This is a genomic window from Erysipelothrix enhydrae, assembly GCF_035066605.1.
Taxonomy (GTDB): domain Bacteria; phylum Bacillota_I; class Bacilli_A; order Erysipelotrichales; family Erysipelotrichaceae; genus Erysipelothrix; species Erysipelothrix amsterdamensis.
Genome location: NZ_CP125807.1, coordinates 57,672 through 114,248, shown reverse-complemented (window position 1 = coordinate 114,248; position 56,577 = coordinate 57,672). Strand labels below are relative to the sequence as shown.

The window sequence follows — 56,577 nt, the reverse complement described above, 5'->3', positions numbered from 1 at the left end:
TTGGTGATCAAATCACTCAAAAGGGTGTAGGTAATGGATTATCAATGATTATTTTCGCAGGTATCGTATCAAATCTTCCAAGTCAATTTAAAGGCGCTTTCGCTGAAATGACTAAGGGTGGTACAACTATGGGCTTTGTATGGTGTGCAGTTTATGTGCTTCTATACTTAGCGATTATTATTCTTGTTATTTATATGAACGGTGCCGTTCGTAAAATTTCAATTCAATATACATCAAACGTAGGTGGAACTACACGTGGTAAGAGTATGAACCATTTGCCATTAATGATTAACTCTGCATCAGTTATTCCAGTAATTTTTGCTGGAGCAATTATGCAAGCACCAGTTATTGTTATGAGTTGGATTAACCAAAATAGTGGTTTCTATAAATTCATGACAACGACAATGAGCTTACAACAACCAGTAGGATTGATTGTTTATGCATTATTAATAATTGCATTCACATTCTTCTACACTCACTTACAAGTTGACCCTGAGAAAATTTCAGAGGACTTCGGTAAGAATGGATCTTATATCCCAGGCGTTCGCCCAGGTAAAGATACAAAAAATTACATTAGTACGATTTTGAATCGTATTACGGTATTAGGATCGTTATTCCTAACGTTTGTAGCACTACTCCCTCATGTGTTACCAATGATTACACGAGGAGCAATTCCAGCAAGTACAGCAATTGGTGGTACTGGTATCATCATCGTTGTCGGAGTTGCACTTGAAACAGTTAAAGAACTTGAGGGTCGTATGACACAACGTTCATATAAAGGTTTATTTAACAAATAACAATTAGGAGGACAGTTTATGAATTTATTAATCATGGGTCCTGCTGGTAGTGGTAAAGGTACAATGTCAGCGCATATTGTTGAATTGTTCAATGTTGCTCACATTTCAACTGGAGATATGTTTAGAGAAGCTATCTCAAATGCTACTCCAGTTGGAATCGAAGCAAAATCTTATATTGATCAAGGAAAGCTTGTGCCTGACGAAGTAACCGACCGCATGGTAAAAGAGCGTATCTCAAAAGATGATTGCTTGAATGGTTACTTATTGGATGGATATCCACGTAACTTACATCAAGCAGAAGCACTTGAGGTAATGTCAAATGATATTAACCGCCCTATTGATTTAGTAATCAATCTTGAGGTAGAATATGAGGAGCTTGTAAATCGAATTACAGGCCGTCGTCTATGTAAAGATTGTGGTGCAATCTATCATATTGACAATAATCCACCTAAAGTAGAATCTAAATGTGATATTTGTGGTGGAGAACTATACCAACGAAGCGATGACAATGAAGAAAAACTTCAAGTCCGTTTTGAAGAGTATATTAACCAAACAAAACCAGTTATCGATTATTATCGTGAAAAAGGTTTAGTTCGTGACGTTAATGCATCTCAACCTGCAGAAAATGTTATGAATGAGATAAAAAACATCTTGGAGGCGGTTAAATGATATCAACCAAGTCTGAACGTGAGTTAGAATTAATGCGCGAAGCCGGTCGAATTGCTTTTGAATGCCAAGAGGCAGTTAAAGCAGCAATCCAACCAGGCGTATCAACCAAACATTTGGATGATATTGCTCGTAACTATATTCTAAGTCAAGGTGCAACACCAGCGTTTCTTGGTTATGATGGATTTCCGGGTTCAATATGTGCTTCGGTAAATGAAGTTTTAGTTCATGGTATTCCTAGTTCAGAGGTAATCCTCAAGAATGGTGACATTATCACGATTGATGTTGGCGCTATTTATAAAGGTTATTACAGCGATCATGCTTGGACATATCCTGTTGGGGAAATAAGTGATGAAGCACAAAACTTATTAAAAGTAACTGAAGAGTCGTTATTTGCAGGAATTGAATCTGCTGTAGCGGGAAATCGTATAGGAGATATTGGTCATGCAGTTATGACGGTTGTTCAACCATTTGGTTATGGACTGCCTGTTGAATACTCAGGACACGGTGTCGGAACTTCGATGCATGAAGCTCCATACGTACCCAATGTTGGTGTTCCTAATAAAGGAGCGCTTCTTCGCAAAAATATGGTTATTGCGATTGAACCTATGGTTCAAATTGGAACCAATAAAACATCTGTATTAGATGATGAGTGGACTGTTGTTTCAGAAGACAGATCCTTAACAGCTCATTTTGAACATACAGTAGTAATTCTTGAAGATAGTTATGAAATTTTAACTCGAACAAAGGAGGCTTTTAAACACTCATGAGCAAAGAAAATGTTATCGAAGTAGATGGAGTAGTTCTTGATACATTGCCTGGAGCAATGTTTAAGGTGGAACTCAGTAATGGTCATGAAATTTTAGCTCACGTATCTGGTAAAATCCGTATGCACTACATTCGCATTTTACCGGGAGATCGCGTGACTGTTGAGATTTCGCCTTACGATTTATCACGTGGGCGCATTACATTTAGACATAAATAAGATAGTTTTAGGAGGATAATACTATGAAAGTAAGACCATCTGTAAAACCAATGTGTGAAAAATGTAGAGTTATTCGACGCAATGGTAGAGTAATGATTATTTGTGAAAATCCAAAACACAAACAAAGACAAGGATAGGAGGACGTCATATTAATGGCTCGTATAGCAGGAATTGACATTCCACGTAACAAACGTGTAGTAGTCTCATTAACATATATCTACGGTATTGGCTTAACAACATCAAAAGAAATCTTAACAAAATGCGAAATCAGCGAAGATATCCGCGTTAAAGATTTAACTGAAGAGCAAGTTAATGCAATCCGTCGTGAAATAGAATCAATTAAAGTTGAAGGGGATCTTCGTCGTGAAGTTAACCTTAACATCAAACGCTTAATGGAAATCGGTTCAAACCGAGGAATCCGTCATCGTCGTGGCTTACCAGTTCGTGGACAACGTACAAAAACAAATGCACGTACACGTAAAGGACCTCGTCGTACAGTAGCGAACAAGAAGAAATAATAAGGTTAATTAGGAGGAAAACGTAATGGCAAAAGCAAAAGTAGCTCGTAAACGTCGTGTCCGTAAGAATATAGCACGCGGAGTTGCACATATTCATTCGACATTTAACAATACTATTGTTACAATCTCAGATGAACAAGGAAATGTTATCGCTTGGTCAAGTGCTGGTGCTTTAGGCTTTAAGGGTTCACGTAAGTCAACACCTTATGCAGCTCAAATGGCATCAGAAGCAGCAGCTAAAGCGGCAGTTGATCATGGTATGAAAACAGTTGAAGTTAGTGTTAAAGGACCTGGACCAGGTCGTGAATCGGCAGTTCGTGCACTTCAAGTAGCAGGACTAGAAATTAGTGTAATTAATGATGTTACACCAGTTCCGCACAATGGATGCCGTCCACCAAAACGTCCACGTGGATAATAATATAAACTATAACAAGGAGGTATTCATAGATGAACAAGTTTGAACGTGCGAAATTTGAAGTAAAAGAATTTGATGAAACAGCACATTATGGTAAGTTCGTTATCGAACCACTTGAACGTGGTTTTGGTAATACTATCGGGAATGCGCTAAGACGTGTACTCCTTTCATCTTTACCAGGCGCAGCAGTTTACTCAATCAAAATTGAGGGTGTGTATCATGAATTCACATCAATTGCAGGCGTTGGAGAAGATGTTACAGGTATCGTTCTCAACGTTAAGGATCTTGTTTTAAATGTACAAGATGAAGAAGTTTATACACTTCGAATCTCACAAAAAGGTCCTAAAGTTGTAACAGCAGCTGACATCGAATGCCCAGCAAATGTGGAGATCTTGAATAAAGATCACATCATTGCAACACTTGCAGAAGGTGCAGTGTTAGAGATGGAGCTTAAAGCTCGTAATGGTCGTGGCTATGTAAGTTCTGATGAAAACAAATTAATCTATCAAAATGCATCACAAGGAATTGGCACGATTTTTACAGATTCTATTTATACTCCAATTGAAAGAGTTAAGTATCACATCGAACCGACACGTGTCGGTCAAGACTCTAAATATGATCGTTTAATTATGGAAGTTTGGACTAACGGTTCAATTCAACCACAAGTAGCGTTATCATTAGGTTCAAAAATTTTAATGGACCATTTAGAACAAATTGTTGCAATTAAAGATTCAGTTTATGAAACAGAATCAGTAATTAAACCTGATGTATCAGGCGTTGAAAATCCAATGGCAACAATGATGATCGAAGATTTAGACTTGTCAGTTCGTTCATATAACTGCTTAAAGCGCGCAGGTATTCAAACAGTTGAAGAGTTAACACTTAAAACTGAAGATGAAATGATGCGCATTCGTAATCTAGGTAAGAAGTCACTTAAAGAAGTTAAAGACAAACTCCATGATCTTGGATTAGGCTTTAAATCATTTGAATAGGAGGAAATAGAATGAAAAACCGTAAATTAGGTCGTGATTCAGCTCACCGTAAAGCATTGCTACGCAATCTTTCAACTAGCTTAATTGTTCATGGTCGAATCGAAACAACAGAAAAGAAAGCAATGGAACTACGTTCTGTTGCTGATAAACTTGTAACTCTTGCAAAACGCGGGGACTTACATGCTCGTCGTGAAGCAGCGAAAATCGTATTTAACGTTGTTGCAGATGAAAAAACTGGTCAAACAGCGCTTCAAAAACTATTTGATGAAGTTGGACCTAAATATGCAGACCGTAATGGTGGTTACACACGTGTAATCAAAACTGAAATGCGTCGCGGTGATGCAGCTCCAATGGCTATTATTGAATTCGTTTAATTTTAGTTAATAAAGATAAATTTTAGTATGCACGGAATCCTTACGGTTTCCGTCTCGAGATACTATAATTATTTCTTTTAAAACCGTTTTAGATTTCTAAAGCGGTTTTTTTGCGTTTTGAACGCTATAAAGAGCAAGAGGCAGGGTTAAAATAGATTTATTGCATCATAAACTCTCAATTATTAAAGTTCTGTAGACAGGCTAGAAACGAGTTATACGCCGGTTGTCTACAATTTAGAAGATAGAAATAATATTTCAATATTTGGCCAAAGATAATGAAAATATAATTTGACTTATTAGATGAAATAAGGTAATTTAATATTAAGGGTACATAAGTACCAAGGAGGAGAAATATGGACGCATTTATTAAGTTTTTGGATGAAAAATTGTCCGCGCCAATGGCTAAACTTGCGAACCAACGACATTTACGTGCAATTCGCGACGGGATTATCGCAACATTGCCGTTAATCATCGTAGGATCTTTCTTTTTAATTCTCGCAGCACCGCCGTTGCCTGAAAGTTGGAAACTTTATCAATTTCTAACTGAGCATGCAGCTAAAATATTATTACCATTCCGATTGTCAATGGCAATCATGACCTTGTATGCAACATTCGGAATTGGATCAAGTTTAGCTAAGTCTTATGATTTGGATGAACTATCGGGAGGAATTCTTGCAACTGCAGCCTTTCTACTGACTTTTATTCCGATAAATATCCCTGCAGATGCAGGCTTGGAGGTATCTGGATGGGTATTACCAATGGCAAACCTTGGTGGAGCAGGTATGTTTGTTGGTATCATCACTTCCATTCTTGCAGTAGAAATATTCCGTTGGACTGATAGATCAAACTTTAAGATCTCCATGCCACCTCAAGTTCCTACATCTGTAGCACGTTCTTTCGAAGCACTTGTGCCAACTGCAATTATTCTTATTCTCATGGCAACAATTACATATTGGATTGGCTTCAATTGGCATACATTTATTGCGGGACTTGTTAAACCAATTGTACATGCAGCGGATACCTTACCAAGCGTACTTATTATCGTATTCTTAGTGACATTCTTTTGGTCATTTGGGATCCATGGTGTATCCATTATCGGTACATTAGCACGACCAATTTGGTTACAACTTCTTGATAAAAATACAGCTGCTTTAGTAGCTGGAGATGCACTTCCAGCAATAAGTGCAGAACCTTTCTATCAATGGTTTATTTGGATTGGAGGTTCAGGAGCTACTATTGGGCTTGCAATAGCGATGGCGTTTTTCTCGAAATCTGCGTATGCGAAATCACTCGGGAAAACAGCATTTATACCGGCGTGCTTCAATATTAACGAACCAATTATATTCGGAGCACCAATCGTAATGAACCCAATTCTTATTATTCCCTTTATCATTACCCCAATGGTGGGAACAATCATCGCATGGGTGGCTACATCAGCCGGTCTTGTGAACCGTGTTATCGTAACAGCACCTTGGACCTTACCAGGGCCAATTGGTGCCTATATCGCAACTGGAGGAGATTATAGAGCCTCGATTCTAAATATTATTTTAATAATAATTTCAGTGGTGATTTACTATCCGTTCTTTAAAATTTATGATAATAAATTATTGGAAGAAGAGCGCATTGGAAATTAAAGATTTTTAACTTAGACGAAGGTCTTGCATCCGCAAGACCTCTTTCATTAAATATGAGGTATACTATGTATAAATACGAAAAAAGTAATTCTGCACCACTTATTAGTTTTAAAAGTGCATTTATAATTGTTGGGAGTATTCTTTTGGGAACAATTTTGATACCAGCGATGCTTAAACAATTAGGATTAAACCAAAAATGGATTGAGGTACTTGTAGTATCAGGGATCACCTCACTCTCGACAAGTTTTTGTTTCTTCTTTATTGAAACAAATAAGCGTTTAACCCGGTCATTTTGGATTGTTTCTATCGTCTTATTTTTCGTTATCGGTCTTATCTCGACATTTTGGATTTACGAAATATTATATATATAAGGAGTTAGTATGAGAAAACTTGGAATATCAATTTATCCTGACAAATCGTCAGTTGAATCAATGAAGCGTTATATCAATGATGCAGCCGAAGCGGGTTTTTCCCGAATTTTTTCGTGTTTGTTGTCAGTAGATAAACCAAAATCAGTTATCAAAGAGGAGTTTTTAGAAATAAATCGTTATGCTCGATCAAAAGGATTTGAAATTATTGTGGACGTAAGTCCCCGAGTCTTCAAAGATCTTGACATCAGTTATACAGACCTTTCATTCTTTTCTGAAATTGAGGCGGATGGATTAAGACTGGATGCTGGTTTCGGTGGAAGTGAAGAGGCAATGATGACTTTTAATCCATATAATTTAAAAATAGAAATCAATATGAGTAATGATACGCATTACATAGACACGATTATGGATTATCAGCCGAATCAATATAATCTAATTGCTTGTCATAATTTCTATCCACACCCATACTCGGGACTTAACGAAGATTTTTTTGTGAAGTGTACTCAAAACTTTACAAAATACGGTTTGCGTTCTGCTGCCTTTGTGACAAGTCAAGCGGAAGGATCATATGGACCGTGGCCAGTTTCTGATGGTCTTGTTACGTTAGAGAAACATCGTTATTTACCAATTGATGTGCAAATCAAAGATTATGTTGCAATGAACGTAGTTGATGACATTATTATTTCAAATTGTTATCCTACCAAGGAAGAGATGGAAGCGATTAAAAAAATCGATCTTTACAAGTTAAATTTATCTGTCGAATTAGTTCCAGATATTCCAGAAGTTGAGCGAAAGATTGTCCTAGAAGAACCCCATTTTAATCGTGGTGATTTGGGTGACTTCTTAATTCGCTCTACGATGTCACGCGTAAAGTATAAAGGGCACGATTTTAAAATATTTAACTCTCCGGACGTAATCAAACGTGGCGATATTATTATTGAAAGTAGTTTATTTGGTCATTATGCGGGTGAATTACAGATTGCAACCAAAGATATGAAAAATACAGGGAAATCGAATGTCGTGGGTCATGTCATCGCGGAAGAACTTTTCTTACTTGACCGTATTAAGCCATGGCAAAAGTTTAGTTTTACATTATGAAGTATTATTTAGGCATTGATGCAGGGGGAACTTATACGCGTCTGGTACTCTTTAACGATGATGGTCATGAAGTTGATGCCCTCCATTTAGAGAGTATTCATTACATGCAAGTTGGTTTTGATGGTATTACAAAGATTCTCCAGCAAGGAAAGGCTGAATTTGAGAATCGCGGCTATTCTTTTGAAGCAGTTGATGTTGCGATTGGGACAGCGGGTTATGGAAACGACTCAAAAATAAGAGAAAAAATTGAGAATGCCATTTGGTTGGTATTTCCAAATGCTCTTATTATGAATGATGCGCATTTCGCAATGGTCTCAGCACTGGATAACGATGATGGCGTGTACATTATTTCGGGTACAGGTTCAATTGCGATGCGTAAAATAGGATGTACTATGGACCGGCGAGGCGGTTATGGGTATTTGTTGGGTGATGAGGGAAGTGCTTTTTGGATTGGGCGCCATTTATTAAGTGTTTTTACCCAAGAATCGGATGGCCGTCTCCCGAAATCTGATTTCTATCACGCGATGATGGTGCATTTCAAATTAAAACAGCCGTATGATCTTGTGAGTGTTGTGAATGAAGCCCAAGACCGTTATCGAAGCTTTGCTGCTGAGGTTAGCCTTGTGGGTTCTAGATGCTTGCATGTTGACCATGTTGCTACAACTTATCGAAATGCGGGTATTGAACTTGCGAAACTCGCAAACAGTTTTGAGCTCAATGGAAAGACGAAAATTGCTCTGGGCGGCGGTGTCCTTTTAAATAATGAGTGTGTTCGAGCTTCATTCATCGAACATATTCATGAAGACTATGAGGTTGTGCCGAACCATCAAACTGTTGAATATGCTGCTTATCTACTTTTAAATCAAAAAAACCCCTTATGAAACTTCATAAGGGGTTTTCTTCGTATTGAAATAGTACATCAAGGGTACAATTCAAAACAATTGCGCATTTAAACGCAAGTTCTAAAGACGGATTGTAGAAACCTTTTTCTAGGGCAATAACGGTTTGACGTGAGACGCCAACTTGTTCAGCAAAATATTGCTGGGTATAACCGAGTTCTTCGCGTTTATCACGAATATGATTTAGAATCAAAATAGGCCTCCTAGCGATAGTAAAGTTGTCTGAGTTTGAAGTAATAACAAAGCTCATAGATCGTGAATAGAATCCCGATTGCGTATAGTATTGTACTACTTTTAACTAAAAGGGGTCCCATAATTAATACGGATAGGTAAATGAGTACAGTCATTACAAGAATATTGCCAGCAAAGCGTCGTGCTGGCGCATCTATTAAAATACTGCGTTCATCTTCATCGAGTTGATCAATTTCTTCGAAAAGAAATGTTTTCCAAGAATGTCCACTTTTTCTCTTGTAGATAAAAAGAACTGTAAGGGCAAATGTAATAAAAATAAAAACCCATATAATTGAAATTTTAGCCTGATTTGTGACGGGTCCCACACCTGCATCACTTATGATTAGCTGTTTTATCTTATCAAATTGGATCATGGTCCCAAGGAATCCCCAAATTAGGATTATTACATAAATAATTCGATTACGTGTTTGTTTCATAGTATTCCTCCTGTTAAGTTAACTTTACAATAACTGTATCGACATGTCAAGTTAAGTTTACATGGTGATGTATTGTCTTTAAAGGATATTTTTGAGAATTGCTTTAACTTGCGGAATTGCATCAATGGTATCGAATTCATCTGATTATGCTTGAACTATCACTGTTTATTTCTTACGATTGATGTTGTAGGAGGAAGTTACAATGAAAAAGCCGAAAATTATTCTTTTAGTTTTATCGCTTATAACACTTATTACTCCTGGACATCTTGTCCTGTCTGCGGCTGCAGATAATGCCACGCAAGACTCAAATACTGTTACCATCATGCATACGAATGATATGCACGGTCGTTTTGGTACGAAGTCTCTTGGTCTTGCACATATTAAAACACTTAAAGATGAGATAAATCCACTGCTTTTAGTCGATGGTGGTGATGCCTTTCAAGGTCTACCTATTTCAAATGTAGATAAAGGGGCGAGTATGGCAAAAATTATGAATGCCGTTGGCTATGATGCAATGGTCGTTGGAAACCACGAGTTTGATTTTGGTACAGCGGTTGCATTAGGTGAAGAGGAAGGTTTTGGATCAAACTTGAAGTTTCCAGTTCTTTCATCAAATACAATTTATACTGAGTCAAATCAGAAAGTATTTAAAGAGTCGACGCTTATTTCGAAACCAAATCCAAACTCTACGCTTATCGAGAAGGATGGCTATAAAATTGCCGTAATTGGGGCAACAACACCTGAAACACAGACTAAAACGCATCCTAAAAATATTGAAGGTATATCGTGGTTGGATCCAATTCCAACAGTTACACATGAAATTTTAAAAGAAGAATACCAGGATGTAGATTTTTATGTTGTCTTAACACACCTCGGTATTGATAATGAAACTAAAACTGCATGGCGCTCAGATACGTTAGCGCATTCTTTATCTGAAAACAGTAACATGAAGGACAAGAAGATTCTCATCGTAGATGGTCATTCTCATACACCCATCGAAAAGGGAATTCATGTTGGAGATAATGTAATCTTAGTTCAAACTGGAGAACATCTAAATAACGTAGGACTTGTAACACTTAATTTAGATGATTTCAGTTCAAGTGTTGCGAAATTAATTCCTTTAAAAGACATTGCGAATCAACCGGATCCAGAAATTATGAAAATTATTCAAACTTCAGATGCTGCATATTCGGATCTCGTTTCGAGAGTCATAAAAGAAAATAATACGATAGATTTCCAAGGGCAACGTGACTTCGTACGTGTTCAAGAAACAAACTTAGGTAATATTATTACGGACTCGATGGTTGCTTATGGAAAAGAAGGATTTAGAAATCCTACAGATTTCGCGGTCATTAATGGTGGCGGTATACGGGCAAATCTTTCGAAGGGACCGATTACACTGGGTGATGTAATTAGTGTATTACCATTTGGAAATGTCATGTCACAAATTTCCGTAACAGGGCAGCAAGTATGGGACATGTTTGAATTCTCACTTCGTACTGATGTGCAAGATGTTCTTGATCATCATGGACTCCCAAAATTAGGTTCAAATGGTGGTTTCTTACATGTATCGGATACGATACGCATCCATTATGATCCGACTAAAGATGCATCCAGTCGGGTCCTCGGAATTGATATCTATGATGTCAAACAAGATCGATTCGTCCCAATCAATTTAGAAAAAACCTATCACATGGCGACCAATGATTTTCTAGCTGCTGGTGGAGATGGTTACTCGATGTTGGGTGGTGCGCGTGAAGAAGGCCCATCCCTTGATGCAGTCTTCGCAGATTACATGGAACATAACGCATTTATCGATTGGGAACGTTATGATGAAACTCAAAATCCTCAACGTATCATTTCGATTCTTGAAAAAGATTATGTCATCCCAAGTGTTACCCCTTTAGAGTTTGAAGCACTTGAACTAATCCTGGACAAAGCAAAAACAATTAAACCGAATGACTATACAGAAGAAAGTTTTCAAAACCTACAGGATGCGATTGCTGTCGGAGAATCTTACCTTCAGTCTCTAAGTAAGAGAACCGCTTCACCGGTTTCACAAGACGATATTAATAAAGCGATTGCGCAGATTGAAGATGCGATTGCGAATCTCAAACTTAAAGACTTGGATAAACCAATCGTAGTCCCTGAAAAACCGGTAACACCTGGTATCGATATGAAAACTCCAGTTTTATCAGGGGATCAACAAACTACAAATATCTCGACCTTACCCAAGACAGGTATAAACAAGCGTTTTACTTATGGTCTAGGGAGCGGTTTAACTGTTCTTGGTTGGATTCTTGTGAGAGGGATTCATAATAAAGAAACGGATAACCAATAAGAAATGAGTGCACAAATAAATCTCAAGAATTAATTTTAAAATTAACACGAAGTTTACACAATCTTCCTTATCTTATAACTTTAATTTCCATTCGAATTTGTGTTAGAATAGTAATAGATAAGAAAGGGAGGATCATGTATGAAAAAAGTATTTCCACTCGCAATTCTTGGCGCCGCAATTGGAGCTGCAGGTTATTATATGAATCAAAATAACAAAAAGCATGTTGAGAAAACGATTGAAACTCTCGATGAAATTAGCCGATCTGCAGCAGATACGGTCTCAGAACTTGCACAAGAAATTGATGAATCGGAAGAAGCTTAGTAAAACTAAGCTTTTTTTAGTTTTACGGTCTCAAATATGATAAAATATCATAAGTAAACACATAAAAAGGTGAGGTAAACAATGAAAAAGACACTAATAGAACGACTTGTTCGTTATACAAAAATTAATACCCGTTCCGATGCGGCGTCCAAAACGATTCCATCATCAAAAAACCAATTTGATTTAGCTGAGGTTCTTTATAATGAGTGCATTCAAATCGGTCTTGAAAAAGTTCATATGGATGAATTTGGTATTGTAACTGCGCTATGTCCATCTAATGTTGATGTTGATGTGCCTACCATTGGATTTATTGCACACATGGATACGGCCGATTTTAATTCGGAAAATGTTAAACCACGCGTTATCGAAAATTACGATGGTTCTGATATTGTTCTGAATGAAGAACTAGACATCATTTCAAAGGTTTCAATGTTCCCATCACTTAAAGATTATGTTGGGAAAACATTAATTGTGACTGATGGTACAACTTTACTCGGCGCAGATAACAAGGCTGGAGTTACGGAAATTATGACTGCCATGGAATATCTAATTGAGCATCCAGAGGTAAAACACGGAGATATTCGGATTGCGTTTACCATCGATGAAGAAATCGGTACAGGGGCTGAGAGTTTTGATGTTGAAGCTTTTGGAGCTGATTTTGCCTATACTGTTGATGGTGGTGCTTTAGGTGAAATGGAATATGAAACATTTAATGCGGCGGAATCCGTTGTTACTGTGAAGGGTGTTTCGGTACATCCAGGATCTGCGAAAGATACAATGGTAAATGCTTCTGTGGTAGCACATGAATTTTTTGCAATGTTACCGATTCAAGAGCGACCTGAACACACTGTGGGTTATGAAGGATTTTACTTATTAACCGAGATGAGTTCAAATATTGAAGATGCAACGATGTCATTTATCATTCGTGATCATGATATGGATCTGTTTACACGTCGTAAGGAAATGTTAGACACCATCGCATTAAAACTTAACGAGAAATATGGCTACGAATGTGTTTCTGTTAAAACTACAGATACTTACTACAATATGAAGAACATTATCGAAAAAGACATGAGCATTGTGGAATTGGCTAAAAAAGCGATGGTTTCAATCGATGTGGAACCTATTATTGCACCGGTACGTGGTGGTACGGATGGATCCCGTCTTTCTTATATGGGATTACCAACACCGAACCTATTTACAGGCGGTGAGAATTTCCACGGTAAACATGAGTTTGCAGTTGTGGAAACCATGGTTAAAGCTACAGAGTTGATTATTGCGATATCAGAGTTAAATACAAAGCGCTAGTTTGGAGTGATTAGAGTTGAAACAATTAGCAGTTAATGGGTTGACGTTTTCTTACGATGGTACAAGAAATGCTGTCGACAACGTATCTTTTAATGTTAAAAAGGGTGATTATGTAACCGTAATTGGCCATAACGGAAGTGGTAAATCTACACTTGCGAAACTTATAATTGGGTTACTTGAAAGTAATGCTGGGACCATCGAAATCGATGAGTTACGATTGAATCCAGAGAATGTTTATGATATACGAGAGAAAATTGCAATCGTATTTCAAAATCCTGATAACCAGTTTATTGGTTCAACGGTTCGGGATGATATCGCATTTGGTTTGGAAAATCGTATGATTGCCCCAGATGAAATGGATTCTTTGATTCAGACTTATTCGAAACGTGTCGGCATGGAAGATTTTCTGAATCATGAACCTACAAAATTAAGTGGGGGACAAAAACAACGTGTAGCCATTGCAGGTGTTTTAGCAATGCAACCCGAGTTACTTGTTCTAGATGAAGCAACAAGTATGCTTGATCCAAAAGGTCGAAAAGAAGTGAATGATCTTGTCCATGAATTGCATACTGAAAACAAAATGAGTATTTTATCGATCACTCACGACATTGAAGAAGTAACAATGAGTGATTATGTCATCGTAATGAATGAAGGTAAAATTGCGATGCAGGGAACTCCTGAAGAAATACTAATTCATGCGGAACGTTTAGTAGCGTTATCGCTTGATATTCCTTTTAGTCTTAAATTTTTCCAAGCGATGATGGCGTGTGGCATTGAATTATCTACGCCATATGATTTAGAAGGGATGGTGGAAGAGTTATGTCAATTACGTTCGAAGATGTAAGTTATGTTTATTCTCCGAATTCTCCCTTTTCTCACCATGCATTGACGGATATTAACACTACCCTTGAGACTGGAAAAATTACAGCCATAATTGGAGCAACCGGGAGTGGTAAATCTACATTGGTCCAACATTTGAATGGGCTCATTCAACCCACAAGCGGTGTCGTAACAATCTTAGATCATAAAATCAAAGCAAATGATAAGACACGAAATTTGAAGCAACTACGGTCAAAGGTCGGTTTGGTATTTCAATTTCCTGAAATGCAACTTTTTGAAGAAACAATATACAAAGATGTAGCATTTGGACCTAAGAATTTTGGCTTTACCGAAGAACAAATTCAAGAAAATGTATCGCGTTCTTTAAATCTTGTAGGGATTCATCCAGATATTTGGGAACGCTCACCTCTTGATCTTTCAGGAGGACAAAAGCGCCGCGTTGCAATTGCGGGTGTTCTTGCTACAAATCCAGATGTGATTGTTCTTGATGAGCCGACGGCAGGTCTTGATCCGCAGGGGAGTAAAGATATGATGGACTTGTTTGTTCGTTTAAACAAAGAAATGAAAAAAACAGTAATTATGGTAACCCATGATATGGATCATGTTCTAAGATATGCGGACAATGTTTTAGTGCTCAATCACGGGAGTGTCTTTTACGATGGACCCGTCCAGGATTTCTTTGATGACTCAAATAAACTTGAATCTTTGGGATTTGTAGCACCTAAAATCCTTCAATTAAAGCAACTACTTAAAAAGGGCGGCTTTAATTCATCCACATCTTTGGATCTTGATGAGATTGCTCAAATGATTGAGGGGGATTTAAAATGAACGATATCGCATTAGGTCGTTATGTTCCACTCGACTCAAAAATTCATAAATTAGACCCACGTATCAAGATCATTGCGATGCTTGTCCTTATGGTCTCCATTTTTATGGTGAAAAATGTTTGGGCAAATGTATTCCTTTTCTTCTTTTTTGTTTGCGCAATTCTTGCTTCAAAATTAACCTTTAAATTTATCCTAAAGTCCATTAAACCCATGTTATTCATGCTAATCTTTTTATTTGTCATGAATATGTTTTTGATTCGTGAGGGAACTTTACTATTTCAATTTTCTTTCTTTAAAATTTACAGTGGAGCCCTCTATCAAACTGCATTTATTGTAACGCGGTTAGTTCTAATGATTATGGTTACTACGCTGCTTACAGCTACAACAGCACCACTTGATTTAACACTGGGCATCGAAGACTTATTAAATCCATTAAAAAAAATTGGAGTGCCTTCTCATGAGATTGCTATGATGATTTCAATTGCGCTTCGATTTATTCCAACGCTTATTGAAGATACGCAACGAATTATGGATGCACAAGCAAGTCGAGGTGTTGATTTAAAAGAAGGGTCGTTTAAAGAAAAAATTAACGGAGCCATATCGATGTTGATTCCTTTATTTGTTTCAATTTACCATCGTGCCGAAGATTTAGCGGATGCTATGGAAGCGCGTGGTTATTATCCCGGTAAAACAAGAACACGCTATAAACAACTGAAAATTAAATTTTCGGACTGGTTTATGTTAGTGCTCTGTGTGTGTGTGTTAATTGCAGTGATTGGATTGGGTCGTTTATGATGCGATTTAAAGCGACGGTTCAATATGATGGATCCATGTTTAAAGGATGGCAAAAGCAACCTTCAGGTCGTTGTGTTCAAACAGAGATTGAATCTGTACTGACAAGAATCAATAAAGTACCCATTCATATAAGTGGATCAGGACGTACTGACGCAGGAGTCCATGCTTTAGGTCAGGTCTTTCATTTTGATAATGTTGTGAATATGGATGAGAAGCAATTATTTCGTGCCCTTAACACCCTCTTACCTGATGATATAAAAATTAGTGAGATCCAATCAGTTGATTCGAATTTTCATGCGCGTTTTGATGTTGTATCAAAAACCTACGAATATCAACTCAATATGGGAACTTATAATCTTTTTGAACGAAATTATGTTTATCAGTATAATGAACCCTTAGACCTTCAAGCAATGCGCGATGCAATGAAATCATTTGTTGGTACTCATGATTTCACAACCTTCAATGCCACTGGTCTTGATGAAATTAAAAACCAGGTTCGAACGATTACCGATTTCGATTTAATCGTGACGGGAGATCACCTTCGCTTTGTCATAACAGGAGACGGATTTCTCCGTTATATGGTGCGCATGATTGTTGCGACATGTGTCGCATGTGGAAGTGGTAAATGTGATGCTGAAGAGATCACCCAGATGCTTAAAGCAGCTGATAAAAACAGTGTTTCCTACAATATTGATGCTTGTGGTTTATACTTAAAGAAAGTTAACTATAAATAAAGTTTGTTTTCTTGACATGAGCCTATAAAAAGCATACAATAGTAATCGGCACTTTATGCCAATAGTAGCCCCGGAAACTACTTTTGGTTTAGGAGGAAATTATTATGCGTCAAACAACTATGACGAAACCAGCAGAGGTTGTACGCCAATGGTACATCGTCGACGGAACAAACATGACATTAGGTCGTCTTGCGAGTGAAGTTGCACATGTATTACGTGGTAAACACAAACCTTCATACACACCTAACGTTGATGGTGGAGATTACGTTATCGTAATCAACGCTGACAAAATTAAAGTCAGTGGAGATCAAGAATATAAGAAAATGTACTACAATCACTCACACTACCCAGGTGGTATGAGAGAACGTTCAACACGTACAATGCGCGAAACATATACAATCGAATGGGTTGAAAGAGCTATTCATGGTATGTTACCACATACACGTTTAGGCGATAAACAACGTACACACTTATTTGTATACAAGGGCGAAAACCACCCACACACAGCACAACAACCTGTGGAAATGGTTATTAAGGGATAGGAGAATATATGACAACAAAAAACAAAAACGCTGTACAATACCTAGGTACAGGACGTCGTAAGACATCTGTTGCTCGTGTTTATTTAACTCCTGGAACAGGTGTGATTACAATTAATCACAAACCAATTGAAGAGCATTTGCCTTCAGAACTATTACGTATGACAGTTCGTTCACCATTTGAAGTTACTTCAACTCAAGATACATTTGACGTAAATGTTAATGTTAAAGGTGGCGGTTTAACAGGTCAAGCCGGAGCAATCCGTCATGGTATTACTCGTGCTTTAATGGAAGCATCAGTAGATTACCGTCCATTGTTAAAAGCAGCTGGATTCGTTACACGTGATCCACGTGCTAAAGAACGTAAAAAACCAGGGTTACGCGGCGCTCGTCGTGCACCTCAATTCTCAAAACGTTAATCTCAAAGATTTTCAATTTTGGAAACTCTCACTTCGGTGGGAGTTTTTTTATGCTGTGTGGCTCTAAAATCACCTCAAAGAAGCTTTTTAAAGGAAATTTCACTATTTCACAAATATCAATTGACACCCTTATTCATAGATGATATATTGTTATGGCAGTTAAGAAATGGGCCTGTAGCTCAGTTGGTTAGAGCGCACCCCTGATAAGGGTGAGGTCGCTGGTTCGAATCCATTCAGGCCCACCATTTCTTTAAATAAAATTTTGGGGTTTTAGCTCAGCTGGGAGAGCGCCTGCCTTGCACGCAGGAGGTCAACGGTTCGATCCCGTTAAGCTCCACCAATTTTAAATTAATAGCCATTCATCGAATGGTTTTTTTTTTATTCACTTAGTTAATGATGGGTGGATTCTATCAACGTTATGATGTCTCAGAAAGCCTTTTTACGCCGGTTTAAGCGGTGTTAACGCTTCTTTGCATCTGTGACTGGAAACTGTTTTGTTTAACGCTTAGTGGCGCTTGAATAAGGAGGTGTCGGAATATTAAAAATATATACTATATTGCTTAATTAACTATTGTTTTTTTTAGATTCCTATGATATTATAAATACACGAAATACATGGGGTTTTAGCTCAGCTGGGAGAGCGCCTGCCTTGCACGCAGGAGGTCAACGGTTCGATCCCGTTAAGCTCCACCAAATTTCAAATAACAAACGACATCTAATGTCGTTTTTTTTTATGATGTCGCTGAGTTGTTCTTGAATTCAATTATGTGATGACTTGATACAAGATTATCACGGTCATTTCATTGCAAATATCTGGGTATCGGCGTTATACTATACCTATAGGAGGATTTTGAGATGAATAACTTGTATGAAGAAATGAATGTATTTTTAGCGGATCAAATTGTTTTGGGTATGAAAATTCATAATATCCACTGGTTCTTAAAAGGTGAAGGTTTCTTCCCAGTTCATGAGCAAATGGACACATATTATGAAGAAGCAGAAGAACGCATTGATGAAGTTGCTGAACGCCTTCTAACAATCGGATCAAAACCTGTAGGTAATTTAGCGGAAGTACTAAAAATGACTTCAATTAAAGAATTGGATCAATCATGGAAAACCGCAAAAGAAGGATTTGAACACTTGATTGTGGATTTTGAACACATGAATCGTTCCGCATTACGTCTCGTTGAACTTGCTGAAGCAGCAAACGATCCTGGAACAGCAGACTACTTTACTGCAGTATCACAAGATCTTGGCAAGAACTTATGGATGTTCAATGCATACATCCGCGATTAATTGTTAAATTAAGAGCATCCTAGGATGCTTTTTTTTATGTTTTGTAGGACAGAATGCAACGGTAAAATCACGTTTTTGATTTATTTTTTTTATTTGTTTGTTTTGGTCCATTTCGTGTTGACACGGGTGTTTGAGAGTGGTATATTATTAAGGCAGTTAAGAAATGGGCCTGTAGCTCAGTTGGTTAGAGCGCACCCCTGATAAGGGTGAGGTCGCTGGTTCGAATCCATTCAGGCCCACCATTTCTTTTATTTAAATTTTGGGGTTTTAGCTCAGCTGGGAGAGCGCCTGCCTTGCACGCAGGAGGTCAACGGTTCGATCCCGTTAAGCTCCACCAATTTATATATTTATAAACGTTCATATAGAGAATTCTTTCTCAATACGAGCGTTTTTTTTGAGGAATTAAACAAATGTTTGAAAAATTAGAACACTATATTAAGATTTAAAATTAAAAGGTCTCATGAACTGTATGAACTGTGCGTTTTGGTGTTTTTTTTGATTAATCAATTGAGTGTGATCAGAACATGTCTGATTTGCGTTGTGGATGGTGAATTAATTTGTTTCTGACGTTAATATAGACGCGAATGGTGATGTAAAAGAACACAGTTATAAAAAGTGATATTTGTTTGAAAATCTTATTGACACGCTATGTTTTGGGTGGTATATTATTAAGGCAGTCAAGGAAATGGGCCTGTAGCTCAGTTGGTTAGAGCGCACCCCTGATAAGGGTGAGGTCGCTGGTTCGAATCCATTCAGGCCCACCATTTTAACTTGACAATATGACTTGGGGTTTTAGCTCAGCTGGGAGAGCGCCTGCCTTGCACGCAGGAGGTCAACGGTTCGATCCCGTTAAGCTCCACCATATATAAAATAACACATGACTTCGGTCATGTTTTTTTTCGTTATCAATGCCTTTATCTTAAGAATACACAGAACTCTCGTTAAAATGTCCGTTTTAATCATGCCTTAACCGTTATAATAAGGATAAGAGGTGATGAGATGATTCGAACGATAGATATACATAGAGATGATGTGATGCGTCTTGTAGATGTGTGGGAACAGTCTGTGCGTGATACACATGATTTTATCACAGAAGAAATGATTGATGCGATGCGTCCCGAAGTTCATACAGCTTTTGCTTCAATGGATGCGGTTGTCGTATATGAAGATCATGATACGATTACGGGATTTATGGGAGTTTTAGATCGTAAAATTGAAATGCTTTTTCTTGATGCTTCAGCACGTGGGCAAGGTGTTGGTTCTCGTTTAATCCAATATGCAATTTCAGAATACGCAGTTGATCGTGTGGATGTGAATGAACAAAATTATCAAGCCCGAGGATTTTATGAACATTTAGGCTTTGAAGTATTTGAAAGCTCTGAGTTTGATGAAGCAGGACGTCCATTCCCAATCTTACATATGAAGCGTCGTTGAGGCTGTTTTAGAATGGAATTTTGTATGTTTAATGTCACAAAAAAAGAAATGTTAATTTAATTTCATATTCACCGTTTTTTCACGTGGTATTATGTGGATGGTCGAATTTTATAAATGGAGGCATACTATGCAATTATTGGCTGCACAATCACAGTCTATTATGGATTTAGGAATTCACGTTATTTTAGGTGGATTCGGCTTGTTTATGTTGGGAATTAATTTATTAGGGGATGGTTTTAAAAAAGTTGCGGGAAATCGCATGCGCGATTATATTGATAAATATACAAGTAACCTTTTTTCTGCGATTTTAGTAGGGGCGTTGATTACCGGAATTATGCAATCCAGTTCCGCTGCAACGGTTATTTCTATTTCGCTTGTTCGTGCGGGGTTGATGCGCTTAGACCAGGCAATTGGGATTTCGTTGGGTGCTAATATTGGTACAACAGTAACAGCAATTATCGTGGGTCTAAATATTGATGAAATGGGTTATTTCTTCCTGTTTATCGGTGCGATGATGGTCTTATTTGCATCACGTCGTGATATCAAGAACTACGGTCAAGTTGTTCTTGCATTTGGTTTAACGTTTGTTGGGTTACAGATTATGAGTGAAAAACTTATGTTGATACAACAGATGCCATTTTTTGAAGCGTTAATGGTTCAATTATCCGATCATCCATGGTTTGCGATGTTGGGTGGTACGGTGCTTACAGGAATCATTAACTCATCTTCCGCAACAATTGCGGTAGTTCAAAAGATATATGGTAATGGTGGTATGTCAATGGTGGCAGCAACTGCATTTGTATTTGGTTCCAATATCGGTACAACGGTAACGGCGTTGTTTGCATCAATGGGTGGTTCCATTGCGACACGTCGTGCTGGATTATTCCATACAATGTTTAATGTTATTGGAGCAGTCTTGATGATGCTGTTTGTAACACCTTATTCACAGTTTATCTTAAAAATTAATGCATTAATGGGCGGTACGGATGCGATGGCAGTGGGAATTGCGCATTTCGTTTTTAATCTCTTCTTTGCGATTCTAGTTATTCCGTTTGTTCCTGCCTTTATTCGTCTTCTTAAGATTTTAATACCTGGAGAAGATAAAATTAGAAGTCGTGAAAAACTGAAACCCCTTGATCGTGACATTATTCATACTTACCCAGAAGGTGCCCTTCAATTAGCGAAGGCGCGTACAACCAAGATGGGTGATTTAGTGCTCGAAGCAGTTGATGCATCGCATGCATATCTTCATTCAAAAGATGATGAGGATTATGAAATCGTGATGCAACTTGAGGGTATGGTGAATCAGTTGGATACGGAATTAACGGAGTATTTGTTGGAGATTATGAAGCATAGTAATTCAGATTCGCATATTGCGGATACGTATACAAAATATTTAGAAGTTATTAAAAATTACGAGCGCATGAGTGATTTATCAACGAACTTAGTTGAATTCTATCGCATGGTTTTTGAAAACCGTGAGAATTTCTCAGCAGATGCATTGCATGATTTGGATACTATGTATAAACTCTTAATGGATATGATGCGTCGTTCTCTTAAGATCTTTGATACTGAGGATTTAACGCGTTTTGAGGCTTTAATTCGCGATGAGGAGTATTTAGACTTGATTGAGGATAAATATCGTGAGAAACACTTCCAACGTATGGCGGAAGGGATTTGTGATGAAAAAGTTGCGAGTTCCATCTTTATTGATGTTCTTGGTATTTTAGAGCGTATTGGTGATCATGGTGTTAATGTTTCGCGCTATGTGCATTCCGCAGTCGGTGTGCATGCGAATCGAGAAGATGTAATTCTAAAATCAAATAACTAATTCTAAAACTGAAACCTTAAAGCTTCAGTTTTTTCTTTTCATTCTTTTAAAGAAATATGTACCATGCTTGAATGATATTGTGATATTATGGTGATGGTCTAAATTTTTTTTATGGAGGAAAGAATGAATAGTTTATTCTTGGCAACTCAAAATCCGTCATTTTCGGATTTGGGTATTAATGTCATTCTAGGTGGATTCGGCCTTTTTATTCTCGGGATTAAGTTCCTTGGGGAGGGATTAAAGGAAGCCGCAGGGCCTAAAATACGAGATTATATTGAAAAATACACGAGTAATACCGTTATGGCAATTTTGGTTGGAGTTGCGATTACCGCAATTATGCAATCCAGTACCGCTGCGACTGTTATCTCGATTAGTTTAGTTCGTGCAGGATTGATGCGTTTGGATCAAGCAATTGGTATTTCAATTGGCGCAAACGTAGGAACGACTGTCACGGCATTAATGATTGGTTTAAATGTTGATGAATTAGGCTTTTACTTTTTATTTGTAGGTGCAATGATCATTGCATTTTCAAAGCGAAAGAAGTATAAAAATATCGGACAGATTTTATTTGGTTTTGGAATTACGTTTGTGGGTCTAAAGCTTATGAGTGATAAGCTTATTTTGATTCAAGAATACCCATTCTTTGAAGCATTTATGCTTAAAATGTCTCAAAGTCCTTGGCTTGCGCTTTTTGCAGGTACGATTGCGACTGCGGTTATTAACTCTTCAATGGCTGTGATTGCGCTTGTACAAAAAATTTATGCAAACGGTGGGATGTCGATGGTCGCTGCTTCAGCTTTTGTATTTGGTTCAAATATCGGGACTACCCTTACGGCAGTGCTTGCATCCATTGGCGGTTCTGTATCAACTCGACGTGCCGGATGGTTTCATGTAATTTTTAACTTTACAGGTGCAATTATTGTTATGATATTAATTGAGCCATACTCAGCATTTATTGTAAGTGTTAATGCATTAATTGGCGGTTCACCGGCATTTGCGGTAGGACTGAACCATTTCTTCTTTAATCTCATATTTGCGATTGTTATTATACCTTTTGTACCTGCATTTATTCGTCTTATGGAGTTTTTAATTCCAGGAGAAGATAAAATCAAAGAACGTGAGAAAATTAAGCCTCTTGATTACGGTTTAATTGGAACATTCCCAGAAGGTGCGCTTCAATTAGCGCGTAAAACAATCGTTAAAATGGCGGATTTGGTTTTAGAGTCTGTAGAAACTTCAAATCAATTCTTACATTCACGTGATATGGAAGATTATGATGTGGTGATGCAACTTGAGGAAATGGTTAACAGTTTGGATACTGATCTTACGAAGTATTTGCTTGAGATTGCGAAACAAACAGATGTTTCAGGTCATATTACGGAAGAATATACGAAAAACTTAGAAATTATAAAAAATTACGAACGCATGAGTGATCTCTCAACAAACTTAGTAGAATTCTACAAAATGAGTTTTGAGAATCGCGAATCGTTTTCTGAAGATGCACTTCGCGATTTGGATACCATGTATCAACTCCTTATGGATATGTTGAAGCGTTCTACGAAGATTTTTGAACGTGAAGATTTTTCGGGCTTTGATTCACTATGCCGTGATGAGGAGTATATGGATCTTATCGAAGAAAAGTATCGTGAAAAACACTTCCAACGTATGGCGGAGGGAATTTGTGATGCGAAGGTTACAAGTTCAATTTATATTGATATTTTAGGTATTCTTGAGCGTATTGGAGATCACGGTGTTAACATTGCACGTAACATGTTTTCAGCTGTGAAGTTGCATACTTCAGACGAACATTAAAAGGGGGATATTATGAAGAAAATTTATTTTGCAAGTCCGTTGTTTACACATATGGAGTTTCGTTATAATGCGGTAGTGGTTTCGCAAATTCGATCGGCTTATCCAAACTTGGAAGTGTACCTTCCTCAGGAACAGATGGAAATTAACGATAAAAACAGTTATGCGAATTCAATGATGATTGCGAAAGCGGATACTGATGCGCTTTTGAAGTCAGATCTTGTTATTGCGGTGTTGGACGGTCAAACAATTGATGCGGGTGTTGCATCTGAGGTTGGTGTTGCATACCAAGCAAACATTCCAATGATCGGTCTCTATACCGACAGTCGCCAGCAAGGCGCAAATAATGTTGAGAAAATCAATGCTTTGCGTGATGTTGCGGAATCACAATTTTCTTATGTAAATCTATACACTGTAGGTCTTATTAAACTTAAGGGTACAGTTGTTACGGATGAACAAACCTTAATTGAACTGATCGGTGAAATACTCGGTCTTTAAATGACTTATTTGACAACGTCTTTGTTTTTGGTTATAGTATCACTAATAAGGCGGTGGGAACATGGACAGAAATTCTTTCTAAATCATTAATCATAAAATAGGAGGAAGTTTTGTCATGTTTAATTTTAGTCTTAATGTTAAGACGGGAACAGGGCGCGAGCTTATCGCGCCTTTTTCTATGTCTTTAAATCAAAATGATCGAGTTGCATTAATTGGGGAAGAGGGAAATGGTAAGAGTTTAACACTGAAAGCTCTCGCTCAAGATGCGTCACTTAAAGATCTCTATGTAACGAAAACAGTAAGCAGTCATACGGTTGTATTTGGTTATTTAAATCAAGAAATGACTCAGAATGAGCTTGAAATGGATGCATTAGCTTATATAATCAACGAGAAGTGGGAGTTATACGGTAATGTCTCACGCTTCTTAAAAGAAGTTTTACCCCATTTTGAACTCGAAGATTTAACCCGATCAATGCGTACCTATAGTGGTGGTGAGCGTGTTCGAATCCAATTATTAAGGTTGATGGTCCATCCTTGTGATTGTTATCTTCTTGATGAACCCAGCAATGACTTAGACTTGGATACACCGATCCGGCTTGAAGCTTGGATGCTGTCGCAAACTATTCCGATCATCTTTGTATCGCATGATATTATGCTTTTACAAACATGTGCGAATCGTATTGTACATCTTGAACAAACCCATCGTAAAACACGTTCTCGTGTGACTGTGTATGAGGGAACATACCAAGCGTATTCTGAAGATTTTTTAAGTCATATTCAAAAACACAATCACGATCTAAAGATGCGCCAAAAGGAAAAACAAAAACAAGAAGAGCGTTGGCTTAAGTTATATCAAAAAGTAGAACATCGTCAACGCACGCAAACGCGACAAGATCCTGCGAAGGGACGTCTGTTGAAGAAAAAAATGCATAATATTAAATCAATGGAACGACGATTTGAACGGGATGTATTACCTGAAAAACGAGATTTCGAAGGGGCGATTAAACTTTCCTTTGATGATCAAGAAAAAGTTCATCGTAAAAAAATCTTGGATTTCCATGAGGATGAATTGAAGTGCGGGGAAACAGTGTTAGCGCATGATCTTCAACTCATGGTTTACAGTCGTGATCGGATTGCGATTGTCGGGCGTAATGGCATCGGAAAAACAACCTTGCTGCATGAAATAGTGAAATGCTTTGATACTCATGAAGTTGGTGTCATGCATCAATCCTATGAACTTAATCTTGACTATAATCTTACGCCGATTGAAAATTGTGTTGTAGAAGGGTCTCGAGATGAACGTGGTAGCATTACAAACCACCTCGGTAGTTTAAAGTTCACAGAGATTGAAATGAATACACCAATGCTTCTGTTGTCTGGTGGACAAAAAGCAAAAGTGTCATTATTAAAACTTGTTCTTAAAAATCCTAAAGTCATCATTCTTGATGAGCCTACTCGTAACTTAAGTCCTTTGAGTGTAGGGGTTATTTATAACTTACTCAATGAGTATCAAGGTGCGATCATTTCCGTAACACATGACCGGACACTTATCCAAGAAGTTTTTGAGGATGTTTACTATTTTGATGCTTCGGGACTCTCAATTATTTCATAATATTTCCCGGGTGAATTTTTTGTGAAGAAAATTGAAATAGAATCTATTTGAGACTTTGCGTGAAAACAAGTAGAATAAGAAATAAGGACGGTGGGAATATGAAAGAACATGTAATTCGTTTAATGCCTGGTGATGATTTATTGCAAGGAATTGATGCTTACTGTAAGAAATTTCAAATTACATCAGGATATATAGGGACATGCGTTGGAAGTTTATCCAGTGTTGTCTTTCGTAAAGGTCATAATAAAAAAGAAATTCAATTACAGGGACCCTATGAAATTGTTTCGTGCGTTGGAACGGTTTCTCAAGGGGGTCACCATATTCATGCATCCATCAGTGACTTGGAATTTAAAGTTCTCGGTGGTCATGTTGCTTTGGGGTGTACCGTAAAGTCGACAGCGGAAATTGTGATCATTGAACTTGAACACCATCAACTAACACGAACAAAAGGTGAGTTATCTGGGTTTAAGGAACTTGAAATTGAAGTTACAGGGAATGTATGTAAAGAAAGTTAAAAAAAAGAACGGATGTTTCCGTTCTTTTTATGTGTTTGAGTTTTGTGTCGCTTGCGTAGCGCGTCTTAAATTCGCAAGTTCCGCATCAATCGCAATCGTAATACAAAGACAAAGTAATGCATTCTTGTCATCGTGAATATTCAGTTCATAACTATCGCCCCAACTAAACCATTTCTTGGAGAGGGTCATCAATGTCTTGTTATGAGAAGTGATGTTATAGCGATGTCCAAGATAATCACCACTGAGTTTCCAGTCTAGATGTCTAAGTGAGAATTTCATTTTGAATAAAGACAAATCTCTTTTCAAAAGTACATTGTGATCGGCTGTGCTGATGATGTATTGAGATAGAAAATGGAATGGTTTATGCTTCACGGTTGCAACGGGAGTTTGTGTCGCGTCTGTAATTGTGAATTTACGACCAATCGTAAGAATCGAACCATGCACTGAATATAGGGTAGTACCGTACTCATCTTTGACGTCAAATCGATCACGAATCGACAGTACGTGTTGTTTTACGTATAATTTCATATTTTTTCTCCCAGGGTCTTGATTTGAATGTAAATGAGATGTACAATTTAATCACGCCGGCTTAGCTCAATTGGTAGAGCAACTGAATCGTAATCAGTAGGTTGGGGGTTCAAGTCCTCTAGCCGGCACCATAACATTTACACCAGTTGGTGTTTTTTTTTTATATTCACAGTTTATCACAATCGCTCGAGGCAGTCGATGGTTGTTTTTTGAAATATATAGAAAAAACATTTCAAACTACACTTAGGTTGTAAGGGGTTTACGTCCTTTATTTAAAGGAATCGAATGAAATATTGTTTCAGTTTATTGGGCTACCAATTTGAAAATGAATTTGATATAATGACAATGTACATAAAGGAGAATATCATGGAAGGTTTAGAATTACTTAGTTTTCAAATGATTTCATTTAACGGGTCGGCTCGTTCATGTTTTGTGGAAGCAATTCAGGCAGCGAAAGAGGGCGACTTCGAACGTGCAGAACAGCTTATGGCTGAAGGTGAAGAACAATTTGTTGAGGGACATCGTGTTCATGCACAATTAATTCAACAAGAAGCTCAAAATGGCGCAACTCAAGTGAACTTGTTGTTGATTCATGCGGAAGATCAAATGATGAGCGCAGAAGTATTAAAAATTATGGCTACAGAGCTTATTGACATTCACAAGAAAATTCAATAAGAGCTGTGGCTCTTTTTTTATTTTTAGGCACATGGTACAATGCAATTAGTTAGATGGAAACATAAAATGAGGAGATCATCATGTTAAAAGAAAATAAAATATGGATTGCACAGGGCGAAGCACCAGTGTATATTTTACCGCAGATGTTAAATCGTCATGGACTGATTACGGGTGCTACAGGTACTGGTAAGACGGTTACGTTGAAAGTTTTAACGGAAGCATTGAGTGACTTAGGTGTTCCTACGTTTTTAGCGGATATTAAAGGTGATGTGTCCGGACTTGCCTCTGCAGGAGTTGATAACCCTAATGTATCCAGTCGCGTTGAAAAGTTTGGCGTGGAAGGATTTGAATATAAAGGGTTTCCTGTAACGTTTTGGGATATTTACGGTAAGGGTGGTATTCCCGTTCGTACTACGATTTCTGAAATGGGTCCTATCATGCTTTCAAAACTGATGGATCTTAATGAAACGCAAGCGAGTGTGTTATCTTTAGTTTTTAAAATTGCGGATGCACAAGGGTTGTTGTTGCTGGATATTAAGGATTTAAAAGCGATGTTGGACTATGTTTACCAAAACAATAAGGAACTTGCTGCGCAATATGGTTTAATGTCGACACAGACAATAGGTGCAGTTGTTCGTAAAGTTGTTTTCTTGGAAGAGCAAGGTGCAGATATTTTCTTTGGTGAACCTGCTTTAGATATCCAAGATTGGATTTGTACGGATTCAAATGGACACGGTATGATTAATGTTCTTCATAGTGTTGAGTTGTTCCGTCAACCAACCCTTTACGCAACCTTTTTACTTTGGATGTTATCGGAACTTTTTGAAACATTACCTGAAGTTGGGGACGTAGAGAAACCAAAGATGGTGTTCTTCTTTGATGAAGCGCATCTTCTGTTTAAGGACGTTCCGAAAGCGTTAGTGGATCGCATTGAACTTGTTGTTAAGTTGATTCGTTCAAAAGGAGTGGGTGTGTATTTTATCTCCCAAAGTCCTTCAGACATCCCCGATCGCGTTTTAAGTCAGCTTGGGAACCGAATCCAACATGCACTTCGTGCATACACGCCTGGGGAACAAAAACAGGTAAGAGCTGCAGCTCAAAGTTTTAGAACTAATCCGAATTTCAATACTGAGACAGCGATTATGGAACTGGGTACGGGAGAAGCGATTATTTCAACGCTTGATGAAAAGGGAACACCGCAAATTGCGGAGCGTGCTTTCGTGTTGCCGCCGCAAAGTCTTATGGCTGAAGTGGATGCAAGCATGCGAATGTCAATGATTCAAAACAGTAGTTTTAATCAAAAATATATGGAATCGATCGATCGATTTTCAGCGTATGAGTCACTAGCAGAAAAAATGACTCAAGCAGGGATTGAAGAGGAACAAGAAAAAGTGAATTTAGAACTTGAAAAAGAACGTCTCGCATTTGAGAAAGAGAAACAAAAATTAGAAAAAGAAAAAGAAAAATTACAAAACCGTAAGAAGACCACAACTCGTCATCGTCAGACACCGATTGAAAAGGGAATGAATCGTACGATGAGTACCATCGGTAACGAGTTAGGTAAAGCGATTACAAGAAACATCATGGGGATCCTTACTGGGAAGAAATGATTGGAAATGTTAACGCTTTCTTATAGACACTATTTCCCTTTGTTGTTATAATAGTTTCATATCGAGGAGGATATTATGAGAAAAATTATTTTATTATGTTCAGCAGGTATGTCAACAAGTATCCTTGTTACAAAAATGCAAGAAGCAGCTGCTGCACAAGGATATGACGTAGAAATATCAGCTCACGCTGTAAGTGAAGCCGCACGCGTTGGTGCTGATGCAGACATCATCCTGTTAGGACCTCAAGTTCGTTTTAATTTAAGTACAGTTCAAAAACAATTACCAGAAAAACCAATTGAAGTTATCGATATGCGTGCATACGGTACGATGAACGGTGAAGCTGTAATCGCGGAAGTGAAAAAAGTACTTGGTGATGCTTAAATCTAAAAATGTTAGTGTAAACTAACATTTTTTATTTTATAATAGTAAGTAATTACGATGGAGGTTATTATGAAAATAAATATCGTGTATTATTCAGCTTCAGGGAATACGCAAATGATTGCGGATTCAATTTACGAAGCAGTAGAAGATTTGGGCATTGAAGGCAGTAATGACTTTGTATCGGATGTAACGGCCGAATCCGTAATTGACGCAGATGTATTGTTCTTAGGGTCACCTGCTATGAATGACGAGAATGTTGAAGAATATGAGTTCAGACCGTTTTTTGATGAATTACTTCCGATGCTTTCGGGAAAACGCATCGTCCTTTTTGGTTCATATGATTGGGGCGAAGGTGTTTGGATTGAAAATTGGGAACAAGAAATTGTGGATGCTGGTGGTATTGTGGAACGTAAATTTGCGTACCAATGGGAACCGACAGAAGAACAATTAAAAGAGGCGTATGAAGAAACGAAAACAGTGCTATCAATGTAAATTCTTTCATTGAATGTATAATTTACATATTCTTTGTAAAAAGTGTTGACATTTTTCATTTGGAAGGTATAATAAGTTTATAGATAGTTCACCTATCTAAAAAAACTTGTCCTTTAGACCATCGTTCATAGATAATCTATTTCCTCAAAATTATATAAATTAAGTATTCCTCCAATAATACTGACGATGGATCTTAAAAAACACATCACTCCCAGATGTGTTTTTTTCTGTTTTCATCACAATGCTTTCAGTATCTTTTCACGAAACAAGGATCTGTCCTAAAAAAGTCAAAAGTCTGTCCGCTTTTGGCTTTTTTATAAAATCGAAATACGTTATAATAGACGTAAGTGAGGTATGTCTATGAAGGTTATGTATCCAGGATCTTTTGATCCCATCACAACAGGTCATATTGATTTAATCGAGCGTTGTGCAAAAATGTTCGATCACGTTGTTGTTGCGATAATGGTTAATGAAAAAAAATCGGGAACGTTTACAATGGCGGAGCGTTTAGAAATGGCTCATGAGTGTTTAAGTCATCTATCAAATGTTGAGGTTATGATTGGTGAAGGACTTACAATTGATTTTGCGCAAAAGCAAGCATGCCCAATTCTTATTAGAGGGATTCGTGCGGTTATGGATTATGAAAACGAATTACAATTAGCGACTTCAAATCGTGTTTTAAATGAAACGATTGAGACTTTGTTTTTGGTTGCGTCACCTAAATACTCGTACATATCTTCAAGCGTAGCACGTGAAATTGCCCGTTATGGTGGCGACCTTAAAGGATTTGTTCCACAAAATGTTGCAAGCCGGCTGTATCGAAAATACGATATTGTAGTTTAGGTTGTAATGCGGCTTTAGCTCAGTGGATAGAGCAAGTGCCTCCTAAGCGCTGTGTCACAAGTTCGATTCTTGTAAGTCGCACCAAATGTTTTTACTCTTGAAATAGTATCAAGAGTTTTTTTATTGTTATCACGATCTCTTTGTGAGCGCATCAGTTTTTAAAGGGATTTATGATATAATGTCTTATGCATATATAAAATAAATAAAAACATAAATCAAAGATCTCATTTTATGAGTTTAAGAGAGGATTATATTTTATGAAAAAGAACGCAATAGTATTAATATTGCTGATGGTATTTAATAAATTCTTTGGAATTTTTAGAGAGTTGTTATTGGCGAAGTATTTTGGTGCAACAGCGATTACAGATGCATACATCATTGCATCTTCAATTCCGAATTCGTTGTTTAGTTTTATTGCAACAGGAATTACGACTTCGTTTATTCCGATTTTTAGTAAGATTCATAAACGTGAAGGTAATGATAAAGCAGAGGCGTTCACAAGTAATATCATTAATATCTTACTTGTAGTCTTTGTGGGTGTTATTATATTGGCGGAAATCTTTACAGAACCTTTAGTACGTGTTTTTGCTTCAGGATTTAATGCCGAGACAATGGCTTTGGCGGTATCATTTACACGCATCACATTACTTGCTGTGTTCTTTCAAACAATTTTAGCGGTATTACAAGGTTATCTTCAAATTAAAGAACGCTTTGCAGCTCATGGTATCAGTTATGTCATCATGAATATTGTCATTGTTATAAGTATTATTTTATCGAAAGGAAATTCTGTTTACCTTCTGGCATATGGTGTAACACTTGCGATTGCTAGCCAGTCATTTTTTATCTATCTAATCGCCAAACGATCGGGCTATAAACATCAATTTAAATTAAAAATTCGAGATGAACATATTAAGATCATGCTTGTAATGGCGGTTCCTGTTATTATTGGATCGTCAATTGATCAAGTTAATGCAATTTTTGATAAGACCATTGCTTCCGGTGTTATTGAAGGTGGGATTTCGATTGTGAATTACTCAAATAAAATTAGCGACTCAATAATTGGTCTTTTTGTAAGTTCAATTATCACAGTGCTTTTTCCAGCAATGGCTAAGTTTGCGGCTAATGGAGATGATGAGGGCTTAAAGAATTCGATTTCAAATACGCTTATTGCAGTGAATATGATTGTTGTTCCGGCGACACTTGGAATGATGGTATTATCAAAACCTTTGGTTCAATTGTTTTTTGGCCGTGGTGCATTCACCCCAGAAGCAGTTGTTTTAACGTCTAATGTATTAATTGCTTCATGTCTGGGATTAATTGTGAATGCGAATGCGATGATTTTACTGCGTGTCTTTTACTCTTTAGGTGATACACGCCGACCTGTTGTTTATGGAGCAATCTCCGTTGCGTCAAACATCGTTGCGAGTTTATTCTTTGTTCAGTTTATGGGTCTACCGGGCTTAACTCTTGGTACAAGTATTTCAAAACTCGTATACTTTATTCTCATTTATTATTTCTTGTACAAGATGATTGGCGATTTCAATAATAAGTATATTTTCAAAACAGTTCTAAAACTGATTATTTCGGGATCAATTATGGCAGCGGTGGTCTTCTTCGCTTACCCATTAATTAGTCCTAAGTTTAGTTTGGTAACAGGACTTGTATTCGTAGTATTGATTGGAATGCTCGTTTATTTTGTTTCTGTCAAGTTAATGAAAATTGAAGAATTTGATCAAGCGATTGATAGCGTTAAAGTAAAATTTATAAGTAAAGTTAAACACTAAAGTTCTCATTTGAGAACTTTTTACTTGTTCGAAAACATGAGATGTGTTATATTTTGTTGGACTAGAAAGGTAGCAAATTGCTATCCGGTGAGACTTATGGGAAATGCGCCTACGTTAAAACATAATAAATAAAAGGAGGCGTTTTTCTATGTTTAACATAAGTCTAGATGTTAAGACGAAGCAGGGACGTGATCTTATCACGTCTTTTTCTATGTCTGTAAATCGTGGTGATCGTATTGGTGTCGTAGGGGAAGAGGGCAATGGTAAAAGTGTTTTTCTTAAATCACTAGTAAACCGTTCTGAAATAAGTAATTTAAAAGTGAGTCGGGATTTACATCCAGAGTCGATTGTTTTTGGGTATCTCGGTCAGGAATTAAGTGTGGCGGAGCGATCTCAAACAATTCTTGAGTTTGTGCTGGAGGACTCATGGGAACGTTTTGGGGATTTTGTACCCTTGTTCTTATCCATGGTGCCTATGTTGACGGAACGCGATTATGATCGTTGCATGGCGTCTTTAAGTGGTGGTGAATGTGTTCGGATTCAATTATTAAAATTGCAGATGCAAGCGGTCGACTGTTATGTGTTGGACGAACCAACTAATAATTTAGACATGGATGGTTTGATATGGTTTGAAGCTTGGATGGACGTGCAAACAGCACCCATTATTTTTGTATCACATGATCTTGAAACGTTAAGGCATAGTGCCAATAGAGTGCTCCATTTTGAACAATTACACCGTAAATCAATTTCAAAATTAACCTTGTTTGAAGGGTCTTATGATGAATATATTCAAAATCGAGATCGATCTTTGTCCCATCATAACCAACTGGTACGATTTCAGAAGCGATTTCAAGCAAAACAAGAAGCGAAGTGGCAAAAGCAGTATCAAAAAGTTGGTCATCAACTTCAAAATGTAAATCGTGCGCATCCAGGTCTTCAAAAGAAAATGAAGAATTTGAAAGTTCAAAAGGCACAACGTTTAAAGCAAGAATCATTGATTCACCGTGATCAAGAGGTGGCGATTAAGATCGAAAAGTTTCCGCAAACGAATGTGTCTTCAAAAGTTGTGTTTACGTTTGATATTGACCGATTATTCATGAATGGTAGTATCATTGGAAATAACTATAAGTATACGTTGACGTCGGGTGAGAAGATTGCGATTGTAGGGCCTAACGGTTGTGGCAAAACAACTTTATTTAATGAAATCGTTCAATCTATAACCGGTAATGTCGGTATTATGCATCAAGATTACCATCGAAATCTTGATGTTAAGAAAAATGCGATTGAAAATTGTCTTGACTCTTTTGATAAAGATGCAATCACTAAGGTTCGCTATGCATTAGGAGGATTGAACTTTACTTCAGATGAGATGGAAACCCCGGTCGAATTTTTATCGGGAGGTCAAAAGGCAAAAATCTCGCTGTTGAAAGTTTTACGTACTAAACCTGATGCATTATTGTTGGACGAGCCAACTCGAAATCTCAGTCCGTTTTCATTGATGGCAATTTATGAAATGTTGGAGGACTATAAAGGAGCGGTATGGTGTATTACCCATGACCGTCAACTTATCCATCATGTATTTGAAGATATTCTTGAGATGACCCCCGATGGATTTATAAAACTTTAATTAATGCTTGACAGTAAGCTTATTCGTGATATTATTGCTTTAATAACAAACTTTATGATTGAGATGAGTAGCTTTCAAGAAGTATGTCCAGAGAGTCTGTGGTTGGTGTGAACAGATCTTGCTTCGAAAGTGAATGGCCTCATGAAAGGCGGAATGAACACTTCGGTAAGTAGTTTACGACGGATGTCTCCGTTAACAGGACAGGAATATGTTTGTATTCCTATTGAGTTACGTATTTTACGTAGTGTTTCAGGTGGTACCGCGAAGACTTCGCCCTGTATGGGTGAAGTTTTTTTTGTTCTAAGGGAGGTGATGACTGTGGTATGAAGTGACGTGAATCAATTTAAAAATTATGATAAAGGAGAAAATAAAATGAAAATTAAAAATTTAACCATTTCGACCTTGTTTCTGACATTAGGTCTTGTATTACATATCACGGTCCCTGGTGCTGTTGGTCTGATGAAACCCGACTTTATGCTTGCATTCTTTTTCTTTGCCCTGTTTGAACTGCAATCCTTTCGTGAGGTGGTCGTCATTAGCATCGTTTGCGGATTTTTAACTGCAATGACAACTTCGATGCCTGGAGGTGAAATTGCGAATGTGGTGGATAAATTAGTTACTGGTCCACTTGTGTTTTACACTTATAAGTTTCTTATAAATCGATTTAATCAAAAAATAACTTATTGCCTTATTTCTAGTATTGGAACCTTTGTTTCGGGTGTGATATTTTTAAGTGTTGTGCAAGTTTTAGGTGGGATACAACTACCGTTCGAAGTGTTTCTTTTTGGAATCATTCTTCCGTCAATGGTGGTAAATAGTCTTCTCGTATTGCTTATTTCTAAGGTGTTGGAACGAATTAAACCAAAAAAAGAGGCAAAACTTCGATTTTAATTTTGAGAGTGTTTCGTATCATTGACACTTTGAATATTTCTTGCATTTTTACGTGAAAGTTTAAATATGTGTAATGAAGGCGTAAAGAGTGCATGTTTATGGGTGGAACATAGGTGTGTCACTTTTGAATATGAGATTAAAAAGTCTAATAGACTAGGGAGTAAGGACGTTTGTGTGTATAAATACGATAATTTTACACTAGCATTCACATAATTATTCGTTATAATAGGGACGAGGGATAAAATATATGAAACTTATCGATTTAACACAAACATTTAATGAAGCAACTGGGGTTTTCCCAGGAGATACGAAAACGAAATTTGATCTGGATGCATGCTTTGAAGATGATGGTTATACAAACTACTCAGTAACTGCATCTTTACATACAGGAACCCATGTGGAAGTTCCGATGCATTTATCAGGTGATGAGCGCTTTATCAGTAATTTTCCAATTGACCGTTTTATTGGTCGTGGCGTGATGATTGATGTTCGCAATCAGAAAGAAATTGATTATAAACCTGACTACGAACTCTTGGTTAACCCAGGGGACGTGGTTGTGTTTTACACGGGATTTGATGAGCGACGCGGTGAAAAAGCTTATTTTGAAGATCACCCGATTTTTACGGAGGAACTGGCAATGTTTCTCGTAGAAAAACAAATCAAAATGGTAGGGATGGATATTCCATCACCCGATTTAGAACCATATTATGTTCACAATATTCTTATGGATGCGGATATCATGATTTTAGAAAATTTAAATAACTTGGATTCGTTACGATACCATAAAGATTTTATCATTTCTGCGGTACCCCTAAAAATCGAAGCGGAAGCAAGTCCTGTTCGCGCATATGCAGTTTTAAAATAATGAAACGGTCTAGGCGATATATTTGTTTGGTAATGCTGTTAGGCTTAACAGGGTGTCACCGGAATCAACAGGTTGTCTGTGAAAAAGATTATGTTGTAAATGGAAGTCTGGTTCATGAGACATATCGTGATAAACTGGTTAATGATTATACCGTAGAACGTTTGCATACGTTTCAAATTAGTGATTTGAAAGAGAATGTTGATGATTGGTTCTTAACACAACTTCCGCAAAAAGAAATTGTAATGTTTAAAGAAATTTTGAATCAAGAACACTTACGCTTCACAATGGTAAGTACCGACCAGGATTACAATACAGGAACTTTTTTAATTTCTCATCGTTATTTATTCGATATGATGAGTAAAGAGGAACTACATATTGTCTCAACAACATTTGAACAATCCGTATTGTCTTTGGAAGCACTTCAAACTTATCGAACACAACAAAACTTTAAATGCACGCTATAGCGTGCATTTTTTATTGCTTCACGAGTTGTGGTGTGGTAATGTATTGGTGTAACGATACAGAGGTGGAAGTATGAAATTAGAGATTAAGAATCTTTCAAAATCTTTCGATCATCAAGAAGTTTTGAAAGACATTAACATAACGCTTGAAAAAGGGAAAATCTATGCGTTATTGGGGAGAAATGGCGCAGGGAAGACCACTTTCTTTAACTGTATTAGTCAAGAAATACCACGTGATAGTGGTACGGCTCATTTTGATGATGGGAGCTTGTTAACGCAGCACGATGTTGGATTTGTATACACCAATCCAATGTTGCCCGAGTTCTTAACGGGTATTGAGTTTTTAACGTTTTTTATTGATATTCATAAAGATCAAGGTTTCATACGTGAGGATGTACATGCATATTTTGATACGATTCAATTCAATCAAGATGACCGCTATAAACTGATTAAGGATTATTCGCACGGTATGCGAAATAAACTACAAATGTTATGCATCATGATGTTGAAGCCGAAAGTCTTGTTTCTTGATGAGCCTCTCACTTCATTTGATGTGGTCGCATCCATTGAAATGAAACGGCAACTTGTTTCGCTCAAAGAGGATTGTATTATGGTTTTATCTACGCATATGATGCAGATTGCTAAAGATATTTGTGATGAGGTGATCATCTTGCATCATGGAAATGCAACCCTTTTGGACTCCAGTCGCTTGCATGATCCTGCATTTGAGGAAGATATTATTGATATCTTAAGTGATAATCATGAATCATAGTGTTTTAAAAGATATTAACGTTGTAAATCGAACAAATCGATTTCTATACTATCTGCGTTCGATTAAACCATTACGAAAGGTTATTTATGCTAACGTCTATGAAAATACAGAACGAAAAAAGAAGCTTGGTCGTGTTGTAACGGTATTTCATTATCTTAAAATGATTGTGAATCATTTTATTTATTTGTTTATTATTTTTGGGATTCTTGCTCAAGCATTGCCACAGGTTCCTATCGAACTTATTTGGTTTCTATTGGTCATAATTAGATCGTGTGTAAGTACAATTTCAAGTGATGATTCAATTGAAAAATGGACCTTAATTCGCTCTTTCAAAGTTGACTTTAAGTCATATTATAATTTCCGTTTGCGCAATGACATTATTGAACGCATACTCTATTGTATTGCGATAATGTTTACTGTTGTGATGTATGACCAAAGTGTACTTATGGCATCCATGATGGTTCTTGTGGTATTGGGGACAAAAGTTGTAGCAGAGGGTTTAGATCTTGCGTATTTTAACCGTTACCATAAGAAAATAAGTGGCAAACATAAGACGATATTTGTGCTTGGTTTAGTACTAAGTTTTAGTGTATTATTATTTACCAATTATTTATCAGGGGTGGTTTTTTATATCTTAACCGGTATGATTGTTTTAATGGCGATTGCGTTTATGGTTCGTAGACCAATTTGCGAAGCTCAAATTCATGAATCGTATGGGTTATATATGCTTCAACAAATAAGTCCGGAAGAAAGTCTAGCGTCAATTAACCTCAAATCGAGTCAAACAATTTTACGAGTTGATGATGATTATAATCTTGATCAATCTGAACAAGTTATTAATCGTTATGAAGGTTACAGCCTGTTGAATCGTCTTTTTTTAGAACGGCATCGACGACTCTGGTTTAAACCGCTACGTTTTAGATTTTTAGTTATCCTTGCAGTGGTGGTTGTTAGTGTTATAAGCCTAACAATTCTGAGATCGTTTTTCCCAGAGATGTATTTTCAAGTTTGGTATCCATTTTCAACTGAAATGTTTAAATCGATTGGACCTTATATTTTTATCGTCTATCTCCTGAATATTGGGGAGTCAATGACCCGTGCATACTATCTAAATTGTGATTCAAAATTATTGAACTATGCGTTTTATCGACGACCTGAAATCATTTGGAAACAGTTTGTAGGGCGTTTAGGGACACTTGTGTTTCTAAATATGATTCCGCTTATACCCATAATTATAGGTGTAGCTTTTATGGTTGGGATACAATTAATTATTCCGATACGTGGTGAAGTTCAAATTTTTATTATTACCTTAGTGCTTTTAAGTGTTTTTTTCAGTGTTCATAATTTACTAATTTATTACACATTACAACCTTATAATGAATCGATGCAAGAAAAAGGATTCCTATATAATTTAGTGAAAGTTCTTGTGGTCATGGTTGCTTATAATGGCAATCGTTTAAGCGATATTCCAAATTTGAATTTGTGGCTTTCAATCATAACGGCATTATATTTCATTATCGGTGTGCTCTGTGTTCGATTGTTTTCTGAGAAAACGTATAAAATTAGAAAATAGTTTATTTGGTTATTTTAAGTCGTACGAGTATGGGACTTGAACCATTAGCTTATCTTCTCTATAATTAAGGAAATGCAGGGGAGCTGGATTGATGAAAAGAAGAAAAGGGTATTTAACGGTTATGACGGCTGTGTTTTTTATGGCAGCGTTATCTCATTTGATATTCCCAAGTTATATGATTGCGAACTCGATATGGGGTTTTGACTACGGCTGGCAACGAGAACTGGGTGCAATGTATTTAGCAATTACATTTGTGAATTGTTATGCTTTGTATACTCATAATGATGACCAACAGCATATTTTAGCGATGTTATCCATGACAATGTGTATCGGTATTGGTTTTAATAATTTAGGGGCATGGCTTTCTTCACCCTTAGATCATAATTATGTTCATATCGTAGGTGTGATTAATTTCTTGCTTATCGGTGGGTTTGGTGGATTATACCAAGGATATCGCATAATGTCTCAGGTCGTTGAACAACGACAATAAAAAAAGAGGATTTCGATACTAGTACCTGTCAAGTTGACACTAAATAAAAAGTAGATTTATATTTGATAGGACTAAGATATCCAAGGTCTTTCTGGATACGTTCGGTATTATACCAATGAACGTATCCTTTTTTTTTGTTTTTGCTTCTTGTTTTGTTAATTTCCCATCGATTCTAATACATTCTTCCTTTAGTTGGGAAAACCAATTTTCTATTCGTGTTGCATTTTTCGGATTTTCATGAGTAGAGTATAAGACTTTTTTATAATTTCTATGTCCTCTACTTCCCCAGGTTTCTTTCCGCGTTTATCTAAATATAGTGTTCCCTCCATAAGTTTTCTTTTCCAGTTTGCGATTGTGCCAGTGCGAACATTATATTTCTCACTGACACTTCTATATGATTTACCACTCAAAATCTCTTGTACAATCATTAACTTATCTTCATACGATCTTATCGTTTGTTTGCCCATAAAAAAATACCTCCAAAATTTAACTAAATATTAACACGATAGTGTTTTTTATTTAGTGTCAACTTTAAAGGTATTATAATCTCGGTCCTCTTTTTTATTTGAATTTACCTAAAACATAAAAAAACCAACCGAAGTTGGTTCTGTGAAATATATATTTGGTGCACCAGATAAGATTTGAACTTACACGACTTGCGTCACACGCCCCTCAAGCGTGCGCGTCTACCGATTCCGCCACTGGTGCATTGATATTAACTGCTTTTGTATTATAGCATTGGTATAAACAATGTGCAAGATTAAAAGTGGCTAATTTAATGATTTACGTAAAATATCGTGTATAATATTTATGGTTAAGAAGGAAGGTTATAATGAAAATTCATAAAAAGACGTCAATGACAGAGGGCGTCATTTGGAAAGAAATGCTTTTGTTTTCAATACCGCTTTTGATTGGGAATCTATTCCAACAATTATACAATACCGTCGATTCCTTTGTGGTTGGAAACTATGTGGGTGAAGAAGCACTTGCCGCAGTTGGAGCAAGTACACCCTTGAGTAATGTTATTATTGGGTTGTTTATGGGGATTTCAACGGGTGCCGGTATTCTTATTTCTCGCTATTTTGGAGCGAAAAAAGATGAAGAATTGCATGATTCAATTCATACCTTTATGGCGTTTTCGTTAATTGTAAGTGTTTTTCTTACTTTTTTCGGTTCGGTAATGTCTCCGATATTTTTAGGGTGGCTCAAGACACCTGCAAATATAATGGAACCGGCTACCCTTTACCTAAGAGTTTATTTTTGGGGTGTAACCGGTCTTGTTATCTATAATTCCGGTGCAGGGATTTTACGAGCAATCGGGGATTCACGCAATCCTTTAATTTATCTATGTATTTCAAGTCTTATTAATGTATCGTTGGACTTGTTGTTTGTGATTGTGTTTGATATGGGGATTTTGGGAGTTGCGGTTGCAACGCTTATTGCTCAACTCACATCCGCAATCTTAGTATGGATACATCTATTACGTGTCGAGGATATTTATCAACTAAAGATGACAGACATACGAATTCATCGTGATAAACTATATGAAATTATACGTCTTGGTATTCCAACTGGAATTCAACAGACAGTTGTTTCATTCTCAAATGTTTTGGTTCAATCCTATATTAATGCATTTGGATCCGCTGCGGTCGCTGGTTTTAGTGCAGCAGATAAGTTTAATGCATTTTTATCAATGCCAACGCAAAGTTTCTCACTCACAATTACGACCTTCACAGGTCAAAATCTTGGTGCGGGACGTAAGGAACGCATCATGGAAGGTGTTCGGACTGCTCTAGTTTTAGCGGTAGGGATTGTGATTATCATTGGAATTCCAACCTTTATTTATGCAGATCAACTGATTGCTTTCTTTTCACCTGAACCTATGGTTATTATGTATGGTGCACGCATGTTGCGGATTATGGTACCGTTCTATTTTGCACTCAGCACGACAAGTATTCTAAGTGGTGCATTAAGAGGTGCAGGCCTTACAATGGTTCCAATGATAATCATGATTTCGTGTTTCACAATTTTAAGACAGATATTCTTGTTTATAATGATGCGTATTAATCATTCAATTGATTGGGTATACTGGAGCTACTCCGTTACATGGATTAGTTCAATGGTTCTTACACTTCTGTACTCAAAAGCATCACAATGGCTTGATAAAGCATAGTCCTCCTTCGAGGACTTTTTTATGTTACAATAAAATAAAAAGGGTGGACAATATGAAAAAATTAAACATTATCGTTGATGTTCAAAATGACTTTGTATCGGGGACGCTTGGTTTTGAAGGAGCAAATCAAGTGGTGTTGAATATTCTGAAAAAATTAGAAAATGAACAAGATTGTGACCTTGTGTTTACACGTGATACCCACGGATCCAATTATCTTGAAACGCAAGAAGGGCGTCGTTTACCGATTGAACATTGTATTTTGGGATCAAGCGGATGGGAACTTGATATGCGTTTAAAACCCTTTGTGAAGCCGGATACGATTATTTTTAATAAACCTACTTTTGCCTCTTTAGAGTTGGGTAATTATTTAGATAAAAAAAACTATGATGAGATAGAGGTGATGGGCTTAGTTTCCAACATCTGTGTTATCAGTACGTGTGTTATCGCAAAAGCTGCATGTCCTGAGGCGCGAATTATTGTAGATACATCCTGCACAGATAGTTATGACCCAGTATTAAATCAAAGTACATTTGATGTGCTTGAGGGTCTACAAGTGGATGTGATTCGATGAATCGGGCGAGTATAAAACGTGGGATTTTAGCGGTATTAGCTCTAGTTTTATTAATTGTTGGTGGAGTTGCGGTGTATTTTATCGTAGATTCAGCACCTTCTGCCTTTTTAATTCGAAGAGTGTTTGAAGGGGGTTTGGCGGTTAAACCGGATGGGTATGAAGTGATTGAGTCAGAAGTTCGTGTTTACACAGATTTGACCTATGAATCAACGGCTGGCCGCAATACTTTTGATCTTTTCGGTCCGAAGAACACACAAAAACTCCCTACAGTTATTTGGGTTCACGGGGGTGCGTTTGTAGGCGGCGATAAGCATGATAATTATGAGTATGCAGTCCAATTAGCCAACCAAGGATATCGAGTCATCAACCTCAACTATGATTTAGCGCCAGAAGCAGTTTACCCTTCTCCAGTTCATCAAGTTGGTGAAGCGATAAGTTATCTTGAATCTCATGCAGAGCTTTTTGGATTGGATATGAATAATATCATTTTAGCGGGGGATTCAGCAGGGGCACACATTATATCCCAATACATGATGGTTCAGGTCGATTCACAGTATGCGCAAAAGCTCGATCAAAGTGTTACGTTAAACCCGAGTTATGTTAAAGGGATTGCGTTGTTTTGTGGACCTTACGATCTAAATGGACTTTTAAATATGCAGTCTTCTTCAGGTGTTTTAGATTTCTTTATGAGTCGCTTGGCCTGGGCTTACATGGGTGAAAAGGCATGGATGGATACAGCGTACGTTGAATCGTTATCCATTCTCAATCATGTTACTAAAGATTTTCCACCCACATTTATTACGGATGGTAATCAAATGAGTTTTATGGAAGACGGTTTAAAAATGCAAGAAAAATTGGAATCGTTGCAAGTTCCGGTGACTTCTGTGTTTTATGAAGATGTCGCGGATGTTTTAGGTCATGAGTATCAATTTAAAATGGATAATCCTTATTCCGTACATACATTTGAGGAATTTGTAGGATTCCTTAACAAATATGCTAAGAAGGTGTGAAGACTCACATCTTTTTTGATGGGGTTTTATATATGCAATGAATATGCGATAATGTTATAATAAACACATGAAATGAGGAAGTTATGAAGAAACGTTTAGGATTATTGAGTGTCGTGATTATCGCTATCGATTTGCTGTCAAAGGCATGGATCGACAAAACGATTCCATTATGGGATTCTTTACACGTTATACCCGGATTTTTCTCACTTCGGTATGTACGTAATACAGGGGCAGCATGGAGTATTTTTGACGGTCAGAAATGGCTTTTTATCGTACTTGCAACAGCAGTTTGCATTGTGCTCGCTTATTATTATGTAAAAGAAGATAAACCTGTCATTTTGACAGCGATTGCCTTAATGTTTGCAGGTGCTTTTGGGAATTTGTTTGACCGCGCAATTTATGGCTATGTACGTGATATGTTTGCGTTCAATATCTTTGGATATCAGTTTCCTGTATTTAATGTAGCAGATATGAGTTTGGTTGTGGGTGTTTTTATTCTCGCAGTTGTACTCTATCTCGATGAAAGAGGTCAAAAATATGAATAAATTAATTGTAGAAGAAATGTTTGATGGAATGAGAATTGATCAGTATATGGCACTTGCTGTAACGGATTATTCTCGTAGTGTTTTACAAACATGGATTAAAAATGGAAATATTAGAGTAAATGGTAATGTTGTTAAACCAAACCTTCGCTTAAAAGAAGATGATGTAGTGGAGTATGAAATTACTGAGGAGCAAATTTCAATTGTTCCAGTGCCAATGGATTTAGATATTGTTTATGAAGATGATGCAATTTTAGTTGTTAACAAACCAAAAGGTTTAATTGTTCACCCATCACCATCAACGTTAAATCAACCAACATTGGTTCACGGACTATTGGCACATACAACGCAATTAAGTGATCTTAATGGCGAATTGCGCCCAGGTATTGTTCATAGAATTGATAAGGATACAACGGGTTTATTAGTTGTTGCGAAAACAAATGAAGCACATGAAATTTTAGTAGAAGATTTAAAGCAACGTTTAATTTCGCGAGAGTACGTGGCAATTGTGCATCACCAATTTAAACATCAAAGTGCTACGGTCGATGCGCCAATTGGTCGTGATCCTAAAAACCGTCAACGTATGGCAGTTACAGATCAAAACAGTAAGCATGCAGTAACACATTTCTATCTTACAGAACGTTTTAATGATTTTAGTGTGTTGCGTTGTAAATTAGATACAGGTCGTACACATCAAATTCGTGTTCACGCTCAGTATATTAAGCATCCTATTGTTGGAGATCAAACATATAGTTATAAAAATACATGGGAAACAAATGGTCAGTGCTTGCATGCACAAAAATTAACGTTAACGCATCCCGCTAGCAAAGAGGTTATGACGTTTGAAGCTGAATTACCTCAAACAATGAAAGACGTTATCGAGGAAATCAGGAGGTTAGATTAATGTATACAAAGTCTCAATATGATGCATGGGTAATTGAAGTCGCGAACTATTTTATGAAGCATTTTCAATATCAAATGGTTTCAATGACTCAAGACAGTTCACAGGTTTGGCTTGTGAATCAAAATGTTGAGGACAATGCGATTATTATGGTTACCTCCACATCCCTTTCAAATATTGATCGCGAGATGATTTCAAAACATCGTGAAAGTCTCGCCCTTGTATTTAAAACGAAGGCAGAAGGGCTTAATATTAGTGTGAATCAAGAGGACAAAGTCGGAGATGATATGAATGTGGTTGTAGGACCGAATTTTATCTCATCCTCGCAACTTCTTACCTCATACGGTGATTTAAGTGGACTTTTAAAAATAAGTCAAAATCCGGATCGCTCGCTTTCAAAGGCGGTACTTAATTTGAAAAAAACGATTGGTAGAATGCAAAAACAAGCACGATACCGTTCTTTTCCTGTAACCAATGTCATCTCAATGATTTGTGTTGTTGTTTTTTTACTCGCACAATACTTAATTTTAGTTTCAGAGATAAACATTAATACTGTTGCAGTGATGTTAGGTGCCTTTTATAAACCGTTTATCGTTCATGGTCATGAATGGTTCCGATTTATTACTGCAGGTTTTCTTCATATTTCTTTTCTACACTTAATCATGAACTTAATGGCTCTAAGAAATTTAGGCGTGGTTATGGAAACTGTGATGGAAGGGAAAAAATATCTCTTTACTCTAATCGTGGGTATTCTTATGGGTAATGCATTTGTCTTTATTCTGGATGAGGGTGTCATCGGTCTTGGTATTAGTGGTGGACTGTTTGCGTTGTTAGGCGCAATGTGTGTCTATTTATTTGAAACAAAAGCGATGCGTAACCCTAAAGTTATGTCTCAAGTCTTTCAAGTCTTATTTATTAATCTCATTATCAGTTCATTACCGGGTGTTAGTGCAACAGCCCACTTAGGTGGATTGATTGCAGGATTATTGTGTGGACTTGTTTTCTCAAAACGAAAAGATTGGGATTATTTACGCAAAGGAACAATGGTACTATCTGCTGTATTTGTTGTAGGGATTGTGGTTGTGATGACGCAACATGCGGGTACCCTATCAAGCCCAAGGTTGGATATGTCGGTTATTAATAGCTGGTATGAACTTGGGTTTAAAAATTATGCAAACCGTTTAAGCGGTTTTATGAAGTAGGGGGTTTTATGAGTAAACGAGATAATGTCATTTCTTGGGATGAATATTTTATGGGCCTCGCTCATTTGTCTGCGTTGCGTTCTAAAGATCCTTCAACTCAAGTTGGTGCTGCAATTGTAGATCAGCAAAAAAAAATCGTTGGAATTGGCTATAATGGCCTTCCAACGGGATTGAGTGATGATGCGTTTCCTTGGGAACGCGAGGGAGATTTTCAAACGACGAAATATGCATATGTGGTTCATGCAGAATTAAATGCAATTTTGAATGCGACCCAATCCTTACAAGGGTGTACGATTTATGTATCATTGTTCCCATGTAATGAATGTTCCAAGGCAATTATTCAAAGTGGTATTAAAGAAATTGTTTATGAAGATGATAAGTACGCAGAAACGGATGCTGTCTTAGTATCGAAGCGCATGCTTGATGCTGCTGGAGTTTCTTATCGAAAAATTGATAAAGCAATTTGTGTTTCGCTTACGCATCGTTAAGAATTCGTGCTGTATTGGCAAAGTGAACCTTCGCAACATTATCAAGTTCTTCTTTTCCATACCGTCTAACAAATTCTTTTCCAAATGTGTCAACATGGGAACCTGCCCCTTTAGGAAAGACGCAGTCATATTTTGTTGAGAGTTTATCGAGGTAATCTAAAAAACCGAATCGAGCAATAATTGCACCGCATGCGACTGCAATAAACTTGTTCTCTGCTTTTGTTTCGAAGATAAGCCCACGAAATATTTCAGGTTCTCCTTTGAGTGCGTTGTAATAAGGTTTCTCAGCCATAAATTGATCAATGATTGCGTAAGGCGGCATTTTATATCGTTTTTTAAGATTTAAGAATGCTTGATTATGTAATTTTGCCTTGATGACATTCATGTTCATTGTGTCATGGACACGGTTGTATTTTTTATTATCAAGAATAAGAAGACTGTATTGAAGTTCTTTTTTAAGGATTGGAGCAATTTTTCGAATCTTATCGTCCGTCATTTGTTTTGAATCGACAATTTCCGCAACGGGAATTCGTTGCAAGTCAGATTCGTTTACGATACAAGCGCAGACGGTGATTGGACCAAAGTAATCTCCGGTACCCACTTCGTCGCTGCCTGCCATCGATCCTTCAATCTTCTGTGTTGATGCAAGCGGTGAATTGGGCTTTGAAGTTCGATCAGAATAAGATGAAGCGTGAAATTCTGCGCCTTCACCGCTGAAAACAACCTTACCGCTGGTGTAGGCTGTGATGGTGACATCACTTCCCTTAATTTGGAAGTGTGTGTATTGAATATCGTAACGAATTGGATATTTTGAATATCGTGATTTTAATTCGTTTATCTGTTTGTCTGTTAGTTTTATTGTAATAGTTGTCATACTAATAATATAGACTATTTCGATTGAAATTAATAGTTGAACTCATTAAATAAAAAAAAGAAGGAGTGATTTTATGGTGATGTTTCCCAATGATTGGATGGGTTACTTAAATGGGGTTATTATTATTTGGTTTGCGGTGACCCTTTATATTGGATATAAGAAAGGTTTGTTGCTGCAGCTCGTTGATGTTGTGGGAACTTTTGTATCGCTTTTTGCAGCATGGATTTTCGCACCTGTATTTGTGCAAATATTCCAATTCTTTAAAGCATCTGGAACTGGGTTTCTAACCATTAATCAACTCGTTGTACATCAAATGAATCAGTTGATATGGTTCGTAATTTTATTCGTTGTGATTCGTGTGGTTTTATTGCTGGTAACACCACTTGCAACCATAATTTCAAAAGTTCCATTAGTAAAACAAGTGAATTCTGCAATTGGTGGTGTCTTTAGCGTTGCGTTTTTTGCACTTAAGCTCGTGTTGATTTGTGTCTTTCTAACAACACCGATTGTTAAAAATGGTCAAGAAATCATCGACAATACCTGGTTGGTGTATGTCGAACGTGCATCAACACCGATATTAGGATCATTTGATGACTTTATGAATCAAAATGCTGCGATTCAAAGTATTATTACAGATCAACAGTTATCTCCAAGTCAGCAAACCGCTATGGTAAAGTGGCTTGAAAAACACGGATTTAATGAAGTACAGATTAGGGAGTATTTAGAAAAATATGAATAATACATCGTCTCGATTAGAGTTCGATAAAGTGCTTGAGCGAATAGCTCATTATGCATCCTTTTCATTGGGTAAGGAAGCGGTTTTAAATACGGTTCCTTCATTTTCCTCACTAATTGTGAAGCGTGATTTAGCGCGTGCTAAAGATGCATTACAATTAGTAGTTGTTAATGGTTCTATGTCATTTGGTGGCATCACAGATGTAACCTATGCTTTAACACTTGCTGAAAAGGGTGGAACTTTATCGGTAGAAGATATAGTAGATGTTGGACGCTTTATGCAAGGTCTTGAACGTCTTAAAAAACAATTTAAAAATTTAGAAGGATCTTATCCTGCGCTTGAGGATTTGTTCGAAAGTCTTGAAGTTACGGAGTCAACACTGAAACATATCGAACATTGTTTTGGAGAACAGGGTGAAGTCTTAGATCGCGCAAGTACACACTTAGGTGAACTGAGACGTCAAAGTAAAGCGCTTGAACAAAATATAGAAAATAAAACTCAAGAGTTTTTAACAAAAAATCGTGCAATGCTTAGTGAAGCTGTTGTTTCGTTACAACACGGACGTCGGACATTTTTAGTGAAACCTTCAGATAAATATAAACTTGAAGGTACAATTTATGGTGAATCAGCGAGCGGGCAGTCGGTTTATTTTGAGCCTGCCTTTTTAGCGCGAATGCAAAATGATTATCAAAGTCTTATTCACCAAGAACAAACTGAAATCGAACGTATTTGTCGCGAAACGTCAAATTTGATCGCACACGATGCACAACAACTTAGTGCTGACCTTGATACTGTAGCCATCATCGACTGCCTTTTTGCGAAAGCGGAGTGGGGAGCACATCATGATGCGGTGGTCGCAACACTAACGCAAGATCGATTGAACTTAAAAAATGCACGTCATCCATTAATTAATCCTAAAGAAGTTGTAGCAAACACGTATACACTGACCCCGCCTCATAAAATGATTTTAATCAGTGGTCCGAATACCGGGGGAAAAAGTGTAAGTTTAAAGACAATGGGATTATCCATTCTCATGACTTTAGCCGGATGTCCAATCTGTGCGGAATCTGCTGAAGTGATGTTAGTTGACCAGTTGTTTGTGGATATTGGAGATCAACAGTCTATTGAAAAATCATTATCGTCGTTTTCCGCTCATATGGAAACCATGACAAAAGTTAATGCGCAAGCAACTTCGAAATCAATTGTGTTGTTGGATGAGTTAGGTTCACAAACCGATCCTTTAGAAGGTGAAAGTTTGTCGATGGCAATCCTGGATCATTTTAGAGATGTTGGGTGTTGGGTTATTGCAACGACGCACTTTTCAAGACTTAAAAAATACGGTACTCAATACGAAGATATCCTCATTGCAAGTGTTGAATTTGATCTACAGAACCTCAAGCCTACCTATCGTTATCGTGAAAATGTCATGGGTGAATCCAATGCGTTTGCGATTGCTAAACGTTTAGGTTTACAAGCCGATATTATTGACCGTGCGTTTAAATACAAACAAGAAGGTCAGTATGAAGCAGATCATTTACTTGAAATTCTCGAAGCGAAAATTAATGAACAAGATAAACTTGAACAAGAACTTTTAAAAGAAAAAGAAGCAATTGAAAATCTTAAACACGAAGCACTTATGAAACAAAAAGCGCTTGAAGCCGAGTTTGTTCGTAAAGAACAAGCTTTGCGTGAGGAAAATGAAGCGTTATTGGAACAAATGGTTGAAGAGGCTGAACGACAATTAGATGTTTTAAATAAAACAAACCGTCCAGATCTTCGAAAAAAAGCAGTAAAGCAAATTCAATCATTACAAGCTGAAACAGCTGTTGATGAAACCATCGGTAAAGGGGACCGCGTCCAATTGAAATCCACAAACCAGGTGGGTGTTGTTGATTCAATTAAAAAAAATACTGCGTTTGTATCGATTGGTGGATTAAAAGTTAATGTCGACTTAGGGAAACTTACACGGGTTGCAGGACCTGCCAAAAAAGTGAAAGTAAAACCAACACGAAGTCACAGTGTGGATGCGCGTTCGTCGTTTAAAACAGAGTTAAACATCATTGGCCTGCGTGTTTCTGAAGCGATGCCTCAGGTAGAGAAATACATTGATGAATGTGTACTTCATAAAGTACCAACCTTTAGAATCATTCATGGCCACGGTACAGGTCAGCTCCGTACTGCGGTTCACCAAACACTTCGTCGCAATAAAAATGTAGGCTCCTATGAATTAGGCGGTGTTGGTGATGGTGGTATGGGTGCAACCATTGTGAAGTTAAAACAATGACACGCTCAACGATTGAGGAAAAACTTAGACGTTTACCCATGGAGCCGGGTTGTTATCTCATGAAAAATAAGAATGGGGAAATCATATATGTAGGGAAAGCGAAGCGGTTAAAGAATCGAGTAAGTTCCTACTTTACGGGTGCCCATGATCATAAAACAACACGTATGGTACGCCAAATTGATGATTTTGAATTTATCATTACAAGTACGGAGAAAGAATCTTTAATTCTAGAAATTAATTTAATTAAAGAACACCGGCCTCAATTCAATATCATATTTATGGATGATAAATCGTATCCATATCTAAAAATTCCACGAGAAGGAAAACCGGAAGTTTTGGTTGCGCGAGATCGTAAGCAATCCAAGCAATTTCATTATTTTGGACCTTATCCTGATGCGACAGCGGCCCGTGATATGGCCCGTCTTCTAAATGACTCAGTGCCTACTGGAGATACATTATTACCCAATACTTTAGCGATTTACAGCGCGTTTAATCGCACAGGTAAACGTTATACACCGGAAGAACTGGATGTTTGGCGTCAAAATGTGATGAGTATTTTAAATGGTAATATAAAGCCGTTTAAGGATGAGTTGGAGCGAAAAATGCTTGAAGCAAGTCAATCTTTAAATTTTGAGTTGGCACAAGTCTATAAAGAAAAGCTGCATGCTTTGGACTATATTGGTGACAAACAACAAGTTCAATTTTCTTTAGACGAACGGTTTGATTTGTTTCACTTTGCATATTATCAAGGGTATATCGCGATTGTAGGTCTCTTTGTTCGTGGTGGTCGCTTGTTAGAGCGTAGCATGGCGGTTGAGGCATGTATGGAAGAACCACTCGATGCTTTTGTTTCTTTTATTGCACAATTCTATGAGAACCAACCGCTTCCTAAAACAATATATGTTCCAGATTTAGTGGACGCAGAAGAGTTGGGAGAGGTTTTGGGTGCAGATGTAAAAGTACCACTTCGTGGTAAGAAAAAGACGTTGTTGGAAATTACGCAAAAAAATGCGCAACAACAGCTTGACGATCAGTTCTCGATTCTTCGTGAACGCCAACAATTTAAAGATGAAGCGTTAAGCGATTTAAGTGATGCTTTAGGTATGAGTTCGTTGATTCATCGTATTGAGGTTTTTGATAACTCTCATATTTCAGGAGCTTTCGCAGTTTCTGCCTGTGTTGTTTATGATGATGGTGAACCGAATAAAAACCAATATCGTCGTTATAAATTACATCAAGGGAATGATGATGTTGCTTCGATGAAGGAAGTTTTGTATCGTCGATATTTCCGTTTAATGCGAGAATCTAAACCAATGCCGGATTTAATTTTAGTTGATGGTGGGAAACCTCAGCTTAATGCAGCGTTAGAGGTTCTCAGTGACCTTGAACTTGATTTAAGGGTTTGTTCCTTGATAAAGGATGATCGTCACCGTACGCACGCTTTAATGCGTGAAGATGGAACCTTAATTACGATTAATAAAACAAGTCCACTCTTTAATTTCCTTATGCAAATGCAAGATGAAGTACACCGTTTTGTTATAACGTATCATCGTAATTTAAGAAAAAAAGCAATGACACGCTCAATTCTTGATGAAGTAAGTGGATTGGGTAAAGTAAGACAGAAAGAACTTTATAAGAAATTTGGATCTCTGAAGAATATTCGTGCGGCTTCTTTAGAAACGCTTCAGAGTGTTTTACCAGAAGATGTTGCGAGTGATTTGTATGATATATTACATATAGATTGGAATGATTATCATGAAAAAAATTAAGACCTTGGGGATTTTTGATTCTGGTCTTGGCGGTTATAGTGTTTATCAATACCTAAAACAGCGTCTTGATCCTGTTTCTTTGGTTTTGTATGCAGATCAAAAAAACGCCCCCTATGGAAATCAATCGGATGATGCCATCATTGCTTACACTCTTCAAGCGATGAAGTGGTTCCACGATCACGACATTATGGATGTCGTGATTGCTTGTAATACAGTTTCAGCCGTTGCGCTTTCCACTGCACGAAATCATTTTCCAGATATGAATTTGATTGGTATCATCGAACTGACGGTTGGACAAATTGAAGTGAAAGCTGATACTTGTGTTGGTGTTGTATCGACACTTGCAACCTTTAATGCACATGCATATCGCAATTATATTGAAAAAAAAGGATTGATTGACGTTAAGGAAATTGCGCTTCCTGAATTAGTCAATATTATCGAGGGTTTGAGTCAAAACTTAGAATTGGATACCTATTTAGAAAACGAATTAAAACCAATTCTTGAGACAACGGATCTTATTTTAGGTTGTACTCATTATCCTCTTGTTCATGATGCTTTTAGAAAAATATATAAAGGGCAAATTCATGATTCAAGACGTCCGATTTGTGAGTATGTTGCGATGAACTATGAGTTTTTAAGGTCATCATGTCAGACCTTTACGACAGGTGACGCTCAAAAAATGGAAAGACAAATTAAACGTCTTTTTGATTCGATAGAAAAGGTGGAAACAATATGACAGAAATTATCGTTTGCAGTGATAACCATGGTAAGAAAAAAGTACTTGAATCAATTCTACAAAAATATCCTCATGCGGATGCTTACATTCATTGTGGCGATAATGAACTTGATTATGAATCCATGAAACCCTTTGACGCAGTTACAGGGAATAACGATACGTTTTATAAGTATCCAGAATCATTGGTAGTAGACGTAAAGGGAACGCGTATTTTTGTAGCGCATGGTCATTTAATGCGTTATCGTCATATCGAAGACGATATTATTGCGTTAGCTAAGGAACATCGTTGTACGATTGCGTGTTATGGACATACCCATGTTCCTGTCGTAAAAGATGTGGACGGGATTCTTTTAATTAATCCAGGTTCGCTCTATTATAATCGAGACGGATCACCAACATGTTTCGCAAAAATCACGATTACAGAAGATAAAGTGACTGTAGAAGAATTATTTGAAAGAGATTTATAAAAAGCATTGTATTCTATGCGTCTTAATGATATTATTGTAGACGCATAGAGCACAATTTGTCTCCGTAGCTCAGTGGATAGAGCACGCGCCTTCTAAGCGTGTGGTCGGGAGTTCGAATCTCTCCGGGGACGCCAAATTTAAACAATAACACCAAATAATTGGTGTTTTTTTTATGTTTTCCATAAAACTTCACATATAATATAATCTACGCGATAAAATGAATTTAACAATAGGATTTTATGTGAAAATTTAGTACAATTATACAAGAACTTTATATGGAGGGGCATATGAAAGTAAAAAAGAAACACATTATTGGATTTTTTGGATTATTGGTTTTTTGCTTTGGATGTGGAGTTGGATATTTTCAAGGAATATCCAAAAAAACAGTTGAACAACAGCCCCCCAAAATTATGAAAAAGAACGCAGTCAATACGAAGATTTCAAAAATTACAAAAGCAGAGCAAGCAGATGATTTCGAACCTGAAGCATCAGATCATTATGTTGAGGATTATCGAAGTGAAGAAACACCCATCCCCTTTGATATACACGAAAAAAATGATGCAAGTATCAATCAGGGTGAAACGATTACAGATCAAGAAGGAAAAACAGGTCTGAAGCGAACCGTTTATAAAGAACTCTATAAAAACAATGATTTGGTCGATTCTTCTGTTCAATATACTGAAGTTGTTTATGCTCCTGTTGATGAAATCACACGTGTTGGAATCAAAGAAATTATTGTGAATTCGGAACATATCAATAAAGATGAGTCGCTTTTAATGTTTAATCGTGTCAATCAAATTCGAAAAGAACATCAGTTGGATTCTCTAACATGGTCAGAGTCACTTTTTGAATATGCAGGGATTCGTGCAGTGGATCTTGAAAAAAGTTTTGAGCACCGTCGCCCTGATGGAAGTTCTTGGGATAGTTTAAATCCTCAATTGATTTTTGCTGAGAATTTAGCGAAACGTGCGTTTTCGGTAGAAAGTGCCATGAGTGGTTTTATGGATTCGCCAAGTCATCGAGCAAATATTTTAGATGATTTTAAGTCGGGTGCGTGTGCCCTTTACCAAGCCTCTGATGGGAATTGGTATTGGGTTCAACTATTCGGATATTGATATGGTCTTGTCTGAAATGAAAACTAAGGTTATTATAGATTGAGTATGTGGAGGTAAAGCATGGGTCGAATTAAGTATTATTTTAGAAGATTAAAAGCATTAGATTATAAAAATATGTGGCGAATTGCTGGTGTCATTAGTAAAGAAACAGGTAAATTTAGATTGTTTATTCTTTTAGATATGATTGGATGTTCATTTATCTATCAGTCGGGTTATTTAGATTATTTCGAGTTTGAGTTTTATTTATTGAATCGTGCGGAACGCAAGACGTTTATTACCGGCGGTATCGCAAACTCTATCATCGTAAAATATAATCAGAAAGAATTCAGACATAAATTTGCAGATAAATCAGAATTTAATAAAGTATTTCGAGAGTATATTGGTCGTGATTTTGTCGATTTACGCGAATCATCAGATGACTTAGTTAAAGCGTTTTTAGCAGGACATGATGTTGTAATGGCAAAAGTGACAGATAGTCTTATGGGATATGGCGTGGAACGTTTTGTTACGGCAGAAATTGAAGATTTTGAGTTATTTAAAAAAGAACGTATGGAACGTCGTCAGTTTTTAATTGAGGAGTATTTTGTTCAACATGAAGCAATGTCTTCCCTTTATCCTGAAAGTGTCAATACACTTCGCATGATTACATTTTTCGACGGTAAGGATGTTCATGTGCTTGAAGGTGTTTTAAAAATTGGTAATGGAGGGCACTTGGATAATTTTGGTGCTGGTGGAATGTATACGGTCTTGGATGATGGTGGCAAAGTTTTATATCCAGCATTTGATAAAGATGCAGTCGCTTTTAAAAAACACCCTATTACAGGTACTGAGATTGTTGGTTTTCAAGTTCCGTTATACAATGAAATTGTTGAGATGCTTGATCGTGCGGCACGTGAAGTTCCGCAAATTCAATATGTTGGATGGGATGTCGCAATTGGTCAAAAAAGACCTTCTCTCATCGAAGGAAATTACAATACTGGCGTATTCCAAATGAAACCAAGTTTAACCGGTTCTAAGGAAGGCTTATTACCGAAATTTCGAAAAGTTATCGATATTTAAACCTCGACATCGTCGAGGTTTTATTTTTGATTCGAACCCTTTTAAAAGATAAGCAAAACAAATGCGTTACTTTTGTTTTTTATCAAACAAAAGTGTGTTAAAATGAAACAGTATGAAAGGAAAAGTATGAACAACTATTATGAAACTTGCATGGACTCAATTCAGAGCCTTCTTGATGAAGGGAACACTCGTGAAGCACTTGTGCTTATCGACGAAGAATTGAGAATGCCTTATGTACCCGAACCATATTTTACACAACTTCAAACAATTCGTGATTCATTACGAATTGATACAACCCCATCAAGTAAATACTACGAAGATATTGAAGACCTAGAGGAAGCATTCCGCGGTAATGAACTTTTACAACATAAAGCCATTATTTCTTTGGAACGAATGAATCTACGTAATGAACTATCGCATATTAAAAAATGGCTCGTAGATGAATACATCGAAGATTGGATTAAAAAGCAAATTCTGTTTTTTTTGATCGATCAATCAATCGATATGGAGTTACATTTAAAGTTAAAGATGACGGAGCATGCGATCGATACATCGCAATTGGAAAATCCATTTGAATCCACATCATATCAATCATGTGTGTTACAACTGGGTGATATGCTTGAATCTGAAAATCCGAGTTTATTGATTCTTTGTCTTGGTGCTCTGGAGCAACGTGTACTCGACGCATTTCCAGTACCAATTAAAGATTTAAAAGCTGAGGAAATTTTAGATACAGTGAACACTTATTTGTATAAAGTATAAAGAATGCAAAAATCACTCGTTTCAGTTAAAATAGAGTGGTGGTAAGTTTTTAGCACTCGTGTGTTGACTGTGCTAAAAGTTATGTTATAATAGTGAAGTACTAGGAGGACAAACATGAAATCTACATGGACATTAAATGAAAACTCAACAGGATTATTAACTGTTGAAGTTGAAGAAAAAGCTTGGAAAAAAGCACAAGATAAAACTTTAGAAAATGCAATTAAAAACGTTGAAATTCAAGGGTTCCGTAAAGGACAAGCACCTAAGGAATTAGCTCGTAAACAAGTAAACGAACAAATGATTATGATGGATGCAGTTAATGCAATCGCTAATGAAGCATTTGTTGCGGGAATGGTTGAA

Annotated in this window: 64 protein-coding genes, 11 tRNA genes and 1 other annotated feature (2 of these 76 running past the window's edge); of the genes, 68 read left to right on the top strand and 7 right to left on the bottom strand. The window is 37.1% G+C overall.

The features are described 5' to 3' along the window. The 13 genes from secY to LLS04_RS00555 form a co-directional block, all read left to right on the top strand. Nucleotides 1-797: the 3' portion of a preprotein translocase subunit SecY gene (secY, locus tag LLS04_RS00615; protein WP_003775221.1), read on the top strand. Its footprint begins 502 nt before the window's first position; 797 of the gene's 1,299 nt are visible here — the last part of the coding sequence; its start codon lies beyond the left edge, outside the window; the stop codon is at nucleotides 795-797. Nucleotides 798-815: 18 nt separating this feature from the next. Continuing rightward, nucleotides 816-1,466: an adenylate kinase gene (locus tag LLS04_RS00610; RefSeq protein WP_003775223.1), complete on the top strand. Its 651-nt coding sequence runs from the start codon at nucleotides 816-818 to the stop codon at nucleotides 1,464-1,466. Next, a complete protein-coding gene (gene map / locus LLS04_RS00605; protein WP_323611361.1) occupies nucleotides 1,463-2,233 on the top strand; it encodes a type I methionyl aminopeptidase in 771 nt (256 codons plus the stop codon). The genes LLS04_RS00610 and map overlap by 4 nt, the downstream gene beginning before the upstream one ends. Further along, a complete protein-coding gene (gene infA, locus LLS04_RS00600; protein ID WP_003775226.1) occupies nucleotides 2,230-2,448 on the top strand; it encodes a translation initiation factor IF-1 in 219 nt (72 codons plus the stop codon). Before map ends, infA begins: the two co-directional genes overlap by 4 nt. Nucleotides 2,449-2,471: 23 nt before the next feature. Continuing rightward, nucleotides 2,472-2,585 (top strand): 50S ribosomal protein L36, encoded by a 114-nt coding sequence (gene rpmJ / locus LLS04_RS00595; RefSeq protein WP_016357297.1) that lies wholly within the window; start codon nucleotides 2,472-2,474, stop codon nucleotides 2,583-2,585. Between the two features lie 15 nt (nucleotides 2,586-2,600). After that, nucleotides 2,601-2,966, top strand: coding sequence for a 30S ribosomal protein S13 (gene rpsM / locus LLS04_RS00590; protein WP_323611357.1), 366 nt, complete (start codon nucleotides 2,601-2,603; stop codon nucleotides 2,964-2,966). A 25-nt stretch (nucleotides 2,967-2,991) separates the two neighbouring features. Beyond that, nucleotides 2,992-3,381, top strand: a complete 390-nt coding sequence (gene rpsK, locus LLS04_RS00585) for a 30S ribosomal protein S11 (protein ID WP_003775229.1) — start codon at nucleotides 2,992-2,994, stop codon at nucleotides 3,379-3,381. 32 nt (nucleotides 3,382-3,413) lie between these two features. Then, nucleotides 3,414-4,373, top strand: coding sequence for a DNA-directed RNA polymerase subunit alpha (locus LLS04_RS00580; protein ID WP_003775232.1), 960 nt, complete (start codon nucleotides 3,414-3,416; stop codon nucleotides 4,371-4,373). An 11-nt stretch (nucleotides 4,374-4,384) separates the two neighbouring features. Continuing rightward, the gene (rplQ, locus tag LLS04_RS00575) at nucleotides 4,385-4,747 is read left to right on the top strand and encodes a 50S ribosomal protein L17 (protein WP_003775234.1); all 363 of its coding nucleotides are present in this window, start codon (nucleotides 4,385-4,387) and stop codon (nucleotides 4,745-4,747) included. A gap of 353 nt (nucleotides 4,748-5,100) precedes the next feature. Next, entirely contained in the window at nucleotides 5,101-6,381 is a 1,281-nt protein-coding gene (locus LLS04_RS00570; protein WP_254006709.1) for a PTS sugar transporter subunit IIC, read from the top strand. A gap of 65 nt (nucleotides 6,382-6,446) precedes the next feature. Then, entirely contained in the window at nucleotides 6,447-6,752 is a 306-nt protein-coding gene (locus LLS04_RS00565) for a hypothetical protein (protein ID WP_254006708.1), read from the top strand. A gap of 9 nt (nucleotides 6,753-6,761) precedes the next feature. Then, entirely contained in the window at nucleotides 6,762-7,850 is a 1,089-nt protein-coding gene (locus LLS04_RS00560; RefSeq protein WP_323611355.1) for a DUF871 domain-containing protein, read from the top strand. Further along, nucleotides 7,847-8,731, top strand: a complete 885-nt coding sequence (locus LLS04_RS00555; protein WP_323611354.1) for an N-acetylglucosamine kinase — start codon at nucleotides 7,847-7,849, stop codon at nucleotides 8,729-8,731. Before LLS04_RS00560 ends, LLS04_RS00555 begins: the two co-directional genes overlap by 4 nt. Nucleotides 8,732-8,735: 4 nt before the next feature. On the opposite strand, the gene LLS04_RS00550 is transcribed toward LLS04_RS00555, so the two are convergent. Together LLS04_RS00550 and LLS04_RS00545 are read right to left on the bottom strand one after the other, a co-directional pair. Continuing rightward, on the bottom strand, nucleotides 8,736-8,942 hold the full coding sequence (locus tag LLS04_RS00550) for a helix-turn-helix transcriptional regulator (RefSeq protein WP_323611352.1): 207 nt from the start codon (nucleotides 8,940-8,942) through the stop codon (nucleotides 8,736-8,738). Between the two features lie 10 nt (nucleotides 8,943-8,952). After that, on the bottom strand, nucleotides 8,953-9,417 hold the full coding sequence (locus LLS04_RS00545; protein ID WP_323611351.1) for a hypothetical protein: 465 nt from the start codon (nucleotides 9,415-9,417) through the stop codon (nucleotides 8,953-8,955). Nucleotides 9,418-9,619: 202 nt separating this feature from the next. Here LLS04_RS00545 and LLS04_RS00540 point away from each other — a divergent pair, with 202 nt between their 5' ends. From LLS04_RS00540 to LLS04_RS00430, 23 genes are all read left to right on the top strand, one after another. Then, nucleotides 9,620-11,758, top strand: coding sequence for a 5'-nucleotidase C-terminal domain-containing protein (locus tag LLS04_RS00540; RefSeq protein ID WP_323611350.1), 2,139 nt, complete (start codon nucleotides 9,620-9,622; stop codon nucleotides 11,756-11,758). A gap of 138 nt (nucleotides 11,759-11,896) precedes the next feature. Beyond that, on the top strand, nucleotides 11,897-12,079 hold the full coding sequence (locus tag LLS04_RS00535; RefSeq protein WP_003775252.1) for a hypothetical protein: 183 nt from the start codon (nucleotides 11,897-11,899) through the stop codon (nucleotides 12,077-12,079). 81 nt (nucleotides 12,080-12,160) lie between these two features. Further along, a complete protein-coding gene (gene pepT, locus LLS04_RS00530; protein ID WP_323611348.1) occupies nucleotides 12,161-13,387 on the top strand; it encodes a peptidase T in 1,227 nt (408 codons plus the stop codon). Between the two features lie 16 nt (nucleotides 13,388-13,403). Then, nucleotides 13,404-14,231 (top strand): energy-coupling factor transporter ATPase, encoded by an 828-nt coding sequence (locus LLS04_RS00525; protein ID WP_323611346.1) that lies wholly within the window; start codon nucleotides 13,404-13,406, stop codon nucleotides 14,229-14,231. Then, nucleotides 14,207-15,055, top strand: coding sequence for an energy-coupling factor transporter ATPase (locus LLS04_RS00520; RefSeq protein ID WP_254006700.1), 849 nt, complete (start codon nucleotides 14,207-14,209; stop codon nucleotides 15,053-15,055). Before LLS04_RS00525 ends, LLS04_RS00520 begins: the two co-directional genes overlap by 25 nt. Next, nucleotides 15,052-15,849, top strand: a complete 798-nt coding sequence (locus LLS04_RS00515) for an energy-coupling factor transporter transmembrane component T family protein (protein ID WP_323611343.1) — start codon at nucleotides 15,052-15,054, stop codon at nucleotides 15,847-15,849. Before LLS04_RS00520 ends, LLS04_RS00515 begins: the two co-directional genes overlap by 4 nt. Beyond that, nucleotides 15,846-16,583, top strand: a complete 738-nt coding sequence (gene truA, locus LLS04_RS00510) for a tRNA pseudouridine(38-40) synthase TruA (protein WP_323611341.1) — start codon at nucleotides 15,846-15,848, stop codon at nucleotides 16,581-16,583. The genes LLS04_RS00515 and truA overlap by 4 nt, the downstream gene beginning before the upstream one ends. 104 nt (nucleotides 16,584-16,687) lie before the next feature. Then, nucleotides 16,688-17,125, top strand: a complete 438-nt coding sequence (rplM, locus tag LLS04_RS00505; RefSeq protein WP_003775260.1) for a 50S ribosomal protein L13 — start codon at nucleotides 16,688-16,690, stop codon at nucleotides 17,123-17,125. An 8-nt stretch (nucleotides 17,126-17,133) separates the two neighbouring features. Continuing rightward, nucleotides 17,134-17,541, top strand: coding sequence for a 30S ribosomal protein S9 (gene rpsI / locus LLS04_RS00500; protein WP_003775261.1), 408 nt, complete (start codon nucleotides 17,134-17,136; stop codon nucleotides 17,539-17,541). 168 nt (nucleotides 17,542-17,709) lie between these two features. Beyond that, a tRNA-Ile gene (locus tag LLS04_RS00495) sits at nucleotides 17,710-17,786 on the top strand. 19 nt (nucleotides 17,787-17,805) lie between these two features. Beyond that, nucleotides 17,806-17,881 (top strand) — tRNA-Ala (locus tag LLS04_RS00490). 277 nt (nucleotides 17,882-18,158) lie between these two features. Next, nucleotides 18,159-18,234 (top strand) — tRNA-Ala (locus LLS04_RS00485). Between the two features lie 162 nt (nucleotides 18,235-18,396). Further along, entirely contained in the window at nucleotides 18,397-18,837 is a 441-nt protein-coding gene (locus LLS04_RS00480) for a Dps family protein (RefSeq protein ID WP_003775262.1), read from the top strand. A 165-nt stretch (nucleotides 18,838-19,002) separates the two neighbouring features. After that, nucleotides 19,003-19,079, top strand: a tRNA-Ile gene (locus LLS04_RS00475). 19 nt (nucleotides 19,080-19,098) lie between these two features. After that, a tRNA-Ala gene (locus LLS04_RS00470) sits at nucleotides 19,099-19,174 on the top strand. A gap of 350 nt (nucleotides 19,175-19,524) precedes the next feature. Beyond that, nucleotides 19,525-19,601, top strand: a tRNA-Ile gene (locus tag LLS04_RS00465). Nucleotides 19,602-19,623: 22 nt separating this feature from the next. Then, a tRNA-Ala gene (locus LLS04_RS00460) sits at nucleotides 19,624-19,699 on the top strand. Nucleotides 19,700-19,836: 137 nt separating this feature from the next. Beyond that, entirely contained in the window at nucleotides 19,837-20,271 is a 435-nt protein-coding gene (locus LLS04_RS00455; protein WP_323611338.1) for a GNAT family N-acetyltransferase, read from the top strand. Between the two features lie 127 nt (nucleotides 20,272-20,398). Continuing rightward, nucleotides 20,399-22,102, top strand: a complete 1,704-nt coding sequence (locus tag LLS04_RS00450) for a Na/Pi cotransporter family protein (RefSeq protein WP_323611337.1) — start codon at nucleotides 20,399-20,401, stop codon at nucleotides 22,100-22,102. Nucleotides 22,103-22,225: 123 nt separating this feature from the next. Beyond that, a complete protein-coding gene (locus LLS04_RS00445; RefSeq protein ID WP_323611336.1) occupies nucleotides 22,226-23,914 on the top strand; it encodes a Na/Pi cotransporter family protein in 1,689 nt (562 codons plus the stop codon). A gap of 12 nt (nucleotides 23,915-23,926) precedes the next feature. Next, nucleotides 23,927-24,409 carry a nucleoside 2-deoxyribosyltransferase gene (locus LLS04_RS00440; protein ID WP_323611335.1) on the top strand — a complete coding sequence of 161 codons (483 nt, stop codon included), beginning with the start codon at nucleotides 23,927-23,929 and terminating at the stop codon, nucleotides 24,407-24,409. Between the two features lie 115 nt (nucleotides 24,410-24,524). After that, complete coding sequence (locus LLS04_RS00435; protein ID WP_323611333.1) at nucleotides 24,525-26,021, top strand: ATP-binding cassette domain-containing protein; 1,497 nt, start codon at nucleotides 24,525-24,527, stop codon at nucleotides 26,019-26,021. A gap of 98 nt (nucleotides 26,022-26,119) precedes the next feature. Next, the gene (locus LLS04_RS00430; protein WP_013853134.1) at nucleotides 26,120-26,536 is read left to right on the top strand and encodes a PPC domain-containing DNA-binding protein; all 417 of its coding nucleotides are present in this window, start codon (nucleotides 26,120-26,122) and stop codon (nucleotides 26,534-26,536) included. 27 nt (nucleotides 26,537-26,563) lie between these two features. Here the strand turns inward: LLS04_RS00430 and LLS04_RS00425 are convergent, their stop codons facing one another. Then, nucleotides 26,564-27,064 (bottom strand): LURP-one-related/scramblase family protein, encoded by a 501-nt coding sequence (locus tag LLS04_RS00425; RefSeq protein ID WP_323611331.1) that lies wholly within the window; start codon nucleotides 27,062-27,064, stop codon nucleotides 26,564-26,566. Nucleotides 27,065-27,119: 55 nt separating this feature from the next. On the opposite strand from LLS04_RS00425, the gene LLS04_RS00420 reads away from it, so the two are divergent. The 15 genes from LLS04_RS00420 to LLS04_RS00350 all read left to right on the top strand — a co-directional run bounded on the left by LLS04_RS00420 (nucleotide 27,120) and on the right by LLS04_RS00350 (nucleotide 39,528). Further along, nucleotides 27,120-27,195, top strand: a tRNA-Thr gene (locus LLS04_RS00420). A 235-nt stretch (nucleotides 27,196-27,430) separates the two neighbouring features. Next, entirely contained in the window at nucleotides 27,431-27,739 is a 309-nt protein-coding gene (locus LLS04_RS00415; RefSeq protein WP_013853133.1) for a PTS lactose/cellobiose transporter subunit IIA, read from the top strand. 80 nt (nucleotides 27,740-27,819) lie between these two features. Beyond that, on the top strand, nucleotides 27,820-29,349 hold the full coding sequence (locus LLS04_RS00410) for a helicase HerA-like domain-containing protein (RefSeq protein ID WP_323611330.1): 1,530 nt from the start codon (nucleotides 27,820-27,822) through the stop codon (nucleotides 29,347-29,349). A 75-nt stretch (nucleotides 29,350-29,424) separates the two neighbouring features. Then, a complete protein-coding gene (locus tag LLS04_RS00405) occupies nucleotides 29,425-29,730 on the top strand; it encodes a PTS sugar transporter subunit IIB (RefSeq protein WP_003775282.1) in 306 nt (101 codons plus the stop codon). A gap of 69 nt (nucleotides 29,731-29,799) precedes the next feature. Beyond that, nucleotides 29,800-30,222: a flavodoxin domain-containing protein gene (locus LLS04_RS00400; RefSeq protein ID WP_323611328.1), complete on the top strand. Its 423-nt coding sequence runs from the start codon at nucleotides 29,800-29,802 to the stop codon at nucleotides 30,220-30,222. Nucleotides 30,223-30,582: 360 nt separating this feature from the next. Beyond that, a complete protein-coding gene (gene coaD / locus LLS04_RS00395; protein ID WP_323611327.1) occupies nucleotides 30,583-31,065 on the top strand; it encodes a pantetheine-phosphate adenylyltransferase in 483 nt (160 codons plus the stop codon). 8 nt (nucleotides 31,066-31,073) lie between these two features. Further along, nucleotides 31,074-31,149: transfer RNA gene (locus LLS04_RS00390), tRNA-Arg, on the top strand. A gap of 173 nt (nucleotides 31,150-31,322) precedes the next feature. Continuing rightward, nucleotides 31,323-32,849: a murein biosynthesis integral membrane protein MurJ gene (gene murJ / locus LLS04_RS00385; RefSeq protein ID WP_323611326.1), complete on the top strand. Its 1,527-nt coding sequence runs from the start codon at nucleotides 31,323-31,325 to the stop codon at nucleotides 32,847-32,849. A gap of 148 nt (nucleotides 32,850-32,997) precedes the next feature. Continuing rightward, nucleotides 32,998-34,476, top strand: a complete 1,479-nt coding sequence (locus LLS04_RS00380; protein WP_323611325.1) for an ATP-binding cassette domain-containing protein — start codon at nucleotides 32,998-33,000, stop codon at nucleotides 34,474-34,476. 45 nt (nucleotides 34,477-34,521) lie between these two features. Further along, nucleotides 34,522-34,757 (top strand) — a binding site (T-box leader). 91 nt (nucleotides 34,758-34,848) lie between these two features. Beyond that, nucleotides 34,849-35,367, top strand: a complete 519-nt coding sequence (locus LLS04_RS00375; RefSeq protein WP_323611324.1) for a tryptophan transporter — start codon at nucleotides 34,849-34,851, stop codon at nucleotides 35,365-35,367. A gap of 247 nt (nucleotides 35,368-35,614) precedes the next feature. Then, a complete protein-coding gene (locus LLS04_RS00370; RefSeq protein ID WP_254006685.1) occupies nucleotides 35,615-36,232 on the top strand; it encodes a cyclase family protein in 618 nt (205 codons plus the stop codon). 32 nt (nucleotides 36,233-36,264) lie between these two features. Further along, on the top strand, nucleotides 36,265-36,696 hold the full coding sequence (locus LLS04_RS00365; RefSeq protein ID WP_323612127.1) for a hypothetical protein: 432 nt from the start codon (nucleotides 36,265-36,267) through the stop codon (nucleotides 36,694-36,696). A gap of 70 nt (nucleotides 36,697-36,766) precedes the next feature. Then, nucleotides 36,767-37,465 carry an ABC transporter ATP-binding protein gene (locus LLS04_RS00360; protein ID WP_323611322.1) on the top strand — a complete coding sequence of 233 codons (699 nt, stop codon included), beginning with the start codon at nucleotides 36,767-36,769 and terminating at the stop codon, nucleotides 37,463-37,465. Next, nucleotides 37,455-39,038, top strand: a complete 1,584-nt coding sequence (locus tag LLS04_RS00355; protein WP_323611320.1) for a hypothetical protein — start codon at nucleotides 37,455-37,457, stop codon at nucleotides 39,036-39,038. Before LLS04_RS00360 ends, LLS04_RS00355 begins: the two co-directional genes overlap by 11 nt. A gap of 91 nt (nucleotides 39,039-39,129) precedes the next feature. Beyond that, a complete protein-coding gene (locus LLS04_RS00350; RefSeq protein ID WP_323611319.1) occupies nucleotides 39,130-39,528 on the top strand; it encodes a hypothetical protein in 399 nt (132 codons plus the stop codon). Between the two features lie 28 nt (nucleotides 39,529-39,556). On the opposite strand, the gene LLS04_RS08475 is transcribed toward LLS04_RS00350, so the two are convergent. From LLS04_RS08475 to LLS04_RS00340, 3 genes are all read right to left on the bottom strand, one after another. Beyond that, nucleotides 39,557-39,688 (bottom strand): IS3 family transposase, encoded by a 132-nt coding sequence (locus LLS04_RS08475; protein WP_407933727.1) that lies wholly within the window; start codon nucleotides 39,686-39,688, stop codon nucleotides 39,557-39,559. A gap of 49 nt (nucleotides 39,689-39,737) precedes the next feature. Continuing rightward, nucleotides 39,738-39,995, bottom strand: coding sequence for a helix-turn-helix domain-containing protein (locus LLS04_RS00345; protein ID WP_323611318.1), 258 nt, complete (start codon nucleotides 39,993-39,995; stop codon nucleotides 39,738-39,740). 156 nt (nucleotides 39,996-40,151) lie between these two features. Beyond that, nucleotides 40,152-40,236, bottom strand: a tRNA-Leu gene (locus LLS04_RS00340). A gap of 124 nt (nucleotides 40,237-40,360) precedes the next feature. Here LLS04_RS00340 and LLS04_RS00335 point away from each other — a divergent pair. The 7 genes from LLS04_RS00335 to LLS04_RS00305 all read left to right on the top strand — a co-directional run bounded on the left by LLS04_RS00335 (nucleotide 40,361) and on the right by LLS04_RS00305 (nucleotide 46,415). After that, on the top strand, nucleotides 40,361-41,701 hold the full coding sequence (locus LLS04_RS00335) for an MATE family efflux transporter (protein ID WP_323611317.1): 1,341 nt from the start codon (nucleotides 40,361-40,363) through the stop codon (nucleotides 41,699-41,701). A gap of 52 nt (nucleotides 41,702-41,753) precedes the next feature. Continuing rightward, nucleotides 41,754-42,272, top strand: a complete 519-nt coding sequence (locus LLS04_RS00330) for a cysteine hydrolase family protein (protein WP_323611316.1) — start codon at nucleotides 41,754-41,756, stop codon at nucleotides 42,270-42,272. Further along, complete coding sequence (locus LLS04_RS00325) at nucleotides 42,269-43,282, top strand: alpha/beta hydrolase (RefSeq protein WP_323611315.1); 1,014 nt, start codon at nucleotides 42,269-42,271, stop codon at nucleotides 43,280-43,282. The genes LLS04_RS00330 and LLS04_RS00325 overlap by 4 nt, the downstream gene beginning before the upstream one ends. 83 nt (nucleotides 43,283-43,365) lie before the next feature. Further along, entirely contained in the window at nucleotides 43,366-43,827 is a 462-nt protein-coding gene (gene lspA, locus LLS04_RS00320; RefSeq protein ID WP_323611314.1) for a signal peptidase II, read from the top strand. Beyond that, complete coding sequence (locus LLS04_RS00315) at nucleotides 43,820-44,728, top strand: RluA family pseudouridine synthase (protein ID WP_323611313.1); 909 nt, start codon at nucleotides 43,820-43,822, stop codon at nucleotides 44,726-44,728. Before lspA ends, LLS04_RS00315 begins: the two co-directional genes overlap by 8 nt. Continuing rightward, a complete protein-coding gene (locus LLS04_RS00310; protein WP_323611312.1) occupies nucleotides 44,728-45,927 on the top strand; it encodes a rhomboid family intramembrane serine protease in 1,200 nt (399 codons plus the stop codon). The genes LLS04_RS00315 and LLS04_RS00310 overlap by 1 nt, the downstream gene beginning before the upstream one ends. An 8-nt stretch (nucleotides 45,928-45,935) precedes the next feature. Next, nucleotides 45,936-46,415 carry a deoxycytidylate deaminase gene (locus LLS04_RS00305; protein ID WP_003775317.1) on the top strand — a complete coding sequence of 160 codons (480 nt, stop codon included), beginning with the start codon at nucleotides 45,936-45,938 and terminating at the stop codon, nucleotides 46,413-46,415. Here LLS04_RS00305 and rnhC read toward each other — a convergent pair. Next, nucleotides 46,402-47,289: a ribonuclease HIII gene (gene rnhC / locus LLS04_RS00300; RefSeq protein ID WP_323611311.1), complete on the bottom strand. Its 888-nt coding sequence runs from the start codon at nucleotides 47,287-47,289 to the stop codon at nucleotides 46,402-46,404. The genes LLS04_RS00305 and rnhC overlap by 14 nt on opposite strands. A 73-nt stretch (nucleotides 47,290-47,362) precedes the next feature. Between rnhC and LLS04_RS00295 the strand changes: the two genes are divergently transcribed. The 10 genes from LLS04_RS00295 to tig form a co-directional block, all read left to right on the top strand. Next, nucleotides 47,363-48,028 (top strand): CvpA family protein, encoded by a 666-nt coding sequence (locus LLS04_RS00295; protein ID WP_323611310.1) that lies wholly within the window; start codon nucleotides 47,363-47,365, stop codon nucleotides 48,026-48,028. Next, nucleotides 48,021-50,309 (top strand): endonuclease MutS2, encoded by a 2,289-nt coding sequence (locus LLS04_RS00290; RefSeq protein WP_323611309.1) that lies wholly within the window; start codon nucleotides 48,021-48,023, stop codon nucleotides 50,307-50,309. The genes LLS04_RS00295 and LLS04_RS00290 overlap by 8 nt, the downstream gene beginning before the upstream one ends. A gap of 59 nt (nucleotides 50,310-50,368) precedes the next feature. Next, nucleotides 50,369-52,078, top strand: coding sequence for an excinuclease ABC subunit UvrC (gene uvrC, locus LLS04_RS00285; RefSeq protein WP_323611308.1), 1,710 nt, complete (start codon nucleotides 50,369-50,371; stop codon nucleotides 52,076-52,078). After that, a complete protein-coding gene (gene murI / locus LLS04_RS00280) occupies nucleotides 52,065-52,814 on the top strand; it encodes a glutamate racemase (RefSeq protein WP_323611307.1) in 750 nt (249 codons plus the stop codon). The genes uvrC and murI overlap by 14 nt, the downstream gene beginning before the upstream one ends. Continuing rightward, nucleotides 52,811-53,281: a YfcE family phosphodiesterase gene (locus LLS04_RS00275; RefSeq protein ID WP_003775329.1), complete on the top strand. Its 471-nt coding sequence runs from the start codon at nucleotides 52,811-52,813 to the stop codon at nucleotides 53,279-53,281. The genes murI and LLS04_RS00275 overlap by 4 nt, the downstream gene beginning before the upstream one ends. A gap of 58 nt (nucleotides 53,282-53,339) precedes the next feature. Further along, nucleotides 53,340-53,415 (top strand) — tRNA-Arg (locus LLS04_RS00270). Nucleotides 53,416-53,568: 153 nt separating this feature from the next. Beyond that, a complete protein-coding gene (locus LLS04_RS00265) occupies nucleotides 53,569-54,396 on the top strand; it encodes a G5 domain-containing protein (RefSeq protein WP_323611306.1) in 828 nt (275 codons plus the stop codon). 60 nt (nucleotides 54,397-54,456) lie between these two features. Next, nucleotides 54,457-55,455, top strand: a complete 999-nt coding sequence (locus LLS04_RS00260) for a sugar-transfer associated ATP-grasp domain-containing protein (protein WP_254006668.1) — start codon at nucleotides 54,457-54,459, stop codon at nucleotides 55,453-55,455. 126 nt (nucleotides 55,456-55,581) lie between these two features. Beyond that, nucleotides 55,582-56,217, top strand: a complete 636-nt coding sequence (locus tag LLS04_RS00255) for a hypothetical protein (protein WP_323611305.1) — start codon at nucleotides 55,582-55,584, stop codon at nucleotides 56,215-56,217. A 114-nt stretch (nucleotides 56,218-56,331) separates the two neighbouring features. Then, nucleotides 56,332-56,577, top strand: partial view of a trigger factor gene (tig, locus tag LLS04_RS00250; RefSeq protein ID WP_323611304.1) — the 5' end (the start) only. The gene runs 1,026 nt beyond the window's last position; only the first 246 of its 1,272 coding nucleotides appear in the window; it begins with the start codon at nucleotides 56,332-56,334; its stop codon lies beyond the right edge, outside the window.

Bases quoted from the DNA above. Each gene is read 5' to 3' on its own strand.
- LLS04_RS00610 (WP_003775223.1), top strand. From the start codon at position 816: ATGAATTTATTAATCATGGGTCCTGCTGGTAGTGGTAAAGGTACAATG.
- map (WP_323611361.1), top strand. From the start codon at position 1,463: ATGATATCAACCAAGTCTGAACGTGAGTTAGAATTAATGCGCGAAGCC.
- infA (WP_003775226.1), top strand. From the start codon at position 2,230: ATGAGCAAAGAAAATGTTATCGAAGTAGATGGAGTAGTTCTTGATACA.
- rpmJ (WP_016357297.1), top strand. From the start codon at position 2,472: ATGAAAGTAAGACCATCTGTAAAACCAATGTGTGAAAAATGTAGAGTT.
- rpsM (WP_323611357.1), top strand. From the start codon at position 2,601: ATGGCTCGTATAGCAGGAATTGACATTCCACGTAACAAACGTGTAGTA.
- rpsK (WP_003775229.1), top strand. From the start codon at position 2,992: ATGGCAAAAGCAAAAGTAGCTCGTAAACGTCGTGTCCGTAAGAATATA.
- LLS04_RS00580 (WP_003775232.1), top strand. From the start codon at position 3,414: ATGAACAAGTTTGAACGTGCGAAATTTGAAGTAAAAGAATTTGATGAA.
- rplQ (WP_003775234.1), top strand. From the start codon at position 4,385: ATGAAAAACCGTAAATTAGGTCGTGATTCAGCTCACCGTAAAGCATTG.
- LLS04_RS00570 (WP_254006709.1), top strand. From the start codon at position 5,101: ATGGACGCATTTATTAAGTTTTTGGATGAAAAATTGTCCGCGCCAATG.
- LLS04_RS00565 (WP_254006708.1), top strand. From the start codon at position 6,447: ATGTATAAATACGAAAAAAGTAATTCTGCACCACTTATTAGTTTTAAA.
- LLS04_RS00560 (WP_323611355.1), top strand. From the start codon at position 6,762: ATGAGAAAACTTGGAATATCAATTTATCCTGACAAATCGTCAGTTGAA.
- LLS04_RS00555 (WP_323611354.1), top strand. From the start codon at position 7,847: ATGAAGTATTATTTAGGCATTGATGCAGGGGGAACTTATACGCGTCTG.
- LLS04_RS00545 (WP_323611351.1), bottom strand. From the start codon at position 9,417: ATGAAACAAACACGTAATCGAATTATTTATGTAATAATCCTAATTTGG.
- LLS04_RS00540 (WP_323611350.1), top strand. From the start codon at position 9,620: ATGAAAAAGCCGAAAATTATTCTTTTAGTTTTATCGCTTATAACACTT.
- LLS04_RS00535 (WP_003775252.1), top strand. From the start codon at position 11,897: ATGAAAAAAGTATTTCCACTCGCAATTCTTGGCGCCGCAATTGGAGCT.
- pepT (WP_323611348.1), top strand. From the start codon at position 12,161: ATGAAAAAGACACTAATAGAACGACTTGTTCGTTATACAAAAATTAAT.
- LLS04_RS00520 (WP_254006700.1), top strand. From the start codon at position 14,207: ATGTCAATTACGTTCGAAGATGTAAGTTATGTTTATTCTCCGAATTCT.
- LLS04_RS00515 (WP_323611343.1), top strand. From the start codon at position 15,052: ATGAACGATATCGCATTAGGTCGTTATGTTCCACTCGACTCAAAAATT.
- truA (WP_323611341.1), top strand. From the start codon at position 15,846: ATGATGCGATTTAAAGCGACGGTTCAATATGATGGATCCATGTTTAAA.
- rplM (WP_003775260.1), top strand. From the start codon at position 16,688: ATGCGTCAAACAACTATGACGAAACCAGCAGAGGTTGTACGCCAATGG.
- rpsI (WP_003775261.1), top strand. From the start codon at position 17,134: ATGACAACAAAAAACAAAAACGCTGTACAATACCTAGGTACAGGACGT.
- LLS04_RS00480 (WP_003775262.1), top strand. From the start codon at position 18,397: ATGAATAACTTGTATGAAGAAATGAATGTATTTTTAGCGGATCAAATT.
- LLS04_RS00455 (WP_323611338.1), top strand. From the start codon at position 19,837: ATGATTCGAACGATAGATATACATAGAGATGATGTGATGCGTCTTGTA.
- LLS04_RS00450 (WP_323611337.1), top strand. From the start codon at position 20,399: ATGCAATTATTGGCTGCACAATCACAGTCTATTATGGATTTAGGAATT.
- LLS04_RS00445 (WP_323611336.1), top strand. From the start codon at position 22,226: ATGAATAGTTTATTCTTGGCAACTCAAAATCCGTCATTTTCGGATTTG.
- LLS04_RS00440 (WP_323611335.1), top strand. From the start codon at position 23,927: ATGAAGAAAATTTATTTTGCAAGTCCGTTGTTTACACATATGGAGTTT.
- LLS04_RS00435 (WP_323611333.1), top strand. From the start codon at position 24,525: ATGTTTAATTTTAGTCTTAATGTTAAGACGGGAACAGGGCGCGAGCTT.
- LLS04_RS00430 (WP_013853134.1), top strand. From the start codon at position 26,120: ATGAAAGAACATGTAATTCGTTTAATGCCTGGTGATGATTTATTGCAA.
- LLS04_RS00425 (WP_323611331.1), bottom strand. From the start codon at position 27,064: ATGAAATTATACGTAAAACAACACGTACTGTCGATTCGTGATCGATTT.
- LLS04_RS00415 (WP_013853133.1), top strand. From the start codon at position 27,431: ATGGAAGGTTTAGAATTACTTAGTTTTCAAATGATTTCATTTAACGGG.
- LLS04_RS00410 (WP_323611330.1), top strand. From the start codon at position 27,820: ATGTTAAAAGAAAATAAAATATGGATTGCACAGGGCGAAGCACCAGTG.
- LLS04_RS00405 (WP_003775282.1), top strand. From the start codon at position 29,425: ATGAGAAAAATTATTTTATTATGTTCAGCAGGTATGTCAACAAGTATC.
- LLS04_RS00400 (WP_323611328.1), top strand. From the start codon at position 29,800: ATGAAAATAAATATCGTGTATTATTCAGCTTCAGGGAATACGCAAATG.
- coaD (WP_323611327.1), top strand. From the start codon at position 30,583: ATGAAGGTTATGTATCCAGGATCTTTTGATCCCATCACAACAGGTCAT.
- murJ (WP_323611326.1), top strand. From the start codon at position 31,323: ATGAAAAAGAACGCAATAGTATTAATATTGCTGATGGTATTTAATAAA.
- LLS04_RS00380 (WP_323611325.1), top strand. From the start codon at position 32,998: ATGTTTAACATAAGTCTAGATGTTAAGACGAAGCAGGGACGTGATCTT.
- LLS04_RS00375 (WP_323611324.1), top strand. From the start codon at position 34,849: ATGAAAATTAAAAATTTAACCATTTCGACCTTGTTTCTGACATTAGGT.
- LLS04_RS00370 (WP_254006685.1), top strand. From the start codon at position 35,615: ATGAAACTTATCGATTTAACACAAACATTTAATGAAGCAACTGGGGTT.
- LLS04_RS00365 (WP_323612127.1), top strand. From the start codon at position 36,265: ATGCTGTTAGGCTTAACAGGGTGTCACCGGAATCAACAGGTTGTCTGT.
- LLS04_RS00360 (WP_323611322.1), top strand. From the start codon at position 36,767: ATGAAATTAGAGATTAAGAATCTTTCAAAATCTTTCGATCATCAAGAA.
- LLS04_RS00355 (WP_323611320.1), top strand. From the start codon at position 37,455: ATGAATCATAGTGTTTTAAAAGATATTAACGTTGTAAATCGAACAAAT.
- LLS04_RS00350 (WP_323611319.1), top strand. From the start codon at position 39,130: ATGAAAAGAAGAAAAGGGTATTTAACGGTTATGACGGCTGTGTTTTTT.
- LLS04_RS00345 (WP_323611318.1), bottom strand. From the start codon at position 39,995: ATGGGCAAACAAACGATAAGATCGTATGAAGATAAGTTAATGATTGTA.
- LLS04_RS00335 (WP_323611317.1), top strand. From the start codon at position 40,361: ATGAAAATTCATAAAAAGACGTCAATGACAGAGGGCGTCATTTGGAAA.
- LLS04_RS00330 (WP_323611316.1), top strand. From the start codon at position 41,754: ATGAAAAAATTAAACATTATCGTTGATGTTCAAAATGACTTTGTATCG.
- LLS04_RS00325 (WP_323611315.1), top strand. From the start codon at position 42,269: ATGAATCGGGCGAGTATAAAACGTGGGATTTTAGCGGTATTAGCTCTA.
- lspA (WP_323611314.1), top strand. From the start codon at position 43,366: ATGAAGAAACGTTTAGGATTATTGAGTGTCGTGATTATCGCTATCGAT.
- LLS04_RS00315 (WP_323611313.1), top strand. From the start codon at position 43,820: ATGAATAAATTAATTGTAGAAGAAATGTTTGATGGAATGAGAATTGAT.
- LLS04_RS00310 (WP_323611312.1), top strand. From the start codon at position 44,728: ATGTATACAAAGTCTCAATATGATGCATGGGTAATTGAAGTCGCGAAC.
- LLS04_RS00305 (WP_003775317.1), top strand. From the start codon at position 45,936: ATGAGTAAACGAGATAATGTCATTTCTTGGGATGAATATTTTATGGGC.
- rnhC (WP_323611311.1), bottom strand. From the start codon at position 47,289: ATGACAACTATTACAATAAAACTAACAGACAAACAGATAAACGAATTA.
- LLS04_RS00295 (WP_323611310.1), top strand. From the start codon at position 47,363: ATGGTGATGTTTCCCAATGATTGGATGGGTTACTTAAATGGGGTTATT.
- LLS04_RS00290 (WP_323611309.1), top strand. From the start codon at position 48,021: ATGAATAATACATCGTCTCGATTAGAGTTCGATAAAGTGCTTGAGCGA.
- uvrC (WP_323611308.1), top strand. From the start codon at position 50,369: ATGAAAAATAAGAATGGGGAAATCATATATGTAGGGAAAGCGAAGCGG.
- murI (WP_323611307.1), top strand. From the start codon at position 52,065: ATGAAAAAAATTAAGACCTTGGGGATTTTTGATTCTGGTCTTGGCGGT.
- LLS04_RS00275 (WP_003775329.1), top strand. From the start codon at position 52,811: ATGACAGAAATTATCGTTTGCAGTGATAACCATGGTAAGAAAAAAGTA.
- LLS04_RS00265 (WP_323611306.1), top strand. From the start codon at position 53,569: ATGAAAGTAAAAAAGAAACACATTATTGGATTTTTTGGATTATTGGTT.
- LLS04_RS00260 (WP_254006668.1), top strand. From the start codon at position 54,457: ATGGGTCGAATTAAGTATTATTTTAGAAGATTAAAAGCATTAGATTAT.
- LLS04_RS00255 (WP_323611305.1), top strand. From the start codon at position 55,582: ATGAACAACTATTATGAAACTTGCATGGACTCAATTCAGAGCCTTCTT.